Annotated in this window: 45 protein-coding genes, 1 tRNA gene, 3 pseudogenes and 1 CRISPR repeat array (1 of these 50 running past the window's edge); of the genes and pseudogenes, 25 read left to right on the forward strand and 24 right to left on the reverse strand. The window is 48.3% G+C overall.

Annotated elements, in window-relative coordinates:
• The 10 genes and pseudogenes from ACTHR7_RS01485 to argB all read right to left on the reverse strand — a co-directional run.
• Window positions 1-1,248, reverse strand: a pseudogene (locus ACTHR7_RS01485) (hypothetical protein); the annotation flags it as partial.
• Window positions 1,249-1,328: 80 nt separating this feature from the next.
• Window positions 1,329-1,784: pseudogene (locus ACTHR7_RS01490) on the reverse strand (IS1595 family transposase); the annotation flags it as partial.
• A 46-nt stretch (window positions 1,785-1,830) separates the two neighbouring features.
• Window positions 1,831-2,256, reverse strand: coding sequence for a hypothetical protein (locus ACTHR7_RS01495; protein ID WP_002231633.1), 426 nt, complete (start codon window positions 2,254-2,256; stop codon window positions 1,831-1,833).
• Window positions 2,253-2,507, reverse strand: coding sequence for a hypothetical protein (locus ACTHR7_RS01500; RefSeq protein WP_070585516.1), 255 nt, complete (start codon window positions 2,505-2,507; stop codon window positions 2,253-2,255). The genes ACTHR7_RS01495 and ACTHR7_RS01500 overlap by 4 nt, the downstream gene beginning before the upstream one ends.
• A 78-nt stretch (window positions 2,508-2,585) precedes the next feature.
• Window positions 2,586-3,125, reverse strand: coding sequence for a hypothetical protein (locus ACTHR7_RS01505; RefSeq protein ID WP_141745181.1), 540 nt, complete (start codon window positions 3,123-3,125; stop codon window positions 2,586-2,588).
• 9 nt (window positions 3,126-3,134) lie between these two features.
• Window positions 3,135-3,842, reverse strand: coding sequence for an SIMPL domain-containing protein (locus tag ACTHR7_RS01510; protein WP_440370198.1), 708 nt, complete (start codon window positions 3,840-3,842; stop codon window positions 3,135-3,137).
• Window positions 3,843-3,953: 111 nt separating this feature from the next.
• Window positions 3,954-4,445, reverse strand: a complete 492-nt coding sequence (locus tag ACTHR7_RS01515) for a DUF1841 family protein (protein WP_440370199.1) — start codon at window positions 4,443-4,445, stop codon at window positions 3,954-3,956.
• A 101-nt stretch (window positions 4,446-4,546) separates the two neighbouring features.
• A complete protein-coding gene (gene ftsB / locus ACTHR7_RS01520; RefSeq protein ID WP_003679613.1) occupies window positions 4,547-4,822 on the reverse strand; it encodes a cell division protein FtsB in 276 nt (91 codons plus the stop codon).
• Window positions 4,823-4,845: 23 nt separating this feature from the next.
• Complete coding sequence (eno, locus tag ACTHR7_RS01525; protein WP_285071435.1) at window positions 4,846-6,132, reverse strand: phosphopyruvate hydratase; 1,287 nt, start codon at window positions 6,130-6,132, stop codon at window positions 4,846-4,848.
• 261 nt (window positions 6,133-6,393) lie between these two features.
• Entirely contained in the window at window positions 6,394-7,281 is an 888-nt protein-coding gene (gene argB, locus ACTHR7_RS01530; protein ID WP_107791803.1) for an acetylglutamate kinase, read from the reverse strand.
• A 174-nt stretch (window positions 7,282-7,455) separates the two neighbouring features.
• On the opposite strand from argB, the gene ACTHR7_RS01535 reads away from it, so the two are divergent.
• Window positions 7,456-8,586, forward strand: coding sequence for a M14 family metallopeptidase (locus tag ACTHR7_RS01535; protein WP_440370200.1), 1,131 nt, complete (start codon window positions 7,456-7,458; stop codon window positions 8,584-8,586).
• Between the two features lie 74 nt (window positions 8,587-8,660).
• Window positions 8,661-9,521, forward strand: coding sequence for a prolipoprotein diacylglyceryl transferase (gene lgt / locus ACTHR7_RS01540; protein ID WP_377072418.1), 861 nt, complete (start codon window positions 8,661-8,663; stop codon window positions 9,519-9,521).
• Window positions 9,522-9,598: 77 nt separating this feature from the next.
• Here the strand turns inward: lgt and trkA are convergent, their stop codons facing one another.
• From trkA to ACTHR7_RS01565, 5 genes are all read right to left on the reverse strand, one after another.
• Entirely contained in the window at window positions 9,599-11,011 is a 1,413-nt protein-coding gene (gene trkA, locus ACTHR7_RS01545; RefSeq protein WP_440370201.1) for a Trk system potassium transporter TrkA, read from the reverse strand.
• 100 nt (window positions 11,012-11,111) lie between these two features.
• The gene (locus ACTHR7_RS01550) at window positions 11,112-12,563 is read right to left on the reverse strand and encodes a DASS family sodium-coupled anion symporter (protein ID WP_440370202.1); all 1,452 of its coding nucleotides are present in this window, start codon (window positions 12,561-12,563) and stop codon (window positions 11,112-11,114) included.
• Between the two features lie 212 nt (window positions 12,564-12,775).
• Window positions 12,776-14,029: a complex I 51 kDa subunit family protein gene (locus ACTHR7_RS01555; protein WP_440370203.1), complete on the reverse strand. Its 1,254-nt coding sequence runs from the start codon at window positions 14,027-14,029 to the stop codon at window positions 12,776-12,778.
• The gene (locus ACTHR7_RS01560) at window positions 14,026-15,654 is read right to left on the reverse strand and encodes an FAD-binding protein (RefSeq protein WP_440370204.1); all 1,629 of its coding nucleotides are present in this window, start codon (window positions 15,652-15,654) and stop codon (window positions 14,026-14,028) included. The genes ACTHR7_RS01555 and ACTHR7_RS01560 overlap by 4 nt, the downstream gene beginning before the upstream one ends.
• A complete protein-coding gene (locus ACTHR7_RS01565; RefSeq protein WP_440370205.1) occupies window positions 15,654-16,292 on the reverse strand; it encodes a 4Fe-4S dicluster domain-containing protein in 639 nt (212 codons plus the stop codon). Before ACTHR7_RS01565 ends, ACTHR7_RS01560 begins: the two co-directional genes overlap by 1 nt.
• An 852-nt stretch (window positions 16,293-17,144) precedes the next feature.
• Here ACTHR7_RS01565 and ACTHR7_RS01570 point away from each other — a divergent pair.
• The gene (locus ACTHR7_RS01570) at window positions 17,145-18,668 is read left to right on the forward strand and encodes a fumarate hydratase (RefSeq protein WP_003746217.1); all 1,524 of its coding nucleotides are present in this window, start codon (window positions 17,145-17,147) and stop codon (window positions 18,666-18,668) included.
• 154 nt (window positions 18,669-18,822) lie between these two features.
• A tRNA-Pro gene (locus ACTHR7_RS01575) sits at window positions 18,823-18,899 on the forward strand.
• A gap of 152 nt (window positions 18,900-19,051) precedes the next feature.
• On the opposite strand, the gene ACTHR7_RS01580 is transcribed toward ACTHR7_RS01575, so the two are convergent.
• Together ACTHR7_RS01580 and yciA are read right to left on the reverse strand one after the other, a co-directional pair.
• Window positions 19,052-19,843: a formate/nitrite transporter family protein gene (locus tag ACTHR7_RS01580; protein ID WP_107867193.1), complete on the reverse strand. Its 792-nt coding sequence runs from the start codon at window positions 19,841-19,843 to the stop codon at window positions 19,052-19,054.
• Between the two features lie 244 nt (window positions 19,844-20,087).
• Window positions 20,088-20,522, reverse strand: coding sequence for an acyl-CoA thioester hydrolase YciA (gene yciA, locus ACTHR7_RS01585; RefSeq protein WP_107867194.1), 435 nt, complete (start codon window positions 20,520-20,522; stop codon window positions 20,088-20,090).
• A 124-nt stretch (window positions 20,523-20,646) separates the two neighbouring features.
• Here yciA and pip point away from each other — a divergent pair, with 124 nt between their 5' ends.
• The 15 genes and pseudogenes from pip to fghA all read left to right on the forward strand — a co-directional run bounded on the left by pip (window position 20,647) and on the right by fghA (window position 39,084).
• The gene (gene pip / locus ACTHR7_RS01590; protein WP_107867195.1) at window positions 20,647-21,576 is read left to right on the forward strand and encodes a prolyl aminopeptidase; all 930 of its coding nucleotides are present in this window, start codon (window positions 20,647-20,649) and stop codon (window positions 21,574-21,576) included.
• 120 nt (window positions 21,577-21,696) lie between these two features.
• Complete coding sequence (gene cas3, locus ACTHR7_RS01595) at window positions 21,697-23,985, forward strand: CRISPR-associated helicase Cas3' (RefSeq protein WP_440370206.1); 2,289 nt, start codon at window positions 21,697-21,699, stop codon at window positions 23,983-23,985.
• Between the two features lie 82 nt (window positions 23,986-24,067).
• Window positions 24,068-24,685, forward strand: coding sequence for a TIR domain-containing protein (locus tag ACTHR7_RS01600; RefSeq protein ID WP_440370207.1), 618 nt, complete (start codon window positions 24,068-24,070; stop codon window positions 24,683-24,685).
• Between the two features lie 10 nt (window positions 24,686-24,695).
• On the forward strand, window positions 24,696-25,196 hold the full coding sequence (locus ACTHR7_RS01605; RefSeq protein ID WP_440370208.1) for a hypothetical protein: 501 nt from the start codon (window positions 24,696-24,698) through the stop codon (window positions 25,194-25,196).
• A 57-nt stretch (window positions 25,197-25,253) separates the two neighbouring features.
• Window positions 25,254-26,693, forward strand: coding sequence for an SIR2 family protein (locus tag ACTHR7_RS01610; protein ID WP_440370209.1), 1,440 nt, complete (start codon window positions 25,254-25,256; stop codon window positions 26,691-26,693).
• A 76-nt stretch (window positions 26,694-26,769) separates the two neighbouring features.
• Window positions 26,770-27,444, forward strand: coding sequence for a type I-C CRISPR-associated protein Cas5c (gene cas5c, locus ACTHR7_RS01615; RefSeq protein ID WP_440370210.1), 675 nt, complete (start codon window positions 26,770-26,772; stop codon window positions 27,442-27,444).
• A complete protein-coding gene (gene cas8c, locus ACTHR7_RS01620) occupies window positions 27,441-29,222 on the forward strand; it encodes a type I-C CRISPR-associated protein Cas8c/Csd1 (protein WP_440370211.1) in 1,782 nt (593 codons plus the stop codon). The genes cas5c and cas8c overlap by 4 nt, the downstream gene beginning before the upstream one ends.
• Before the next feature lie 11 nt (window positions 29,223-29,233).
• Window positions 29,234-30,100, forward strand: coding sequence for a type I-C CRISPR-associated protein Cas7/Csd2 (gene cas7c, locus ACTHR7_RS01625; protein WP_005636528.1), 867 nt, complete (start codon window positions 29,234-29,236; stop codon window positions 30,098-30,100).
• Window positions 30,010-30,765 (forward strand): CRISPR-associated protein Cas4, encoded by a 756-nt coding sequence (gene cas4 / locus ACTHR7_RS01630; protein ID WP_440370283.1) that lies wholly within the window; start codon window positions 30,010-30,012, stop codon window positions 30,763-30,765. The genes cas7c and cas4 overlap by 91 nt, the downstream gene beginning before the upstream one ends.
• A 46-nt stretch (window positions 30,766-30,811) precedes the next feature.
• On the forward strand, window positions 30,812-31,792 hold the full coding sequence (locus ACTHR7_RS01635; RefSeq protein ID WP_440370212.1) for a hypothetical protein: 981 nt from the start codon (window positions 30,812-30,814) through the stop codon (window positions 31,790-31,792).
• Window positions 31,793-31,967: 175 nt separating this feature from the next.
• Complete coding sequence (gene cas1c / locus ACTHR7_RS01640; RefSeq protein WP_440370213.1) at window positions 31,968-32,981, forward strand: type I-C CRISPR-associated endonuclease Cas1c; 1,014 nt, start codon at window positions 31,968-31,970, stop codon at window positions 32,979-32,981.
• Window positions 32,982-33,055: 74 nt separating this feature from the next.
• The gene (gene cas2 / locus ACTHR7_RS01645) at window positions 33,056-33,349 is read left to right on the forward strand and encodes a CRISPR-associated endonuclease Cas2 (RefSeq protein ID WP_285071421.1); all 294 of its coding nucleotides are present in this window, start codon (window positions 33,056-33,058) and stop codon (window positions 33,347-33,349) included.
• A 189-nt stretch (window positions 33,350-33,538) separates the two neighbouring features.
• Window positions 33,539-36,416: direct repeats of the CRISPR family, unit length 32 nt; unit sequence CCAGCCGCCTTTAGGCGGCTGTGTGTTGAAAC.
• A 341-nt stretch (window positions 36,417-36,757) separates the two neighbouring features.
• A pseudogene (locus ACTHR7_RS01650) lies at window positions 36,758-37,017 on the forward strand (CRISPR-associated helicase/endonuclease Cas3); the annotation flags it as partial.
• Window positions 37,018-37,111: 94 nt separating this feature from the next.
• Complete coding sequence (locus tag ACTHR7_RS01655) at window positions 37,112-38,248, forward strand: S-(hydroxymethyl)glutathione dehydrogenase/class III alcohol dehydrogenase (RefSeq protein WP_107867207.1); 1,137 nt, start codon at window positions 37,112-37,114, stop codon at window positions 38,246-38,248.
• A gap of 8 nt (window positions 38,249-38,256) precedes the next feature.
• Complete coding sequence (gene fghA / locus ACTHR7_RS01660; protein WP_107867208.1) at window positions 38,257-39,084, forward strand: S-formylglutathione hydrolase; 828 nt, start codon at window positions 38,257-38,259, stop codon at window positions 39,082-39,084.
• A 149-nt stretch (window positions 39,085-39,233) separates the two neighbouring features.
• Here the strand turns inward: fghA and rtcR are convergent, their stop codons facing one another.
• From rtcR to ACTHR7_RS01675, 3 genes are all read right to left on the reverse strand, one after another.
• Window positions 39,234-40,856 (reverse strand): RNA repair transcriptional activator RtcR, encoded by a 1,623-nt coding sequence (rtcR, locus tag ACTHR7_RS01665; protein WP_107867209.1) that lies wholly within the window; start codon window positions 40,854-40,856, stop codon window positions 39,234-39,236.
• A gap of 88 nt (window positions 40,857-40,944) precedes the next feature.
• Complete coding sequence (locus ACTHR7_RS01670) at window positions 40,945-46,272, reverse strand: RecQ family ATP-dependent DNA helicase (RefSeq protein WP_107867210.1); 5,328 nt, start codon at window positions 46,270-46,272, stop codon at window positions 40,945-40,947.
• Between the two features lie 22 nt (window positions 46,273-46,294).
• Window positions 46,295-47,050 (reverse strand): tRNA(His) guanylyltransferase Thg1 family protein, encoded by a 756-nt coding sequence (locus ACTHR7_RS01675; protein ID WP_107867211.1) that lies wholly within the window; start codon window positions 47,048-47,050, stop codon window positions 46,295-46,297.
• A gap of 1,031 nt (window positions 47,051-48,081) precedes the next feature.
• Here ACTHR7_RS01675 and ACTHR7_RS01680 point away from each other — a divergent pair.
• Together ACTHR7_RS01680 and ACTHR7_RS01685 are read left to right on the forward strand one after the other, a co-directional pair.
• Window positions 48,082-49,656: a vWA domain-containing protein gene (locus ACTHR7_RS01680; protein ID WP_440370214.1), complete on the forward strand. Its 1,575-nt coding sequence runs from the start codon at window positions 48,082-48,084 to the stop codon at window positions 49,654-49,656.
• Window positions 49,657-49,744: 88 nt separating this feature from the next.
• A complete protein-coding gene (locus ACTHR7_RS01685) occupies window positions 49,745-51,223 on the forward strand; it encodes an RNA ligase (protein ID WP_440370215.1) in 1,479 nt (492 codons plus the stop codon).
• Window positions 51,224-51,255: 32 nt separating this feature from the next.
• Here the strand turns inward: ACTHR7_RS01685 and ACTHR7_RS01690 are convergent, their stop codons facing one another.
• Window positions 51,256-51,699, reverse strand: a complete 444-nt coding sequence (locus ACTHR7_RS01690) for an RpiB/LacA/LacB family sugar-phosphate isomerase (RefSeq protein WP_293207768.1) — start codon at window positions 51,697-51,699, stop codon at window positions 51,256-51,258.
• Between the two features lie 86 nt (window positions 51,700-51,785).
• Between ACTHR7_RS01690 and ACTHR7_RS01695 the strand changes: the two genes are divergently transcribed.
• The 4 genes from ACTHR7_RS01695 (at window position 51,786) to cysI (ending at window position 55,586) form a co-directional block, all read left to right on the forward strand.
• Entirely contained in the window at window positions 51,786-52,439 is a 654-nt protein-coding gene (locus tag ACTHR7_RS01695; protein WP_070645741.1) for a metallophosphoesterase, read from the forward strand.
• A gap of 137 nt (window positions 52,440-52,576) precedes the next feature.
• Window positions 52,577-53,041 (forward strand): dihydroneopterin triphosphate diphosphatase, encoded by a 465-nt coding sequence (gene nudB / locus ACTHR7_RS01700; protein WP_070645739.1) that lies wholly within the window; start codon window positions 52,577-52,579, stop codon window positions 53,039-53,041.
• Between the two features lie 84 nt (window positions 53,042-53,125).
• Window positions 53,126-53,659 carry an inorganic diphosphatase gene (locus tag ACTHR7_RS01705; RefSeq protein ID WP_003678634.1) on the forward strand — a complete coding sequence of 178 codons (534 nt, stop codon included), beginning with the start codon at window positions 53,126-53,128 and terminating at the stop codon, window positions 53,657-53,659.
• 169 nt (window positions 53,660-53,828) lie between these two features.
• A complete protein-coding gene (cysI, locus tag ACTHR7_RS01710; RefSeq protein WP_293207779.1) occupies window positions 53,829-55,586 on the forward strand; it encodes an assimilatory sulfite reductase (NADPH) hemoprotein subunit in 1,758 nt (585 codons plus the stop codon).
• A gap of 128 nt (window positions 55,587-55,714) precedes the next feature.
• Here cysI and ACTHR7_RS01715 read toward each other — a convergent pair whose 3' ends face one another.
• From ACTHR7_RS01715 to ACTHR7_RS01725, 3 genes are all read right to left on the reverse strand, one after another.
• Window positions 55,715-56,287 carry a membrane protein gene (locus tag ACTHR7_RS01715; RefSeq protein ID WP_049332431.1) on the reverse strand — a complete coding sequence of 191 codons (573 nt, stop codon included), beginning with the start codon at window positions 56,285-56,287 and terminating at the stop codon, window positions 55,715-55,717.
• Between the two features lie 90 nt (window positions 56,288-56,377).
• A complete protein-coding gene (locus ACTHR7_RS01720) occupies window positions 56,378-56,884 on the reverse strand; it encodes a hypothetical protein (RefSeq protein ID WP_070585586.1) in 507 nt (168 codons plus the stop codon).
• 449 nt (window positions 56,885-57,333) lie between these two features.
• Window positions 57,334-57,671 carry the final stretch of an assimilatory sulfite reductase (NADPH) flavoprotein subunit gene (locus ACTHR7_RS01725; RefSeq protein ID WP_440370216.1) on the reverse strand. 1,453 nt of this gene lie beyond the right edge of the window, so 338 of the gene's 1,791 nt are visible here — the last part of the coding sequence; its start codon lies beyond the right edge, outside the window — the gene reads right to left on this strand; the stop codon is at window positions 57,334-57,336.

The raw sequence follows: 57,671 nt of genomic DNA on the forward strand, positions 1-57,671 counted from the left end.
GTCTGAATAATATTTTCTATATAACTCATTGCTTACTTGGTCTTTAGCAGCCAGCCGCTCAAATTCGGCCTTTTCCTTATTACTTGCTGTATGGTTGAGAATTTTCTCTGTTAAAAGATCGTATTTTTTTCTGTCTTCGTTGTTAAGCAGATTATTCTCCACCGCATTCTGTCCAAGCACACCCCCTACCTGTGCATTGAACAGGGCATTGCTGTTGCCGTTGGTGCTGCCGCTGCCGTTCAGACTGCCGCCCGCCGCACCCACCACCGAAGCAATCGCCCCGGTCTGCGCTTTGATCTCTTCCTTAATGTGCTCGGGCAGAAGGTTGGGATTGAATTTCCCCGTTGTCGGGTCGATGGCGGTCTTGCCGTCGTCGTATTGTTTGGCCAGATACTCGGCTGCGCGTTCGGCGGCAACGGCAGCGCTGCCGCCGGCAAGCGGGTCGGCGCCGTTGGCGTAGGCTAAGGCGGCACCGAGCATAAAGTGGCCGATTGCTTGCGCGGCTTCGTTTTTGTGTTCACCGTGGCCGAAGCGCTTGCCGATGGCGGCTGCAGCATACGGCGCCAACGTATTGGCCGCCAGCTGTAAATCACCCTGTCCGCCCAGGGCGCCGGTAATCAGGGTTTCGGCGGCGCTAAGCGCACGGCTTTTGCTGCCGCCTACGCCCCAGCTTCGGGCTTCTTGGTAAGCTTGGGCATACTTCGCGTTCCCCAGCCTCATGGACAGCCGTTCGCTGTCGCTTTTACCGGCATATTGCTCATAACTGCCGTCGTTTTGCTCTTTCAGACGGCCTTCGTAAGCGGCCTGTTGTTTTTCCAGCTCTTCGGCTGCCGCTTTGGCACGGTTGCCACTATAGGTGGCAACGGCGCTGTGGATGGCGGCAGTCGATTGGGCGACGGTTTGCTGTTTGTCGAGTAGGTTTTGCAGATCGGGAACGCTGTCGGCACCGTGATGGGCAGTGGCCGAATCGGTATGGATGCCGAGAGCGCGGGCACTGGTTTTTTTGCCGCCGATGGTGATGTTGCCTTCGCTGTGCCGCTCGTTCCGTTTGTAGGCTTCGCCGAGGGAAACTTCGCGCCCCTGCAGATGCAGATCGCCGCCGGCATACAGTTGTGCGGCTTCGGTAGTCAGTTTGCTGCCCGCCGCGATGGTGGTATCGCCTTTCAGGCTGCCTATCTGCGAGGAGACTACGGCAGACGATACGCTGTTTTGCTGCAGCTTGGTTTGGGTTTTGCCGTAACCGGCCATCGCCACGCCGTTTTTTAGGCTGCCGGTGAGGCCGGACTTTTTGCGCTCGTGGTTTTCCCAATCCTGGTAGCGGTTGTCTTGTGATTAATGAGGTGGTGGGTAAATCCGCTTACATCCAACACATCATAGCTACTCAAACAATCCGTATAGACAATACTGTCAGGCATAATTTTCTTTGTGATAACAGGAAATAACGTCTCTCTTTTAGCGTTCTCAATAACCACGGTATAAACCTTGCCGCCGCGTTTGAGAATACCAAAAACTGCCACCTTGTCTGCCGCACCGCATCCACGTTTGCCTTTGCGGTGTCCGCCAAAATAGCTCTCGTCCAACTCAACTGAGCCGTCAAAAACCGTATCGGCTTCCAGTGAAAGATGATGGCTGATGACTTCGCGAATCTTGCGGTAAAACAGCACTGCCGAATTGGGGTGGATGCCCGATAAATCAGCTGCTGAACGGGCGGTAACTTCGAGTACAAAAAACTGGAGCAGTTTCTTTTGAATACTCTTTTTTAGTTTACAATGGGTTATCTTCATTTTTGCAGTCTAACATGACTGCTTATCTAGTATAGCCCCTAAATTTTTATTCATGGAGATTTTCATTTATTAAAAATTCGGGTAAGTTTTTAAACAAAAAAAATTCATCTCCCCAATTAATCATATTCAACACTGATTGGGAAAAAATTAGCCGGAACCCGATTTCATCATCATCAAGATATAGTTTTCTCATTTCCAATAGGTCTTCATCTTTAAGGAAACCAAAAAAATCAAAATCGGTTAAATCGAATATTTTAAGCTCTCCATAACTACCTAAAGATACGTTTTCAGCTTCCTTGTTGATTTCATAAGACAGATTCGGTTCGCTGCCATTACACTTAAATAAAACAGGGATCCCTTCCAAATCAAACTGTATTTCATCGGGACGTTGGACATCAATATCAAGATCCGTTTCGTCATATATGAAGAAAAGCCCCTTTACTGATAAAATCCTTCCATTTAACTCATTCATTTATTTACCCTTATCCCTTCTTTTACTGATGGATTAGTTAAGCCATTTTTCAAAATTGTTATAAACTCTCCTTCAGGAGATGTTACTACTACATTATTTCCTTTAATTCTAAATAAAACTGATCCACGTGCATGATTTGCACCTTGCCTGATTCCCTGTCCGTTAAAAGTTCCTACCCTTAACTCATCTGGCCGTTTAGCAATTTCATAAATAAATTTTTTAAAACTTTCTCTTCTGCTAGAAGTTTTCATATCAAATCCATGTTCAGTAGCATGTTTTCCTACTTTGCGACCAAATTGGTTATCGGCTAAAGAAAATCTTTGCGGGTTCTAAGATGCTTTTTGAAATTCCTTAGGAATTTTAGCAAAATCAATTTCTAATCTTGCCAACTCTTCTTGTATCTTGCTTACTTTAACCTCAAGTTGTTCAAATCTTCTAGGCGAGCCTTTCGCATCTTTGGCTAATTCAAACAATTTCTTGGCTGTGCGCAAATCCCCCGCTTCTTTGGCAGCTTCGTAGGCCTTTCTGAAATCGCGGACGGTTTCTAGTTTTTTAGCTACTTTCACTCCTGGAATGGCAAAAATAGTTGCAACAGCATAATCTCTAAACGTGTCGGCCTGTTTGAAATCTTTAATCGTTCCGACAACCGTCATATCGGTAAGCAGTTCGCTGCCAATCCGCATCATTTTTGCATTGGCGGCAATTTCTTCCGGTGATTTGCCGTAAGACATTAACACAACAGTATCGGTTTTGCCGAACTCTTCGCTATGAGCCTGCCTTCTTTCGGGATTAAATGCCATTTTAATCATTGAGTAATATAAAAGGCCGTCTGAAAAATATACTTTCAGACGGCCTTTCAAATGATTCAAAAGAAAATCCTACATTTGCACCGAGCCGCTGACGGTCAGGCTGATCTCTTCCGAACCTGGGGAGGCTGGTACGCCATCTTCTATTCCTGCAGCCATTTCTGCGACGGGGGCTGCCCGCAACATTTTGGCGCGTGCAAAGTCGCCGCCGACTTGGCGGTTGCCGATATGGCCCAGGTTGAGTTTAACAATTTTGTAGCTGGAGAAGCCGAGCGTTTGGGCGAGATTTTGGGCGCGGTCTTTGAAGCGCAGGATAACGGCTTTGCTCAGTTGATCGACGGTTTCTTCACGTTTTTCTTTGGATACAGAAAATGAGGAGCTTTCTAAAACGGCGATATTGATGCTGTCGGCAATCAGGCGGTTGAGTGCTTCAAAGTCTTTGCTTTCTACTTTGAAGTAGGCGTGTTCTTCCCAGCCGTTTTGGGTGCGTTTGCCGTTGGTATATTGATAGCGCGGGGATGCGTTGCGCTCCATCAGCTCGGCTTTAAATTTGCTGTTTTGGGAGATTTTGTTGAACTGGTTGAATTTCTTTATGAAGGCTTGGTTGACGGCTTGACGGTCTTTGCCTTCTGCGTTGACGCTGAAATGCGCGGTCATGGTATCCCGTGGCACTTCCATATTCGCGGATTCGGAAAATTCAACGATGTTGTAGTTGAGGCTTTCTGCTGCAACGGGCAGGGAGGCGGATAGCAGTAGGGCGGTAAGGGCTGGGCGGAGCATTTTGTTTTCCTTGTAATGCGGATTTCAAAAAAGTAATTTAGCATGAAATGTGGAAATGTTGGCTTTGGCAAGCGTAAGGATTTGTATGGGTTGAGGCCGTCTGAAAAGAAGTTACTTTGTATCCATCAAGCCGACTTCATGGGGATTGAGGCGGGCTTTTTCTTCTTGGCCTAAGCCGACCAATTTCCGCAAGCGGGTCATGTAGGCATTGACGTCAAGGCCCCGTCCGTAGCGTTGTGCTTCCCAGATGGTTTCTGCCAAGGCTTCCATCATATCGTGTTCGGCTTTGATCCAGTCGCCGTTGTAACGGGCGCAAAGTTGATGGTGGATGGCACGGATGCCCGGAGGCTGGTCGATGGCGCTTTGCTCTTGCAGGGAAAGGTGTAGCGACATATGCAGGAATGGATTGCTTTCGCCGTCTTCGGGCAACCATTCTTTATCTAAATATTGTTCGATGTCTTCGAGATAGTGTCCGTATTCGGGATGGGCTTCGATAATGCGCAAAGCTTTTTGTTGCAGGCCGTCTAATTGGAGCGGTGCGAGCCTGTGTTGCCAGACGTGGGCAAAGAATCGGCGGACATCGTGGGTGTTTACGTCATACATGATGGGTGTGATTTGATTTTGGGATATGTGATTATATAGCGATTGCGATAAAAAAGGCCGTCTGAAAAACATGTTTTCAGACGGCCTTTGTTTTGCAGGGTTTAGCGGCGGTCGATGATTCGGTAATACACTTCGCCGTCTTGGACATAGCCCAATTCGACGCGGGCAATTTCGGCGATAGCCTCTTGTCCGTGTGCCAAATCTTCAACTTCCGCATTGAGGAAATTGTTGCGTAAAGTGAGCGTTTGGTTTTTTTCCTCCTGACGGACGAGCTGCTCCTGCAATTCTTCCGTATGCCCGACGCTGCCTTTACCAAACCAAAGGCTGTACTGACAGCACAAAAGTGCGAAGGTTAAAACAAAAGTTACCCACTTCATACAATCAATATCCTATATTCTGCTTATTTGCCCAGTTGGTAGAATGCGACTTTGCCAGGGTAGTAAGCGGCTTCAGCCAATTCTTCTTCGATGCGCAACAATTGGTTGTATTTCGCCATGCGGTCAGAACGGGACAGGGAGCCGGTTTTGATTTGCATACAGTTGGTGGCAACTGCCAAGTCGGCAATAGTGCTGTCTTCGGTTTCGCCGGAACGGTGGCTCATTACGCTGGTGTAGCGGTTGCGTTTTGCCAAGTCAACGGCTTTCAGGGTTTCGCTCAAAGTACCGATTTGGTTTACTTTAACCAGCAATGCGTTTGCCACGCCTTTTTCAATGCCTTCGGCCAAGATTTTTGGATTGGTTACGAACAAGTCGTCGCCGACCAATTGAACTTTTTTGCCCAATTTTTCGGTCAGCAGTTTCCAGCCTTCCCAGTCGTTTTCGTCCATGCCGTCTTCGATGGAAATGATTGGGAATTCGTTAACCAGGCCTTCCAAGTATTCGGCAAATTCTGCGCTGGTGTAAGAGCGGCCTTCGGCTTCCAAGTGGTATTTGCCGTCTTTGTAGAACTCGCTGGATGCGCAGTCCAGGGCGAACAATACGTCTTCGCCTGCTTTGTAGCCTGCGGCTTCGGTTGCTTCGACGATCAGCTGCAGGGCTTCTTTGTGGCTGTTCAGGTTAGGTGCGAAACCGCCTTCGTCGCCAACGGTAGTTGGGAAGCCTTTGCTGTCACACAGTTTTTTCAGTGCGTGGAAGATTTCGGCGCCGCAACGCAGAGCTTCGCGGAAAGATTTTGCGCCGACAGGCATGATCATGAATTCTTGGATGTTCAGGCTGTTGTTGGCATGTTCGCCGCCGTTGATAACGTTCATCATCGGAACAGGCAGAGCCATTGGGCCTGCACCGCCCAAGTAACGATACAGAGGGAGGCCTGCATCTTCAGCGGCCGCGCGTGCTACGGCCATAGAAACAGCCAAAGTGGCGTTGGCACCCAAGTTGCCTTTGTTTTCAGTACCGTCCAATTCGATCATGATTTGGTCGATATAAGATTGTTCGTTGGCATCGATACCGATGAGGGCTTGCGCGATTTGGTTGTTGACGTGGTCAACGGCTTTCAATACGCCTTTGCCCAAGTAACGGGATTTGTCGCCGTCACGCAGTTCCAAAGCTTCTTTTTGGCCGGTTGATGCGCCGCTTGGTACGGCTGCGCGTCCCATAACGCCGGATTCCAACAATACGTCACACTCTACGGTAGGGTTGCCGCGGGAGTCCAAAATTTCGCGTGCAAAAATATCAACGATTGCGCTCATGAATATCTCCAAATAGGATAGTAAAAGAAAAGTAGCTTTGTTACGTTTCAGACGGCCTTGAGGATGATTGCCGAAGTCTGATGAATGCAGACATTATACCGTCTTTGCCGGGAATGGCATCGGCGTCGGTATGAAACCGACTGTAAGTTTGTTTCACGTCAATATCGCTCAAACAAACATAAGCCGTGTAGTGTAACATTTTTTACCCTTTTTAGGGTGAAAAGCTGATTAAATAAGGCATAAGGCCGTCTGAAAAACAGATTAGCCTGCGCCCAAAATCATCGAGCCTACGCCGTCATCTGTCAGTACTTCCAAGAGCAGGGCGTTGGGAACGCGGCCGTCTATGATATGCGTGGCTTTGACGCCGCTTTTGGCGGCTTCGACGGCGGAGGCGATTTTAGGCAGCATACCGCCGTACAGCGTACCGTCTTCAATCAGTTCGTCAATGCGGCTTGGCGTCAGGGTGGTTAATAATTTGCCTTCTTTATCCAGTACGCCCGGGATATTGGTCATCATCAGCAGTTTTTCAGCTTGAAGTTTTTCCGCCAGTTTGCCGGCAACCAAGTCGGCATTAATGTTGAACGCTTCGCCGTTTTGGCCTACGCCGATGGGGGCGATGACCGGAATGCAGCCGCGCTCAACCAAACCTTCCACCAAACGGGTGTCGATGTCGGCCACGGTGCCGACTTGACCGATGTCCACACCTTTTTGTTCGGGCGTATCGATCAGGAGTTTTTCCGCTTTGATGAAGTGGTTGTCCCGGCCGGTAATGCCGACGGCGCGACCGCCGAAGGTGGTAATCATGGAAACGATTTCTTTATTGACGTGTCCGCCCAAAACCATTTCTACGATGTCCATGGTTTCGCTGTCGGTCACGCGCATGCCTTGAACAAATTCCCCTTTTTTGCCGACTTTTTCCAACATTTCATTGATTTGTGGACCGCCGCCGTGAACGATGACGGGATGCAGACCGATTAGTTTGAGCAGGACGACATCGCGTGCGAAACCCTCTTTTAAGGCAGGTTCGGTCATGGCGTTGCCGCCGTATTTGATGACGATGATGGAGCCGGAAAAACGGCGGATATAAGGTAAAGATTCGGCAAGGACGCGCGCTTTGATCGCAGGGGAGACAGATTGTTGCTGGGTCATGGTTTCTACCTTGTTTCATGATTTCGGCCTTTATCTTAATCCCAAAGGCCGTCTGAAACAATATTTCCAGGCGCTTGAAATCCTGTTAAATCAGTTAAATGGTTGAAACCAGCCTCATGCAAACGGTAAAATGGCGGTTTGCTTCGGCCTCTTCGCCGATTACTAAGGATACCCATGATGAAAATCAGCACCCAATTCGATGCCGGTTCGGTTGTTGTCAAAGACTTGAGCAACCCTGCCGATATCCGCCTCGCCCTGCGTCCCGACAATGCTTCGGAGTTTGCCCAATGGTTTTACTTCCGTTTGCAGGGTGCGGCCTATCAAAACTGCGTGATGCATTTTGAAAATGCGGCGGACGCTGCGTATCCTTTGGGCTGGGAGGACTATCAGGCTTGCGCCTCTTACGACCGCCAAAATTGGTTCCGCGTGCCGACCAGCTATGAAAACGGCGTGTTGACCATCAACCATACGCCTTTGTCCAACAGCGTTTACTACGCTTATTTCGAGCCTTATTCCAACGAGCAGCATTTGAACCTTTTGGGCGATGCGCAGGGCAGCGGTTTGTGCCGTATCGACGATTTGGGCAGCACCGTTCAAGGCCGCGACATCAATCTTCTGACCATCGGCAATCAAGTCGAAAGCGACATGAAAGTCTGGATTATCGCCCGTCAGCATCCGGGCGAAACCATGGCGGAATGGTTTGTCGAAGGTTTGCTGGGCCGCCTGCTTGATCCGCAAGATCCGACCGCGCGCATGCTGCTTGACCGCGCGACTTTCTACATTGTGCCGAATATGAATCCGGACGGCTCGGTTTTGGGTAATTTGCGCACCAATGCCGCCGGTGCCAACCTCAACCGCGAATGGGAAAAACCGACTTTGGAGCGAAGCCCCGAAGTCTTTACCGTCCGCGAAAAAATGATGGAAACCGGCGTGGATTTGTTCTTGGATATTCACGGCGATGAAGGCCTGCCGTTTGTCTTTGTGGCCGGTACCGAAGGCGTGCCGAACTACAACGAGCGCATCGAAGCCTTGGAAGACCAATTCAAACTCGCGTTGCTCAATGCCAGCCCAGATTTCCAAGACGATTACGGCTATGACAAAGATGCGCCGGGTCAGGCAAACATGACTTTGGCGACCAACTGGGTCGGCAATCATTTCAACTGCCTTGCCTATACTTTGGAAATGCCGTTTAAAGACAATGCCAACCTGCCGGACGATGATTTCGGCTGGAACGGCCAACGCTCGCTGCGCTTGGGCGAGGCAATGTTGTCTGCTATTTTGAATGTGGTTGACGAATTGCGTTAAACCATCCGACACTGCATACAGGCCGTCTGAAAGTTCAGGCTTTCAGACGGCCTTTGAGATAAGGAACACACATTATGATGATACATCCCCAGTTTGATCCGGTGCTGATCAGCATCGGCCCGCTTGCCATCCGCTGGTATGCCTTGAGCTATATCGTCGGCTTTATCCTGTTTACGATTTTGGGCCGCCGCCGTATCGCGCAGGGCAATTCTGTGTTTACCAAAGAAACACTCGACGATTTCCTGACTTGGGGTATCTTGGGCGTCATCTTGGGCGGCCGTATCGGCTACGTTTTGTTTTATAAATTTTCCGATTATCTTGCCAACCCGTTGGATATTTTCAAAGTTTGGGAAGGAGGCATGTCGTTTCATGGCGGATTCTTGGGTGTGGTCGTTGCCATGTGGCTGTTTGGCCGCAAGCACAACATCAGTATCTTGAAATTGATGGATACCGTTGCGCCGCTCGTACCGCTGGGCTTGGCTTCCGGCCGTATCGGCAACTTTATCAACGGCGAACTTTGGGGACGTGTGACCGAACTCAATGCTTTCTGGGCGATGGGTTTCCCGCAAGCGCGTTATGAAGATGCGGAAGCTGCGGCGCACAATCCTTTGTGGGCCGAATGGCTGCAACAATATGGCATGCTGCCGCGCCATCCGTCTCAGCTTTACCAGTTTGCCCTTGAAGGCATTTGCCTGTTTGTTATCGTTTGGATTTTCTCGAAAAAACCGCGTCCGGCCGGTCAAACGGCGGCATTGTTCTTGGGCGGTTACGGTTTGTTCCGCTTTATTGCCGAATTTGCCCGCCAGCCTGACGACTATCTCGGCCTGTTGACTTTGGGTTTGTCCATGGGTCAATGGTTGAGCGTGCCGATGATTGTATTGGGTGCTATTGGTTTTGTTTGGTTTGGCCGTAAAAACAGCGTTACCAAAGCATAAATAAAACAATGAATAAAGGCCGTCTGAAAAGGTTTTCAGACGGCCTTTTTATCGCTTCAAGCAAACGGATTTCGGGTTTAACCAAAAAAGCCCATTTTGACTTGAATGAGTTTTTCCAGCTCCGGCAGAACGCGGCGGCGTGAAACGAAGAAGATAATGTGGTCGCCGTCTTGGAGGATGGTTTCGGTGTGGTGTCCCATGATGACCTCGCCGGTTGCGCCGCGGACGATGGCGGCGATGTAGCAGTCGCTTGGCCATTTGATGCCGCTGATGCGGCGGCCGACGATGGCGGAAGTATTTTTATCGCCGTGTACCACCACTTCAATGGCTTCGGCCGTACCACGGCGCAAAGGATGGACGGCAACGATGTCGCCACGGCGGATGTGGGCGAGGATGGAGCCGATGGTAATCAGGTGGGGGGAAACGACGATATCGATTTTGTTGCCTTCGAGCAAATCGACGTAGCTTGAGCGGTTGACGATGGTAATCACGCGTTTGGCACCAAGGTTTTTCGCCAACAGGCTGGACATGATGTTGTTTTCGTCATCATTGGTCAGCGCGCAGAAGACGTCGATTTCGTCGATGTATTCTTCGTCCAGCAGGGTTTCGTCGGTGGCGGAACCTTGCAGGACGAGGGTGTTGTCCAGATTCTCGGCCAGCCATTCGGCGCGCTGGGGTTTGTATTCGATGATTTTGATGTCGTATTTGGATTCAAGCTGCTTGGCGAGGCGGTAGCCGATGTTGCCGCCGCCGGCAATCATGATGCGGCGGGTACGCGCTTCTTTCGGACGCAATTCACGCATGATGGCTTCAACGCTGTTGATGTCGGCAGCAAACAGGACTTCATCGCCTTCAATGATGACGGTTTGCGGCGTTGGGACGATCAGGCGGTTGTTGCGGTAGATGGCGCAGATTTGGCAGTCCGCACCTTCGAGCAGGTGTTGGTTGATATCGGCAATTTCACGGCCGATCAGCAAACCGCCTTTGCGTGCTTGAACAATCACCATGCGGACTTTATCGTTGGCGAAACTGAGTACCTGCAATGAGCTGGTGTAGTTGAGCAGGCCGACAAGTTGTTCGGTAACCAGTTGTTCGGGGCTGATGGTTTCGGTAATGCCGAAAATGTTGAGGCTGCCTTCTTCGGGTTTATCGCTGCCGTCAACCGGATATTCGAGGTATTCGCTTGAGCGCACGCGTGCGATGCGGCTGGGGATGTTGAATAGGTCGGCGGCGATTTTGGAGGCGACAATATTGGTTTCGTCGCTGCGGGTCAGGGCAAGCAGGAGGTCGGAGTCCGCCGCGCCTGCCTGTTCGAGGGTAAAGGGCGATGCGCCGTTGCCGACGATGGTTTGGACATCAAGGCGGCTGCTAATACGGTTGAGCGCTTTTTCGTCGATGTCGATGATGGTAACGTCGTTGCTGGGAACGGAGGCAAGGTTTTGGGCGACGGTCGAGCCGACTTGGCCGCTGCCGAGGATGAGTATTTTCACGGTAATTGAGTGTGTTCGGTAAAAATGAAATTGTAACAAAAGGCCGTCTGAAATTGGAGTTTCAGACGGCCTGAATTTTCTTTCTTAATCAGCTAAAGAGTTACCAGTAGCCCAAGGCTTTCCACCATAAGATGCCGACAGTGCTGAAAATCAGGATTTCGACCACGCTCATGATGAAGCCGGCTTTCCACCATTCGGTCATGGTTACATAGTTGGAGCCGTAAATGACAGGTGCAGAACCGGTGGCGTAGTGGGTCAGCGACATCATGATGCCGGTAGCGGCTGCCATAATCAGGGCAAACAGCATCGGTGGTGCGCCCAAGGCCAAGCCTGCGCCGTAGAATGCGCCGAACATGGCGGTAACGTGTGCCGTACCGCTGGCGAAAACGTAGTGGGCGTAGAGGTAGGCCAGCATCAACATGGCACAACCGGCTTCCCAACCCAAACCCATGTGGGCGATACCGCTTTGCATGGAGTCGGACAACCAACTGATGAGGCCCAGTTTGTTGAGGAAGTTTGCCATCATCACCAAGGCCGCAAACCAAACGATGGTATCCCACGCGCTTTTTTCTTTCAGCGCGTCGTCCCAAGTCAGTACGCCGGTCAGCAGACACAGGCTCAAGCCGAGGAAGGTGGTGGCAGTAGCGTCAACTTTCACGCCGAACAGCATCTCAGGAATACCCGCCCACAACAGCAGCAGAACCAGAAAAATACCCAGCATGATTTTTTCTTCACGCTTCATCGGCCCCATGGCAGCCAAATGCTCTTTTGCCAATGCAGTGGCGTTAGGGGTTTGTTTGATTTCAGGCGGATATAGGAAATACAGCACCAGCGGCATCAGCAACATAGCAAGCAGGCCGGGTACGACCATCGCCAAGAACCAAGTACCCCAAGAGAGTTGGATTTGCGAATTGGTGGCTTTGGCAACCAATTCGACTACCAGCGGATTAGGTGCGGTGGCAGTGATGAAAATCAGACAGGTAATTACGTTGGAGTGGAAGTTGACCAGTGAAAGGTATTTACCGATTTTGCCTTCCGTACCTTTTTCTGGGTCGGAGTCGAAGCTTAGTGCGATGGATTTCATAATCGGATGCACGATCGCACCGCCGCGTGCAGTATTACTTGGCGTTACCGGACCGATGACCAAGTCGGCCAATGCCAAGCTGTAACCTACGCCCAGTGTGCGTTTGCCGAAGAGGGAAATCAAGAGGTAGCCGATACGCATACCCAAGCCGGTTTTCAACAGGCCGCGCGAGATGATGATGGCGATACCGATCATCCAGATAAGTGAGTTGTTAAGGCTGCTTAGGGCGTCTTTGGTTGCATCGGCGGCTTTTTCGTTGGTCACGCCGGTCAGTGCAACCAAGGTAATGCCCAAAATCGCCATTGCGCCTATAGGCATGGCTTTGCCGATGATGCCGGCAATGATGCCGACGAACAATGCCAAAAGATGCCATGCGTCAGGCGATACGCCTTGAGGAACGGGGATAACGAACCAGATAAGCAGCGTCAGCACAAGTGCGACCGCAGCAGGAATTGGCTTGAAGCCCATGTTGAATCTCCTAATTTGAGGATTGAAGTATTGGGAAATCGGTTTTCAGACGGCCTGAGTGTTGCTGAAGCTTGTCTGAACGTATTTTGGTAGGTTCGGAAGGTATTTTTCTTATTGGGTTTCTCTTTCATCTTGGAAAGAAGAGAAAGGGAGGCGGGTATCGTTTTTCAGACGGCCTTTACAGTAACAGGCCGTCTGAAAACAACGCCGTTTTACTCCTGTTCTTGCGACAGGCCGTACTCTTCGGGGAAGGTGCGCAGCGAGCTTTGCAACACGGTAACCGCGCCGTCAATCAGGCCACAACGGCCGCTTCGTGGCAACAGTTGGCACAGGCTTTGCAAGGCACGCAGGTCGTCTGAAGTGCCGATGCCGGTGTCCACCCGGTTGAGCAGGCGGGAAAGCTGGAACGTGCCGCCTTTGCAAGGCGGACATTGACCGCATGAATTGGAAGCAAAAAATTCTACATATTCGGCTACTTTGCGCACCACGCTGGTGCCTTCGGAAATCACAATCATCGCGCCGGTACCGAGGCTGGATTTGCGTTCGCGTACGGAAACGAAGTCCAAAGGCACATCCAAATCTTTTACGGTCAAAAGCGTGTTTGACGGGCCGCCGGTAAATACGGCTTTAAACGTACGGCCTTCGAGCATACCGCCGCCGTGATCGTAAATCAGCGATTGCAGGGTCGTACCCATCGGCAGCTCGTACAAACCCGGATTTAATACGTCGCCGGAAAGCGAGTAGAGTTTCGTACCTGCGGCATCGCCTAGGCCCAGCGATTTGTACCATTCCGCCCCTTTGGCAAGGATTTGCGGAATATTGGCGAAGGTTTCGGTATTGTTGATAAGGGTCGGCTCACCGTTGACACCGCTTTCGGCAGGGAAAGGCGGCTTGCGGCGCGGGAAGGGGAAACCGCCTTCCAGCCATGAAATCACGGCAGTTTCTTCGCCGCCGATATAACGGCCTGAAGTTTCAACCAGTTGCAAGTCCAAAGGTTTACCCAAGTAGTTTTCGATACGGATAAACAAATCGCTGTTTTTCCATTGCTCGATGGCCGATGTGATGGAAGCGATGGATTCGGTTTGATGAGGGTTGACGTACAAAATTGCTTTGTTGGCACGGCAGGCAACGGCGGCAATCAGAACTCCTTCGATGACTTGGTGCGGCGTATTTGCCAGCAGTACGCGGTCTTTAAATGTACCCGGTTCGTCTTCGTTGGCATTGCAGACAACGTATTTGTCGCCATTTTTGCTTTGGGCGGCAACGGCAGCCTCCCATTTGCGCCAAGTTGGGAAACCTGCACCGCCCATACCGCAAAGATTGGCATCTTGCAGCTTGGAAACGATGCTTTGAGGATCGGCAAGCGCAGCCAGCAGGCCTTCGCCGCCGCCGACTTTGCGCCAAGCGGCTAAATCTGCGCCGACTTGGCGGGAAGGATGCAGTAAGTTTTGATTGGCTTGATTCATGATTGTTGCTCCTGCAAACCGGCGTGTTCGCGCAAATCGAATTTGCCGTAGTCGGGATATAAAACGGGGGCTTTGATGTCGCTGGTCAGACCGGCGCGGGTCATTTCGCGTTGCAGGTCGTGGACGTGTCCGACACCGCCGCGTACTTTTTTCAGCGGCAGGCCGCAATTTGCCGCGGCTTTACCGGCACGGCGGCCGAAGCTGATAATGTCCAAAAGCGCATTGCCCATCAGGCGGTTGCGGCCGTGAATGCCGCCGGTTACTTCGCCGGCGCAATAGAGGCCTTCGACGCAGGTTGCGCCGTCGCCGTTGATTTCGATACCGCCGTTTTGATAGTGCAGGGTCGGATGAATCATGACCGGCTCAACGGCAGGGTCAATGCCGCATTTGTGGGCAACGTGGCCGAGTGTTACCAAACGATTCAATACGTCAGGGTCGTTAGCAATCAGGCGCGGGGTGTCGAGGAATACACCGACTTGTCCGTCGCGTACCACGCCGCGGCCTTCGCGGCATTCGCGCAGAATCGCAGCGGCAACAACGTCGCGCGGTTGCAATTCGTCAACGAAACGTTCGCCCAAACCGTTGACCAGTTTGGTGCCTGCGGAACGCACGGCTTCAGAAATCAGTGCGCCTGCCAAGTGTGGAGGGTGGGCAACGCCGGTTGGGTGATATTGGAAAGAATCGACATCGCGCAGTTTGGCGCCGATACGGTAAGCCATTACCAGGCCGTCTGCAGTCGCGCCATAGTGGTTGGAAGTGGCGAAACCTTGCAAATGCAGGCGTCCGCTGCCGCCGGTTGCCAATACCACGGCTTTGGCGTGAACCAATACCAAAGAGCGTTTTTCCAAATCGTACAAAATCGCGCCGACGCAGCGGCCGTGTTCGTCCGATAATAATTCGATGGCGGGGTGGCGGTTGAGCTGTGTGATGTTTTCGTCGAGCTCGACTGCCTCGCGCAGTACGCGTATCATTTCGAGGCCGGTAAAGTCGCGGTAGCTCAGAATGCGCGGCACGGTCGTACCGCCTGCACGCTTGCGGCTCAACATGCCGTTGCTGTCCGCACCTTTGGCAAGATCGAAAGTCATGCCCAAGCCGATCAGCCAGCGGATGGCGGACGGCGCGTCGGTAACCATTTGGGCAACCAATTCTTTTTTGCCGACGTTGTGGCCGCCTTTGATGGTGTCGTCAAAGTGTTGTTGCAGGCTGTCTTCTGCGCCGACCGCTGCTTGAATGCCGTCTTCGGCCATCACGGTATTGCTGTCGCCGATACGCAGTTTGTTCGCCATGATGACGCGTGCGCCGGCTTCAGTCGCAGACAATGCCGCCGCCGCGCCTGCACCGCCGCCGCCAATTACCAATACGTCAGTGTTTAAATGTTCAGCGCCTGACAAATTATAGTCGTCAATCAGAGGCTGACTGATTAAGAGTTTGGCCAAATCAGGATGGCAGTAATCGCCTTGGTTTGGGCCGATAGGCAGTTTCACACGCGCATTTGCCTGATAGTCAGGGTGAAATTGGCTCAGTAATTCGTTCTTTTCAGGTAAATCGCCACGAAGCTCCAATGAGGACGCACGTAGGTTGGCAAGGGCGGTTTCGTAGTCTATGCCTTGGATTTTGTTAACCATTACACTGACTCCTCTTCAAATTCGACTTTCATTTTGCCGCTGTCGATTTCGCGCAGGCGGCGCATCAAATCCACAGGGCGCAATGTACGCGCCGCTTTCATACGGCGTGCGAACAGGCCCAAGTGGTTCGGACGGATGTGTTCGGGGCAGGAGAGGGTGCAGAGGTTGCACATCACGCATTGGTCAAAGGTCAGCGCAGCCGCGCCGAAATCGCCGGAAACTACCTGCGCTACGCCGTTTTCCACTTGCAAACCTTTAGGACAGGCTTGATTACAGCCGCCGCAATGGCGGCAGTTTTGCGCTTCAGGGAAGGCTTTGGCGGTGTCGTCCAACCAGTTCCAGCCATCTCCAATTTCGCTGACGTCGTAATATTGGATGTGCTCCGGAATAAAGTAGTCCAAGAAGCTGACCTGCATGCCTTCTTCAACTTTGGTCTCGCATGCCAGTGCAGTGGTGACTTCGCGCTCGCCTTCTTTACGAATCATGCAGCGACAGGAACCGCATACGCCTTGACCCATACAGCCGACATTGGCAGTAATCGCATTGCCTGAACGGGCATAGGCTTGGATAATTGACGAGTCGGCAGAAGCTTTGATTTCATGGCCGTCTATGGTCAGGGTTAACAAATTTTCACTCATGATTTGTTCCTGTGAAATTGGAAGTTGGAATAGTGGGTAATTTGATTAATTGTATTTTTATTACATTTATTGCATATAAGGAAAATATCCAAGTGATTTACTCGGAAATTCTTTTAAAATCAATGTTTATCTATATAAGGCGAAGTGCATCAGAATTTGTTGGACTTAATGATAGGGAGGGATTAGCCTTGCTTAAGGAAGAGATTGTAAATAAAATATGCCTATTATTTAGACAAATTAATTGTTTATATTTGATTTTAAAGGTAAAAGAAAATTACCTTTTTTAGTATATTTGCAAAAATAATCTAATATTTGCTAGTAGAAATCATTATTAAATATTAGAAGTTAATATATAACCTGTTGTATAGATTTAATAATATCTAATTCTGTAAACAAACGAAAAGGCTGTTGTAAAATTTCAAAAAATTAAATAAGTTTGACATCCATCAAGAAGGTTGAGGGAGGGAATGACATAAATTTTACAATTGTGTATCGTATTAAAAAATAAAATGGCCGTCTGAAATGGAGATAGTTCTCTTTTAAATACAGGCTATTAAATTTACTATCTAAATGCTTAAGCCAAATATTTCAGACGGCTTATAATAAGATTATCATTTAAAAATAATGTAGTTTTATTTCTATATAAGCGAATAGCCAGTAGATATGGGTTATCAATAACCAAGTGATTTAATATGTTATTAAATTCTATTTAAATCAATAAGGTATGAAAATGATATTGTCTGGATTATTCATTTAAAAGCACTATTACACTATTGAAGGCCGTCTGAAAAATCGGTCTCTTAAAAAATAAACAAACCCTTCCTACCATGACTCCCGAAAAGGAACACAATCATGACCGTCATCAAGCAAGAAGACTTTATCCAAAGTATTTTCGATGCCTTCCAATTCATCAGCTACTACCATCCTAAAGACTACATTCAGGCTTTGTATAAGGCTTATCAAAAAGAAGAAAACCCTGCCGCCAAAGATGCGATGGCGCAGATTTTGGTCAATAGCCGTATGTGTGCCGAAGGCCATCGTCCGATTTGTCAGGATACCGGTATTGCGACCGTATTCTTGAAAGTGGGCATGGATGTACAGTGGGATGCCGAGATGAGCGTACAGGAAATGGTTAACGAAGGCGTACGCCGTGCATATACCTATCCTGACAACAAACTGCGTGCCTCCGTATTGGCCGACCCGGCTGGTAAACGTCAAAATACCAAAGACAACACCCCTGCCGTTGTACATATGGAAATCGTAAAAGGCGACAAAGTCGAAGTCACTTGCGCAGCCAAAGGCGGCGGTTCTGAAAACAAAACCAAAGTTGCCATGCTCAACCCTTCAGACAATATTGTTGATTGGGTATTGAAAACCGTTCCTCAAATGGGTGCCGGCTGGTGTCCTCCGGGCATCTTGGGTATCGGCATCGGCGGTACGCCTGAAAAAGCAGTGCTGATGGCCAAAGAAAGCCTGATGAGCCATATCGATATTCAGGAACTCAAAGAAAAAGCCGATTCCGGTGCAGAATTGTCTACTACCGAAGCCCTGCGCTTGGAACTCTACAAAAAAGTAAATGCCTTGGGCATCGGCGCACAAGGTTTGGGCGGTTTGAGCACCGTGCTGGATGTCAAAATCCTTGACTACCCAACCCACGCGGCTTCCAAACCGATTGCCATGATTCCAAACTGCGCGGCAACCCGCCACATCGAATTTGAATTGGACGGCTCAGGCCCGGCCAAATTGGAAGCACCGTCTTTGGAAGACTGGCCGGATCTGACTTACAGCCCGGATAACGGCAAACGTGTCGATGTCAACAATTTGACCAAAGAAGAAGTGGCTACATGGAAAACCGGCGACGTATTGTTGCTGAACGGTAAAATCCTGACCGGCCGCGATGCCGCGCACAAACGTTTGGTTGACATGCTCAATAAAGGCGAAGAGTTGCCGGTGGATTTCACCAACAAACTGATTTACTACGTCGGCCCGGTTGATCCAGTCCGCGACGAAGTTGTTGGCCCAGCCGGTCCGACTACTTCCACCCGTATGGATAAATTTACCCGCCAAATGCTGGAACAAACCGGCCTCCTGGGCATGATTGGTAAATCCGAACGTGGCGCAGCAACTTGCCAAGCCATTGCCGACAACAAAGCCGTTTACCTGATGGCTGTCGGCGGTGCGGCATATCTGGTTGCCAAAGCCATTAAAGCATCTAAAGTCTTGGCATTCCCAGAATTGGGTATGGAAGCGATTTACGAATTTGAAGTCAAAGACATGCCTGTGACCGTTGCAGTGGACAGCAACGGCGAATCGGTTCACGCCATTGCGCCAAAACAATGGCAGGCCAAAATTGGTATTATCCCGGTTGAAGCTTGATATTTGACTGAATAATCAAAGGCCGTCTGAACGATTTCAGACGGCCTTTTTTTGCTTACAAATAATTCAAATGTTTTCAAACGAGTAAATTTCCCTTCCTAAAAAACACTTGTCAAAATCAGTATTTGAAACTAAAATTCATGGCTTATCGAGTCGGAGTGTGGCGCAGTCTGGTAGCGCACTTGCATGGGGTGCAAGGGGTCGAAGGTTCGAATCCTTTCACTCCGACCAAAGAATTTGAAAGAGCCGTTTTAAAAACGGCTCTTTTTTCGTTTGGATGATTTATCTGAATAATGTGTCCGAATGGATCTTAAAACTGGATGCAAATGCCGTCTGAAACAAAACCTGCTTAAAAAGCAGGTTTTGTTGTTTATAAAGCAGAACTATTCGGCACTATCTTTCAGCGCGTCTTTATAAGTATAAAGATAAGAAGCGCCGACAAAGGATGCGCCACCGACGACATTGCCTAGGAATACGGGAATCATGTTGAAGAAAAATTGCCCCCATGTGATATTTGCGCCTGCCAGAATACCCGCTGGGATAACGAACATATTGGCGACAAGGTGTTGGAAGCCGTTTAATACGAAAATCATGACGGGGAACCAAATGGCCAGCATTCGTCCGGTTGTGTTTTTAGCGGCAAAGTGCAGCCACGCGCCCATGCAGACCATCCAGTTACATGCAACCGCCGATACGAAAGCGCGGCCGAAATCCATATGGACTTTTGCTTCCGCTACGGCAATGGTTTTTTCTGCCACGCTGCCTTCAATCATACCGACATAGTATCCGAGGAAAAACGCCATTGCCAGCGTGCCCACCAAATTGCCCATGCAGACGATAACCCAGTTGCGCAGCAGCATTTTGGAGGAAATCCGTCCGGCCAATCTGCCTAAAGACATAATCATCATGTTGCTGGTTACCAGCTCGCCGCCGCCAAGCAGGATGCAAATCAAGGCGATTGGGAATACGGCGGCGCCGAGCAAAGTCGCCAAGCCGCCCCATTCGTGCGGAATGCCGCTGACCACTTTCAAATAAGCCAGATAACCGAAGCCGATGTATCCGCCCGCCAAAACGCTCAAAACCGCCAGTGTGGGGATGCTGGATTGTGCTTTGGCGCAGCTTTTGTCGAGAACAACCTGTAAAATTTCCTGTGGGTATAAATCGCGCGAAGCCATGATGTTCCTTAAAGTGGGTTGAGGAGGAAACGTTGTTTTAAAGGTGGTACAAACTGTCGCGGTAGAGTAGTGTTATAGGGAGCCGGTGTACGGTCTTTGTCTTATCAATCAGCCTGAATTAAACCTAAAAAACAGATACTTCGCCTTGCTTTAGCTCAAAAGAAATATTATTACATTTTGCTTCTGTATGAAAAAAGGCCGTTGAACGTTGAGGTTTCAGACGGCCTTGTTTTGATTTTTAAACTTACAAATGAGCCAGCTTTGCATTGCCTTCGCGAGGAATAGGGCGTGGATTGCCTTGTGCATCGATAGCGACGTAAGTGAACACGGCTTCGGTGACCAGTTGGCGGTCTTCCGTGACCATATCGTTCATTAAAGTCTTCACCCACACTTCGATTTTCAGTTGCAAAGAAGTATTGCCGACACGGACGCAATGACCGTAGCAGCATACAACGTTGCCGACCTTTACCGGTCTGATGAAATTCATTTCTTGAACGGCCACGGTTACAATGCGTCCCTGTGCGATTTCTGCCGCCAAAATACCGCCGCCCAAATCCATTTGCGACATAATCCAGCCGCCGAAGATATCCTGATTAGGATTGGTATCGCGCGGCATGGCTACCGTACGCAATAAAAGTTGTCCTTCGGGTACGGCATGGGTTTGTTTATTGTCAGCCATAAAAAATCCTGTCAAAAAGTGGTATTTTACGCCATTTGTGGCGTTAAACCTATGTAGGCCGTCTGAAAAATCAGCAGGTAAAGTGTTACAATTAAATATATTCATCAGACAAAGGAGAAAGCTCATGCATCCGATTCAAGAACCACGAAATAGCGGCCTTTTGCGCGTATCCGACATTCACGAAATCTACTGGGAAGAATCAGGCAATCCTGATGGCCACCCCGTGATTTTCCTGCATGGCGGCCCTGGAGCAGGGGCATCACCTGCCTGTCGCGGCTTTTTTAATCCAGATCATTTCCGAATCGTCATTATCGACCAACGCGGTTGCGGACGCTCCAAACCCTATGCCTGTATCGAAGACAATACCACATGGGATTTGGTTGCCGATATTGAAAAAGTACGCGAAATGCTCGGTATTCAAAAATGGCTGGTTTTCGGCGGCTCATGGGGCAGCACCTTGTCGCTGACTTATGCCGAAACCCATCCCGAGCGCGTCAGCGGCTTAGTTTTGCGCGGTATTTTCCTGTGCAGGCCGTCTGAAATGGCATGGTTGAACGAAGTAGGCGGCGTCAGCCAAATTTATCCGGCTCAATGGCAAAAATTCATCGCCCCCGTAGCCGAAAACAAACGCAAAACCCTAATCAAAGCCTACCATGAAATGCTGTTCAGCGAAGATGAAGCCACACGCCTCAAAGCGGCTAAATCATGGGCAGACTGGGAAAGCTACCTTATTCAGTTTGAACCTAAAGATGTAGATGAAGACCCGCAAGCCTCCCTTGCCATCGCAAGAATGGAAAACCATTACTTCGTGAACGAAGGCTGGTTGCAGGGCGATAAAGCCATCTTGGCAAATATCGGCAAAATCCGCCATATCCCCACCATCATCGTCCAAGGCCGCTACGACCTATGCACCCCGATGCAAAGCGCGTGGGAGCTCTCGCAAGCCTTCCCTGAGGCAGAATTGAGAATCGTCCAAGCAGGCCACTCTTCTTTTGATCCTTTGCTTTCCGAGGCTTTAGTGAAAGCAGTAGAGGATATTAGAAGCAAGTTATAAAGGTTAATCAATAACAATGCCGTCTGAAAAAGTTTCAGACGGCATTTTTTTATTTACATATTAAATTTAATATCATATTATTATTGCATAATATCAGTTTGAATTTTTTAGAATTTCAATATGAAACCCCTAATTTACTACGCCCATTCCGCCCAAGACGAACTCGGCAATCTCTTGCCTTACGAACATTGGCAAACCTTGCAAAGCCATTCGGTCAATGTTGGGGAAATGGCGGCGGAGTTTGCTCGGGTATTCGGTGCACAGGAAATTGCCTGCCAGACGGGACAGCTTCATGATGTAGGGAAATATTCGGAACCCTTTAATCAGCGATTGCATGGAGGCCCATCAGTCGATCATGCCACCGCCGGAGCCAAAATTGCCGTCGAACGCTGGGGAAATGTGATTGGCAAGCTGATGGCGTTTTGCATTGCGGGGCATCATGCGGGGCTTGCGAATGGTAATGGCGAAGGCGATAACCGCCGCACGTTAAAGCAGCGTTTGGCATTGCAATTTGGTGCAGATATTCCTGCTCTCGATAATCTGTGGCAACAAGAAATCAAGCCCCCTCAAAACCTGTCCGCACCGCCACTCAAAGCCGACGCGCATCATCCTTTTTTCTCCTACGCCTTCTTCACCCGAATGCTCTATTCCTGCTTGGTGGATGCTGATTACCTCGACACCGAAGCCTTTTATTTAAACCTAGAAAACAAAGCCAGCGAGCGTGGCGGTTATCCCGATTTAAACTCCTTACAACACAATTTCAATCAATTTATCAACGCTTTCAGACAACGTATCGCCCAAGCTCCAGCGCAAACCGAAGCCGAAAAACGCAATGCTGCCTTAAACCGCTTGCGCAGTGAAATTCTTGATCATGCCATAGAACAAGCGGCGCAACCGCAAGGGCTGTTTACGCTCACCGTGCCGACCGGCGGCGGAAAAACTTTCACTTCCATGGCATTCGCGCTGGAACATGCCAAACGGCACGGTATGCGGCGCGTGATTTACGTCATTCCGTTCACTAGCATCATAGAACAAAATGCCGCTGAATTCCGCAAAGCCTTTGGCGAATTAGGCGAACAAGCCGTGTTGGAACACCACAGCACCTTCAACGACGGCAAACTGCAAAATGAGGCCACCAAAGACAAATTGCGCCTTGCCTCGGAAAACTGGGACGCGCCGATTGTCGTGACCACCGCCGTGCAATTCTTCGAATCCCTCTTTGCCGACCGCTCCTCGCGCTGCCGCAAACTGCACAACATCGCAGGCTCCGTCATCATCCTCGACGAAGCGCAAATGCTGCCGCTCAATCTTTTGCTGCCCATCATGCAAGCCATCAAAGAATTGGCGCAAAACTACCGCTGCAGCATCGTCATGTGCACCGCCACCCAGCCAGCCGTGCAAGCCGAAAACGGCTTCTATCGCGGCTTTGAAAACGTGCGCGAAATCGCCCCAAAACCGACCGCACTTTTCGACAAACTGCGCCGCACCACCGTGCAGCAGATCGGCACACAAACCGACGCCGACCTGCTCGCCAAACTTGCCGAATATCCGCAAATGCTCGTTATCGTCAATAACCGTCGCCACGCTCGCAGCCTGTACGACCAAGCCAAACACCTTGACGGCACGTTCCACCTGACAACCTTAATGTGTGCCAAACATCGCAGCCAAAAGCTCGATGAAATCCGAGGCCGTCTGAAAAACGACGAACCCTGCCGCGTTATCGCCACCTCCTTAATTGAAGCAGGTGTGGATGTAGATTTTCCGCTGGTGATGCGCTCCGAAGCAGGTTTAGACAGCGTTGCGCAAGCTGCCGGACGCTGTAACCGAGAAGGCAAAAGGCCGTCTGAAAACAGCTTTGTCTGGATATTCGCGCCCGAAGAACAATGGAAAGCCCCGCCCGAACTTGCCACCCAAGCCGCCGTTATGCGCCTGACCGCCGACAGCTTTTCAGACGACCTCTTATCCACCCAAGCCGTCGTTGCCTACTTCGCCGAGCTTTATCAATTAAAAGGCAGTGAACTGGACAATAAAAAAATCCTGAAAATGCACAACGATACAGGGCAAAGCCTCGATTTCCCATTCCAAACCATCGCCGACAAATTCCGCATGATCGAAAGCCATATGCAGCCGCTGATTATTCCGTTTGATGTTGATGCCGAAAACCTCATTAGCAGACTGCACCACGCCGACCACATCGGCGGACTCTTACGCAAACTGCAACCCTACACCGTTCAAATCCCCGAAAAAGCCCTTGCCGCTTTATATAAAGCAGGGCGTATCGAACCGATTAACGAGAAAAACTTCGGCAAACAGTTTTATACGCTGATTGGACTGGATTTGTATGATGAAGTGGCGGGGCTGAGTTGGGAGGATGCTAGTTTTATAAAAGAGGAGAGCTTGATATTTTGAAATTTGAATTTGATTAAATTATTTAGCGTTTGGCTACTTATTGAAATTAACCTGCAACCATTTTATTAGAAGGAGAGTTCCTATGGGACGTAAAATTTTTATTTCATACAAATATAGTGATTCATCTGTAAAACGCTTATCCCCTTATCAGGAAGCGACAGCTCGGGATTATGTTGATATTCTGCAAGCAAAATTAGAAAAAGATGGCATCCATATAAACAAAGGAGAGAAAGACAATGAAAGTCTAGCTCAATTTAAAGATGAGACTATTCAAACAAAATTATCAGATAAGATTTTTGACAGTTCAGTAACAATAGTCTTGCTTTCACCGAACATGAAGGAATTGTGGACTGCCGAAAGTGAACAGTGGATTCCTTGGGAAATTGCATACTCTATTAAAAACAAAAAAAGAGCATTATCTTCAAGCAAGCGAAATGCAATTTTGTTAGTGGCTTTGCCAGACTGGAACGGTAATTATAATTATACTGATCAACCTGGTTTCTATTTTAATATCATAAGCAATAATAGAAACAATTTGAAATATTCATATCCAGCAAATTATTTAACCCCTAACTGTTCTCAGTCTTATATGCTTAAGTGCAATTGGGATAAATTTATTTCAAATGTCAATGGTTGGATTAATGCCGCTGTTGAAATTAAAGAGAATGCTGATAAATATATTATTAATACCAGAGTTTAGGAGTTTATAGATGTTTTTTTTCTTTACTGAGCAAGAAGTACGTAGTTCTGCACAACGCAGTAAATTAGCAATGGAAAGCTACCCAGAGAAACTTTCAAATATCATTAAAAATCAAGAAAATAAATCTAAATTTGATGTTTTTCTTTCAAATTCTATTAGAGATGAGGAGCTTGTTATTGGGGTAGAAAATATCTTTAAAGGTATGGGTAAAACAGTTTACATAGATTGGGTATTTGATAAACATCTTTCCAGGGATTCTGTAACAAAAGAAACTGCTGAAACATTGCGGCATAGAATGAAGCAATCTTCTAAATTGCTGTATTTAGCCACGGATAATGCTTCGTCTTCTAAATGGATGCCTTGGGAATTAGGATACTTTGATGGATTGAAGTCTGGAAACGTAGCTATTCTACCTTTAGTTGATTCTGTAGACAGTTCATTCCAAGGACAAGAGTATTTAGGGCTTTACCCTGTCTTAGATAAAGATAGTTTGGAAAAATTTTTAGATTAATTAAATTGGGCTTTATAGGGTTTATAAATCACAATATAAATATTTATTGGAGTTGCTATGGAATTCACCAAAGAACAGAAAAAATTCATCGCTGATTTTGTTGTAGAGATTAAAAATGGTGATGCTGCAATTTTTGCTGGGGCAGGCTTATCAGCTCCAGCAGGTTTTGTTAATTGGAAAGGTTTGCTGAAAGATCTTGCAGAGGAACTAGGTCTTGATATTGAAAAAGAACATGATCTAATTGGAGTAGCTCAATATCATTTCAATCGACATAAAAGAGGAAAAATAAATAATAAAATAATAAATGAATTTACTACATTAGGGCGAGGTGGAGATAACCATAAGTTACTTTCTAAAATTGGTATTAGTACATTTTGGACAACTAACTATGATCAATTAATTGAAAAAACTTTAGAGGCCGATGGAAAAACAGTAGAGAAAAAAATCAGAAATGAAGATTTTTCAAGAAATATCAAAAAGAAAGATGCTATTGTTTATAAAATGCATGGTGATAAAGATTCACCTGATGAAGCAGTATTAATTAAAGATGATTATGAAACTTATCAGGATAAGAAAGAATTATTTGCTACCGCATTAAGAGGAGATTTGCTTTCAAAAACATTTTTGTTCATAGGCTTCAGTTTTGATGATCCAAATTTGGAATATATTTTGGGTAGAATTAAAGTCTTATTAAAAGATAATACGCCAACGCATTATTGTTTTTTCAAAGAAGTATCGAGAGATGACTTTCATGATGATGAAAGTTATATGTATGCTAAAGTTAAGCAAGAATTAAAAATAGAAGACCTCATTAGGTATGGCATTCATTCAATAATGATTAAAGAATATTCTGACATTACTGCCATCTTAAAAGAAATTGAAAGACGCTTAAAACGTAGCAATATCTTTATTTCTGGTGCTGCTCATAGTTATTCTCCTTTTTCTGAAGAGCAAGCTAAAGAACTTATACATAATCTTAGTTATAAACTGGCTGAGGAAGAATATAAGATTATTTCCGGATATGGCTTGGGCATTGGCAGTATCGTTATTAATGGAGCGTTAGAATATAAATATCAGTCAAATTATCGCAATTTAGATGATTTATTAATTTTAAGACCATTTCCGCAAATACAATCAGGAAATAAATCTATTTCTGAAAGATGGACTGACTACAGAAATGAAATCATTTCTCAAGCTGGTATTGCTATTTTTATGTTTGGAAACAAATTGGATAAAAATGGAGAAATCGTTCTTTCTAATGGCATGAAAGAAGAATTTGAGATTTGCTTACAACATAATGTGATTCCAATCCCAATTGGCTGTACTGGCTCAATATCTAAAGAGCTTTGGGATGATGTTATAAAAAATCGTACCGAACTATATTTTAATGATCAGTCATTAATAGATGAAATAAAAAAGCTGGGTCAATCTAATATTTCTAATGATGGAATTATTTCTACGGTGCTTTCTATTATCGATAAGTTACAAAATATGTAGCAAAAAGTGCGGTCAATTCCCTCAACGTTTTTAAACGTCGTCTGAAACCGCACTTTCCAACCAAAAGGAGAACTAAATGAACCAAATCCGCCTACACATTTGGGGAGATTATGCCTGTTTTACCCGTCCGGAGATGAAGGTGGAGCGGGTGTCTTATGACGTCATCACGCCGTCGGCGGCGCGCGGGATTTTGGCGGCGGTGCATTGGAAGCCGGCGATTCGGTGGGTGATTGACCGGATTTATGTGCTGAAGCCGATTCGGTTTGAGTCGGTGCGGCGCAATGAGTTAGGCGGCAAGATTTCGGCGGGTAAGGTCAGCGGCGCGATGAAGCGCAAGAGCGTTGCCGATTTATATACGCTGATTGAAGACGACCGCCAGCAGCGCGCGGCAACGGTGCTTAAAGACGTGGCTTATGTGATTGAAGCTCATGCGGTGCTGACGACAAAAGCAGGCGTGGATGAGACCGTTACCAAGCATATTGAGATGTTCAAACGCCGTGCGACAAAGGGGCAATGCTTTCAGCAGCCTTGTTTGGGCGTGCGTGAATTCCCTGCCGATTTTGCGTTGATTGATGAAGGCGAGCCGTTGCCGCCGTTGGCGTTATCGGAAAGCGAGGCAAACCGCGATTTAGGCTGGATGCTGCACGATATTGATTTTGACCACGGCAACACGCCGCATTTTTTCCGCGCACAAATGAAAGACGGCGTGATTGATGTGCCGCCGTTTTACGCCGAGGAGGTGAAAGCATGATTCTTGCGTCCCTTGCCCGCTATTACCGCCGTTTGGCAGCACAAATCGATGAAATGGGCAACCCGAAAGTGCCGCCTTATGGCTTTAGCGAGGAGAAAATCGGCTGGATTTTGGTGTTGGATAAAGAAGGCCGTCTGAAAACCGTGGTGCCGAATCTGACTGTCGATAAAAAGCCGCAGCCAAAGCTGATGAGCGTGCCTCAATCCTTCAAACGCCCAGGTACTACACCCAAGCCATTTTTTCTGTGGGATAAAACTTCTTACGCGCTTGGCGTGGAAGCCAATAAAAACAAAGCCGAAGCCAAAGCAAAACCGTTTACGCCGTCTGAAAAAACCTTTGAAGCCTTTAAGCAATTCCATCTCGATTTACTGAAAAACAGCGACGATGAAGGCTTGCAGGCCTTGTGCCGTTTTCTGCAAAACTGGCAGCCTGCACATTTCGCTGCCGAAAATCTGCCAGCCGAAATGCTCGATGCCAACATCGCATTTTCTCTTGAAAAACCGACCGCACTTATCCATAAACGCGAAGCTGCGCAAACCTTGTGGGCAGGTCGTCTGAAAAGCGACGAAGCGCTTGAAGGTTTGTGCTTGATTAGCGGCGACACCGCCCCGATTGCACGGCTGCATCCGGCGATTAAAGGCGTGTTTGGCGGGCAAAGTTCAGGCGGTTCGATTATTTCGTTCAACAAAGAAGCCTTCGCCTCGTTCGGCAAGGAGCAAGGCGCAAATGCGCCCGTCTCCGAACAATCCGCCTTTGCCTACACCACCACGTTGAACTATCTGTTGCGCCGCGAAAATAATCACTGCTTGACCATCGGCGATGCCAGCACGGTCTTTTGGGCGGAAGCGGATGATAGCGCTACGGCGCAGGCTGCCGAAGGCTTCTTCGCGCACGTATTCACGCCGCCGGATGACGAACAAGAAAGCGCCAAAGTTTTCAACGTATTGGAACAAATCGGCAAAGGTCGTCCGCTGCAAGAAATTGCGCCCGAACTCTCTGCCAATACCCGTTTTTATATCTTAGGGCTTGCCCCCAATGCCGCGCGGATTTCTATTCGGTTTTGGCTGGACACCACGTTTGGGCAGCTGGCGGAAAACTTGGCGCAGCATTGGCAAGATTTAGCCATTGAGCCTTGCGCATGGAAAACCCCGCCGTCAATTTGGCGACTCTTATTGCAAACTGCCGTATTGGGCAAAAGCGAAAATATCTCACCCGTATTGGCAGGCGAAATGACCCGCGCCGTGATTTGTGGCACGCCGTACCCCTTGAGTTTGCTGTCGCAACTGATTACCCGAATCCGCGCCGACGGCGATGTGAACGGTCTGCGCGTGGCAATGATGAAAGCCGTATTAGAGCGGCGTTTTAGAAAAGGTTTTATAGAAGAAGGAGTTCCTATGAGTTTGAACAATGAAAGTCCGAATCGCGCCTATCTTTTAGGGCGGCTGTTTGCCGTGTTGGAACGCATTCAATATCAGGCGTTGGGCGAATTAAACGCCGGCATTGCCGACCGCTATTACGGCTCTGCATCCGCCGTGCCGTTTTCCGTTTTTCCGCGTCTTTTGTCGGGTGCAAAACACCATTTGTCGCGCCTGCGTAAAGACAAAGCCGGCATGGCGGTGAATTTGGATAAAGATTTGGGCGAAATCATTGCCAAACTGCCCGAAACCTTTCCGCGCCATTTGAGTATTGACGAGCAAGGCCGCTTCGCTATCGGCTATTACCATCAAAAACAAAGCTATTTTGCTAAAAAAGAAATCGCTGAAACTATTGAAAACTAAGGAGCCAAAAAATGTCTGCCATTCAAAACCGCTATGAATTTGTTTACTTTTTTGATGTAACCAACGGCAACCCAAACGGTGATCCCGATGCAGGCAATATGCCGCGCCTTGACCCCGAATCCAGCAAAGGTTTGGTAACCGATGTCTGCCTGAAACGCAAAATCCGTAATTTTGTCGAAATCAGCAGCGAGAACGAAGCCGGTTATGAAATCTACGTCAAAGAAAAAAGCGTGTTAAACCTGCAAAACAAACGCGCTTATGAAGCGCTCGGCATAGAATCGGAAGCTAAAAAACTGCCCAAAGACGAAGCCAAAGCCCGCGACATTACCGCTTGGATGTGCAAAAACTTCTTCGATATCCGCACCTTCGGCGCCGTGATGACCACCGAAGTCAACAGCGGACAAGTGCGCGGCCCGGTACAACTGGCGTTCGCCCAATCCATCGACCCGATTGTGCCGCTGGAAGTTTCCATCACCCGCATGGCGGTCACCAACGAAAAAGATTTGGAAAAAGAACGCACCATGGGGCGCAAATACATCGTCCCTTACGCGCTCTACCGCGTGCACGGCTTCATCTCCGCCAACCTTGCCGCTAAAACTGGCTTTTCAGACGACGACTTAGCCAAACTCTGGCAAGCCCTGACGCTGATGTTTGAGCACGACCGCTCCGCCGCCCGTGGCGAAATGGCGGCACGTAAATTGATTGTTTTCAAACACGACAGCGCGCTCGGCAGCCAGCCTGCACATAAACTGTTTGACGCCGTGAAAGTCGAACGCGTAAACGGCGAATCGGGTACGCCTGCAAGCGGTTTTGGCGATTACAAAATCAGCGTGGTTTCAGACGGCCTCAATGGCGTGAGTGTGGAAGAGTTGCTGTAAAAACACTTAAAAAGATGACCGCACTTTTAACCAAAACCCAAGGGGAAAGTCAGGACGTGCACCTGATTCCCCTTTCCGCCCTGCAACACTACGCCTTCTGCCCGCGCCAATGCGCGTTGATTCACAACGAGCAGGCGTGGGCAGAGAACTATTTGACCGCGCAGGGCAAGGCGCTGCATGAGCGGGTGGATTCGGGCGAGCCGGAAACGCGCAAGGGCATGCGCTTTGAGCGGACGGTACATGTGTCGGCGGAGAAGCTAGGCATCAGCGGCGTGTTGGATTTAGTGGAAGTGGATACAAAAACAGGCCGTCTGAAACCCGTAGAATACAAACGCGGCAAACCCAAACCCGACCCAATGGACGAAATCCAGCTTTGCGCCCAAGGCTTGTGCTTGGAAGAAATGACGGGACAAACCATCTTCGAGGGCGCGCTGTGGTATATGCAAACTCGCCACCGCGTCCCCGTCGTGTTTTCAGACGACCTGCGCGCCCAAACCCTTGCCACCATCGCTGCCGTGCGCGAACTTTTAAACAGCTATCAAACCCCGCCACCCGACTACGGCAAACGCTGCAAAGCCTGCTCACTGGTGGAGATTTGCCAGCCGGAGTTGCTGGGGAAACGGGATAGGAGTGTGGGGTATGTGGAGGGGTTGTTTGGGGAGTGATGCTTAATTAGGAATTTTTACAGAATAGAATAAAGGATAATTAATTATGGTTAATAAAAATATGATAAAGAGTAAAAAAGTATTTCGGTTTGAAGATGGTGAGATAAATTTTAAAGCTGAGAAATTTTTATTTAAATTGGAAGTTGATAATACTATTTCCGTAGCGAATCATATACAATTTCATCCAGTTAGATCTTATAAACACAGTTTAAAACAAGTGCTTAGACCCATAGAGGGAGTAGCTGATTTGTTCATTGGTTGCATAGAAGAAAAATTTAATAATTACGATGATGAAATGAATGAGGCATTAATTGAGCTTGTTGAGAATATGTTACACAATATAATATCCCATGTTGATACATGTAAAAACATTATAAAACAATTAAGTGGCGAAATGAAAAGTAATGATATTCAAAATGAGTTTTTAAATAGTATAGAATCATATAGATCTTTTTTTGCAAAGCAAATTAATTTAGTTAAGCATAATAGTCGATTCATTAGGATAATAAGAGGACGTGATGAAAAAGAGGAAGGAAATTTTGTTATTGGGTATTATATAGAAGGAAAGCATGAGTTAGTGGATTCTGAAAACTCAACCAAAGGTGCTGTAGGGCCGGATCCTAACGTACATGAATTATATATGGGTAGAACAACTGCGTTTTCTTTAAATAAACATCTGAGGTTAATTATATGGTTTTTGCTTTTTATATCAAAAAACTTATATGATTCAATAAAAAAGATTGAGTCACTAAAAACCATTCGTTGTTCTAAAAAAAATAATAATTTTATAAATATTTATCCATTAGTGAAAAAAATTATGAAAATACCTCAGTGCTATTTTCCAGATGAAGTAAATATTAGTAAGTTTGATGCTCCATATATAAATAAAGTTAAAAATAACATAAATATAGGGAATGTTATTTCTGAATATAGTTTAGATTTAATTACTCTACCATCATTTAAGATAACTTATTCAATTAGTCTAGATAATGAACATATATTTTTAATTCCTTATCTAATGAAATAAGTATTCAGCTGCATGCTGACTATTTGTGTATGGCAATTGTTTGATATTTAGATTATTTAAAATCATTACTGCAATTTTGAAAATGTCGGATTCAAGAGTCTGACCTACCATTTTTCAGGTGGATCAACCCTGTTAAATACCCAAAAAAGTGCGGTTAAACCCCAAGGAGTCCCCCATGCGCAAACTACAAAACACGCTCTACATCACCACCCAAGGCAGTTATCTGCATAAGGAGCGGGAGACGCTGGTGGTGGAGCAGGATCGTAAGAAAGTAGCGCAGTTGCCGGTGCATTCCATCGGGCATATTTTCTGTTTTGGGAATGTGCTGGTGTCGCCTTTTCTGCTGGGGTTTTGCGGTGAAAATAATGTGAATTTGGCGTTTTTTACCGAAAACGGACGTTTCTTGGGGCGGCTTCAGGGGCGGCAGAGCGGCAATGTGCTGTTGCGTCGGGCGCAGTATCGGGTGTCGGAGCAAAATCCTGTGCCGATTGCACGCAATATCATTGCGGCGAAGATTCAGGCGAGTAAACGGGTGCTTCAGCGGCAGATTCGCAATTACGGCGAGAATGCGGCGATTCAAAGTGCAGTCGATGCTTTGAACATTTCGCTGCGGCAGTTGAAGGGCGCGGCGGAGCTGGACGTGGTGCGCGGTATTGAGGGCGATGCGGCGGCGCGTTATTTCGGCGTGTTCGGGCAGCTTTTGAGCGAAAAAAGCAGCTTTTCTTTTGACGGGCGTAACCGCCGTCCACCCAGAGATGGGGTGAATGCGCTGTTGTCGTTTGTGTACAGCATCTTGGGCAAGGATATTAGCGGCGCGCTGCAAGGCGTGGGGCTGGATCCGCAGGTAGGTTTTCTGCACGCCGACCGACCGGGGCGCGACAGTTTGGCGCAGGATATTTTGGAAGAATTCCGCGCGTGGTGGGCGGACAGGTTGGTGCTGTCGCTGATTAACCGAGGGCAAATCAAACCGCAGGATTTCGTTACCGAAGCAAGTGGCGCGGTAAGCTTAAAAGCCGATGCGCGTAAGCTCTTGTTCCAAGCATTGCAGGCGAAAAAGCAGGAGAAAATCGTGCATCCGTTTTTGGGTGAAGAAGTGGAAATCGGATTGCTGCCGTATATTCAGGCGATGCTGTTGGCGCGACACTTGCGCGGGGATTTGGCGGAATACCCGCCGTTTTTGATGAGATAGGTTTGCAGGCCGTCTGAAAACGGATCGGATATTTTCAGACGGCCTTTAAAGCAGCCTGTATATGGGAATACAAAATGCTAATGCTGATTACTTACGATATTTCGTTGGAAGACGCGGACGGACAGGCAAGGCTACGGCGCGTGGCGAAATTGTGTTTGGACTACGGCGTGCGCGTGCAATATTCGGTATTCGAATGCGACATCGCACCCGATCAGTGGGTTGTTTTAAAAGACAAACTCTTGAAAACCTACAACCCTGAAACCGACAGCTTGCGCTTTTACCATCTGGGTAGTAAATGGCGGCGCAAAGTGGAACACCACGGCGCGAAACCGGCGATGGATGTGTTTAAGGACACGTTGATTGTGTGAATCGCCAACTTGTGGTTCTCATGAAAATGCGGCAGGGTTGGCGAACTTGGATTGTTCTTTAACAATCAGGATATTGCGAATGCAGGTGTAACAGAAAAGGCTGTGTTATACTCGCGTTCACGCTTTTCTCGGGAGCTTAGCGAAATCGGGGCTGTGAAACCTGACAGAGCAAGGCTTTTGAGAGGGGCTCCAGCCGCCTTTAGGCGGCTGTGTGTTGAAACTTGGGTTGTACCAAACATCTTGCACACCTCTGCCCCAGCCGCCTTTAGGCGGCTGTGTGTTGAAACGGCTGATTTATATACGCCAAAGGCTTTTTTATCTAAGCCAGCCGCCTTTAGGCGGCTGTGTGTTGAAACCATGCAGATATGCAAGTCACAGTCAAAGCCGTCAACCAGCCGCCTTTAGGCGGCTGTGTGTTGAAACAGTCTTAGTTATGGGCGGAAAGTCTCAGCAAAATTCCAGCCGCCTTTAGGCGGCTGTGTGTTGAAACCATACCGAAACAAACAGGAATTGCAACGCCTGCAACCCAGCCGCCTTTAGGCGGCTGTGTGTTGAAACAGGTGACTGCTCCAAATGGTGGCCGATTTGTTGAGCCAGCCGCCTTTAGGCGGCTGTGTGTTGAAACCTCCCATTGTCAAGACTTGCGGCGTTTCGGGCTGTGCCAGCCGCCTTTAGGCGGCTGTGTGTTGAAACTCATATTGGCCAGTTTTACGACTTTTAAGCAGACCCAGCCGCCTTTAGGCGGCTGTGTGTTGAAACCACTTACATATAAACGGCCATATTCGTTAGCGGCCCAGCCGCCTTTAGGCGGCTGTGTGTTGAAACTGCTATCAGCCTTGAATCGGCTTTGTCGGTTTTTCCAGCCGCCTTTAGGCGGCTGTGTGTTGAAACATTTACCCCAAAAAAGGAAAACAAAATGACCGTACGCCAGCCGCCTTTAGGCGGCTGTGTGTTGAAACGGCCTACTTGATAACCCATGATTACGCCTTAGACCCCAGCCGCCTTTAGGCGGCTGTGTGTTGAAACGTTGAACTTGGCAGAGACCATCAACACCTCCATCCCAGCCGCCTTTAGGCGGCTGTGTGTTGAAACCCAACCGTCAGATGTTGCATTGCAACCTGTGGCTGCCAGCCGCCTTTAGGCGGCTGTGTGTTGAAACTAAAGAATCGTTTAAACCAAGAGTGCTTGCAAGGCCCAGCCGCCTTTAGGCGGCTGTGTGTTGAAACCAGATTATGACGTTATACGTAACTGGTCGGAAATTCCAGCCGCCTTTAGGCGGCTGTGTGTTGAAACCTTAAATGCTTGCTCTGCTAAGCCCTCAACAAACTCCAGCCGCCTTTAGGCGGCTGTGTGTTGAAACTTGATGGTGATGAACCTGGAATATCAATATCAACTCCAGCCGCCTTTAGGCGGCTGTGTGTTGAAACTCAGAATGGTACTCTGTATGAAAAGACAAAGTTAAGCCAGCCGCCTTTAGGCGGCTGTGTGTTGAAACACGAGTTTGAAATTATGAAAAGTGCAAGCGCTGAATCCAGCCGCCTTTAGGCGGCTGTGTGTTGAAACTTTGTCTCTATATGCGTTCCCCCCCCGGCACCGCTCCAGCCGCCTTTAGGCGGCTGTGTGTTGAAACCAGTAACAGGCAACGCAGCCGAATCAATTCGCACCGCCAGCCGCCTTTAGGCGGCTGTGTGTTGAAACAGGTAGGCAGAAGCCGATAGCAAGACATGGTAAAGCCAGCCGCCTTTAGGCGGCTGTGTGTTGAAACATTTGCTCCGATGCTTGTGCTGCGAAAAGATGCGCCAGCCGCCTTTAGGCGGCTGTGTGTTGAAACAATAACCACCCTTGCGCCGTCTAAAGCACCGCCAACCAGCCGCCTTTAGGCGGCTGTGTGTTGAAACTTAAATAAGCAAACAACTGCAACAAAAGGAAAAACCAGCCGCCTTTAGGCGGCTGTGTGTTGAAACATCACACCTTTAGAGCGCTTCAAGCCTTGAACCTCCAGCCGCCTTTAGGCGGCTGTGTGTTGAAACAATAGGCTTTTCAATCGGTTATTTCACTGGATTCCCAGCCGCCTTTAGGCGGCTGTGTGTTGAAACTTGCCGTTGCCGTTGTATCGCTCGACATAATCCCCAGCCGCCTTTAGGCGGCTGTGTGTTGAAACAAGTCGCCTGATAAAGAACACACTTGGGCGGACCCAGCCGCCTTTAGGCGGCTGTGTGTTGAAACACGCGCTTGAATATTACACGGCGGGCAGTGTTCCCGCCAGCCGCCTTTAGGCGGCTGTGTGTTGAAACAATCGCTTATCGGTACGAAAGCCCCACGTCACATCCCAGCCGCCTTTAGGCGGCTGTGTGTTGAAACAGACGGCCTACAAATTCAGGAAAGGCATTGCAACCCAGCCGCCTTTAGGCGGCTGTGTGTTGAAACCTCATTAAAACGAACCATAACCACTTGCTATCATCCAGCCGCCTTTAGGCGGCTGTGTGTTGAAACGACATTAAAAAAATCTGCCATATCCTCATCTGTCCCAGTCGCCTTTAGGCGGCTGTGTGTTGAAACAAACGTTTTAACTTGTCTTACATTGTCATAAATTGCTAGCCGCCTTTAGGCGGCTGTGTGTTGAAACAATCATACGGCGCACACCCAAACTAGTTTTGCCGTCAGCCGCCTTCAGGCGGCTGAGTGTTGAAACTTTTAATTGTTGCAGCAAATTAACCAGCTTATAGAGTCAGCCGCCTTCAGGCGGCTGTGTGTTGAAACAAACGGAAGCTATGAAGGCTCGCTATGAAGGGTATTCAGCTGCCTTCAGGCGGCTGTGTGTTGAAACATAAAAAGCTATCAAAAAACAGCGCGGACAATCCCCAGCCGCCTTCAGGCGGCTGTGTGTTGAAACTTTGCGCATCAGGCGCGTGCCGATGCGCGTGAACCCAGCCACCTTCGGGCGGCTGTGTGTTAAAACAACCAGCGCGACGTTGCCAAATTCGGCGGCTGTGTGTTGAAACCGCAAGGGCGATATGATCGTGATTTCCAACCGTCCAGCCACCTTCAGGTGGCTGTGTGTTGAAACCGCCCATGATGCTAAAGCAACCTTGGAAAAGCTTGACAGCCACCTTCGGGTCGCTGTGTGTTAAAACTCTAGCAGCTACAAACTTTATGCCAACCTATCCCGTCAGCAGCCTTCGGGAGGCTGTGTGTTCAAATATCGTCCAAGCAGGCCGCTCTTCTTTTGATCCTTCGCTTTCCGAGGCTTTAGTGAAAGCGGTGGGGGATATTAGAAGCAAGTTATAAAGGTTAATCAATAACAATGCCGTCTGAAAAAGTTTCAGACGGCATTTTTTTATTTACATATTAAATTTAATATCATATTATTATTGCATAATATCAGTTTGAATTTTTTAGAATTTCAATATGAAACCCTTAATTTACTACGCCCATTCTGCCCAAGATAAACTCAGCAATCTCTTGCTTTACGAACATTGGCAAACCTTGCAAAGCCATTCGGTCAATGTTGGTGAAGTGGCGGCTGAGTTTGCCCGGGTATTTGATGCGCAGGAACTTGCCTGCCAGACGGGACAGCTGCATGACTTAGGGAAATATTCAGTAGCCTTTAATTACCGATTGCATGGCAGCCCTCAGTCAATCATGCTACCGTTGTAGTCAAAATTGCAAAAACGCTTGCTTCAGGGTGGGTTCCAAAGTATAACCTGTTGTTATCTCACTTAGGCTAGATAACTTTAATTAATGAATTAAAAGGCAAAAATAATGGAAATTAAACAAACCAATTCAACGATCAAATCTCGTGCGGCGGTGGCATTCGCCCCAAATCAATCCTTACAAATTGTGGAAATCGACGTAGAAATGCCGCGTAAAGGCGAGGTGTTAATTCGTAACACTCACACGGGCGTGTGCCATACTGATGCGTTTACGTTATCAGGAAGCGATCCTGAAGGCGTATTCCCTGTGGTGCTTGGGCATGAAGGTGCGGGTGTGGTCGTTGCTGTGGGCGAAGGTGTGTCAAGCGTAAAACCAGGTGATCACGTTATTCCTCTTTATACCGCTGAATGTGGCGAATGTGAGTTTTGTCGTTCAGGTAAAACCAACTTATGCGTCTCAGTGCGTGATACTCAAGGTAAAGGTTTAATGCCGGACGGCACGACGCGTTTTTCTTATCAAGGTCAGCTGATCTATCACTATATGGGCTGTTCGACTTTCAGTGAATACTCAGTTGTTGCCGAAGTTTCACTGGCGAAAATCAACCCAGAAGCGAACCACGAACAAGTATGTTTACTTGGCTGCGGCGTTACCACGGGTATTGGTGCGGTGCATAACACAGCAAAAGTGCAAGAAGGCGACTCTGTTGCCGTGTTTGGCTTGGGGGCGATTGGTTTGGCTGTGGTGCAAGGTGCGCGTCAAGCCAAAGCTGGTCGCATTATCGCCATTGATACCAATCCCGCAAAATTCGAGTTAGCAAAACAGTTTGGTGCAACGGATTGTTTGAACCCGAACGATTACGATAAACCGATCAAAGATGTGTTGTTAGACATCAATAAATGGGGTATTGACCACACTTTTGAATGTATCGGCAATGTAAACGTAATGCGCCAGGCATTAGAAAGCGCACACCGTGGTTGGGGACAATCCATTATCATCGGCGTAGCAGGTGCAGGACAAGAAATTTCAACGCGTCCGTTCCAGTTGGTAACAGGTCGTGTTTGGAAAGGCACGGCATTTGGCGGCGTGAAAGGCCGTTCTGAACTGCCGAAAATGGTGGAAGATTCAATGAAAGGCGACATCGAGTTAGAACCGTTTGTGACCCATACAATGACACTCGATCAAATCAATGAAGCCTTTGAATTAATGCACGAAGGTAAATCGATCCGCGCTGTTATTCATTACTAAGGTACGCGATGAAACTGATTGAACAACATCAAATTTTTGGTGGTTCGCAACAAGTTTGGGCACACCATGCCCAAACGCTTCAATGCGAAATGAGATTTGCCGTCTATTTGCCGGATAATCCGGAGAATCGACCGCTTGGTGTGATTTATTGGCTTTCCGGCTTGACTTGTACGGAACAAAATTTCATTACCAAATCAGGCTTTCAGCGTTATGCGGCAGAACATCAAGTAATTGTGGTTGCGCCTGATACCAGCCCTCGCGGAGAGCAAGTGCCGAACGATGATGCTTACGATTTAGGGCAGGGTGCGGGCTTTTATCTGAATGCGACCGAGCAGCCTTGGGCGACGAATTATCAAATGTATGATTATATTTTGAATGAGTTGCCTAGTCTGATTGAGGAAAAATTTCCTACCAACGGCAAACGTTCCATTATGGGGCATTCAATGGGTGGACACGGCGCATTGGTATTGGCGCTGCGAAACCGAGAACGTTATCAAAGTGTTTCTGCCTTTTCGCCCATTTTGTCGCCAAGCCTCGTGCCTTGGGGGGAGAAAGCCTTTTCTGCCTATTTAGGGAAAGATCGCGAAAAATGGCAGCAATATGATGCCAGCTCGCTGATCCAACAAGGCTATAAAGTGCAAGGTATGCGCATTGATCAGGGTTTGGAAGATGAGTTTTTGCCAACACAATTACGCACCGAAGATTTTATCGAAACCTGTCGTGCGGCAAATCAACCGGCCGATGTGCGCTTCCACAAAGGCTACGATCATAGCTATTACTTCATTGCCAGTTTTATTGGTGAGCATATTGCCTATCATGCGGCATTTTTGAAGTAAACCAAAGAGTGATTCGTGAATCGATCAAACGTTGGTATGAACGTTAATTTTCATGTTAACAAAAATAAAAGGCATCGGATTGATGCCTTTTATTTTTTATAAATGATGAAAAATAATGCGATTAAAATGAGCTAGCTTGCCCACTTTATTTAAATATCCCCCCATTCCAGTCCAAACCGTTGCAAATACTTTCTCAATCGATCGCTGTCATTGACTTTTGCCCTTTCTGTTCGGGAGACATTGAACAATGCACGGCCGGCAGCGGCCATGCTGGGATGTTTGCGGCATTCGTCGATAACGTGTTGCAGTTGTAGTTTGTCGAATAAATCCAATGTGTCCCAATCGATTTTATCGGGGTAGTCTTGTGCTTTTTCAGACGGCCTGTTATGTAGGAGGCCGTCTGAAAAGGGTTCTTCCGACCATAACCATTTGAGGCGTTCGATTTCGGCTTGGACTTGTTCTACTTGTATCCTGCCTTGCGGCGCGAGTGTGGCCAGGCGCATGATGCTGGCGGCGAGGTCGCGGAAGTTGCCGCGCCACGGTGCTTGGTTGGAGTGGGCAAAGTCGAGGTAGGCGGCCAGGGCTTCTTTGTTGAAGCGGGTGGTTCGGCCGAGTTCTTGCGAGGCTAGGGCGAGCTGGTGTTCGACGTTGGGCTCGATGTCTTCGCGACGGTTGGCGAGTGCAGGTAGTGGGTAATTCCAGATGTTGATGCGGGCGAACAGGTCTTCGCGGAAGCGTCCGGCGCGGATTTCGTGGCGCAGGTCGCGGTTGGTGCCGGCGATGAGTTGGAAGTCGCTTTTGACTTCGCTGTCGCTGCCGACGGGATAAAAGTGTTTTTCTTCAATGGCTTTGAGCAACATGGCTTGCTCGTCTAAGCCCAATTCTCCGATTTCATCTAAAAACAATACGCCGCCGTCGGCAGTTTTCAAATAGCCTTCACGTTTTTCTGCGGCGCCTGTAAAGGCGCCTTTTTTGTGGCCGAACAGGGCAGATGCTGCGCCGTCGCCGCGAAGGGTGGCGCAGTTTACATCCACAAATGTGCCTTTAATCAAATGGCGCGCTTTTTTCAATTCAAAAATCCTGCGTGCCAGCATGGATTTGCCTGCGCCTGTCGGGCCGGAAAGCAGAATGGGGGAAGGGGAGTTGAGCGCGACTTGTTCGATTTCGGCAATCATGCGGTTGAAGGCGGCGTTTTGGGTGGAAATGCCGCTTTTCAGGTAGCGCACTGCGTCATCGCGTACGGCGGCAAGGCGTTCGGCCAGTACGTCGTAACGAGCCAAGTCCAAATCTATGATTTCATAACTGCCGACATTGCCGTCCTCCATACTGCGTCTTTGGTTTTTGGGTGGAGCGGTTTGTAACAGTACGCCGGGGATTTGACGCGATTCCACCAATAAAAACAGACAGATTTGGGCAACGTGCGTACCCGTGGTGATGTGGGTGAGGTAGGTTTCTTCTTCTGTATCAAATGGATAGCTTGCTGCCCAATCGTGCAGCTTGGTATAAACCTCGGAGAAGTCCCACGGGTTTGCCAGTTCCATAGGCACGAGATTAACGACTGTGTGGGGTGACACCTGCTGAATATCGGCTTTTACATGATCCGCCAGTTCGCGGTATTTCTCCGCATAAAACAGCTCCATACGGTCGAGATGAAAATCTTGACGCTGATTCATGGCGACGTTTGGCCGCCATTTCAACCAACGGCCCTGACCGAAACCGCTGTCCAATACCGTACCGAGAAAGCTGACGGCGACTTGTTTTTTGTTACTCATCTTTTATTCCGTTTATTCCGTTCGAGTCTCAGACAGCCTTGTATTCAAGCTGCCTTCTTCATGTTTGAGATAGCCTGAAAAACTCTTTTTACTCAGGCGGTATCACTAACATAGGAATAACAAGCGTCCATTTTTCCAGCTTTTTCGTACCGATTTTTTCTGGGATACGTTGGCGAAATGATTCTCCTACTTCGTCTAAATAACGTACTCTGAAAGTGTTGGCATAGGCGGTAGTTTTTGTCGGCAACGGTGGTAATTTAACGGTACGGGCAACTTCAATATCATCAGAAAGGAAAATATATCTGCCATCCTCCGTCCGTTTCATTTCCAGTGGATCGTCTTTTTTCAGCTTCGCAGCAGTAAACAGGCGTTGTCTCACAGTTTCGACATTGTTGTGACAAACGATGAAGTCGATATCCAAATCACTTTTGCTGTCGGTTTTTCCCTCGGCTGCCGTGTTTCGATAAGCCGCCAAACGTCTGTATTCGGTATTCAAATCAGGTAATTCGGTAAAGATTTGAGCCACTCTTTCAATATCATCAGGTAGCTTTGCCATCCAAGGATGCTCTGGAGTAGTTTGCAATAGGGTCAATGTTTCTATGGCACGAGTCATAGCAACGTAATAAAGCCTCTGTTCTGCTTCGTCAGCTCCCTGCCAACCTCCGTCTAAAATGAAGACGTGCTTAAACTCCAATCCTTTGACTGCATGTGCCGTGCCTAGAAATATACCTTCCGAACGGGTTTCATGTTCATCACCTACATACTCGTAGAGCCAGCTTTTCAGAAAGGAGGACGAATATCGGTTAACAGTGCCACTACTGTTTTCACACGACCCGTTGTCTTCTATGGGCGACACTTTGATTTCTGCCTCACGACTATCTGCAAGGTTATCTGACTTTTCAGGTAGCTTCTCATCTTGCAGTGGATATTCGTTTAAGAAATCAGTTTGTAATTGCCTAAACCAAACGCACCAATTACCCCCACTTTTTTTCACTTGTTCACTAATAAGTTTTGCAAAAGCTTGTGATGTAAGGCCTTCGGTTTGTTTTTCCACGCCATCAATCAGGCGGACAAACTCACGGGTGTGGCGCAATTTGATTTTGCTGCTTTTGTCGGCACTCAAAAAATAAGGTATGCCGTTTTGTTCACACCATGCCTGCAGAGGTTTGAGACTAGCATTATGACGGGATAAAACTGCAATCTCATTCCATGTGACTGCGCCCAAGGTTTTCAGACGACCTATTTCAGTGATAACAGCTTGTCCCTGGATGTTGCTATTGCTACCGAACGGCAGGCTGATGTGGCGCACACGCCCCTGCCGTATGCTGTCTGTTGCAGCCCATACGCCACCGTTGGGCTGTGTTTGACGTTCAGGGTTGATAACAATCGGATGTAGTGTTTTCAGACGACCTGTCAGACCGTTTATCACGCTGTTGGCAGCGCTGATGATGTGCTGCGTACTGCGGTAGTTGTAGGTCAAATAGTCAGGTTGGGCAACGTCGTAGTCTTTTTGGAAACGGTGGATGTACTCGTTGCTGGTGCCGTTGAAGGCGTAGATGTTTTGGTCATCGTCGCCGACCGCCAGAATGGTCAGCTTGTCTTCTTCAGCCCGCTTCCTACCCGCAAGCGCAGAAACAAGCCGGTAGTGTTCTTCACTGATGTCTTGGTATTCATCTACCAGAATATAGCGGAAGCCTGCCATGATACGTTCGCGTGTTTCATCGTTACCATCATCGTTTTCAAGGTCGTCTGAAAGCATAGCGGCAGCCTGCCTGCACCATTCTTTAAACTGACTTTTGCCGTATTCTCGGTTGTTGCCGTCAAAGCGCACACCCAAAAGCCGCATTGCCATACCGTCATAAGTCATAACCGTAACGGCAGCAGCAAGAGGGCCGACCAGTCCGAACAGGCGGCGCTTGACCTCCTGCGCCGCCAAACGGTTGAAAGTCAATACAATGATGGCGGATGCGGGAACATGTTGCACCCGTAAAAGGTAGGCAACACGGTGTACAATAACTCGCGTTTTTCCTGAACCCGGTCCGGCAAGAATAAGACGGTTGCTGCCGCTTTGGTCGGTAACAACGGCTTTCTGCATCTCATTCAGCCCGTCTGTAATTTCACGCAGGGTTTGTGGCGATGCAGGTTCGTCCAATTCTTTCAGACGACCTTTAAACCATTTATTCTTAAAATTCTTTTCTTCCAAGCCAAAGTAATCACGCACCAAATTCAACCCTTCAGTAAGATTTTTCAGTGCGCGAAGGGCATATTCCTGCATCACATGGATTTGAAAGCGTTTTTCGCCGTAAAAAATGGAAAGCGGTTTATAGTCCTCCGCAAGATACTGGCGTTTAGCTGAGAGTGCTTTTGGATTGGGTGTAATAGTCATGGCATGTCTCAGAATGGTCATACCGTGATTGAGTTTGATAATGCCTTGTTTGTGCATAAACAGCAGTGTCTGCCTGAGCAGAAGCTCGCGACGGTCAGCCGGGATTTGTACCGATAATACCAAATCGTCGGCAAGCTGCTGCACCAATTCACCCATACGGGTTTCAACCATTACGTCTTTTTGACGTACTCCATTGGTTTTTGCCATCAGGAATGGTAAAAGGCACAGACCGATATTACGGCGAAGTTCGGCATTGTTTTGTAGGTTTTCCCAACTGTCGCTTTTGGGATTCTTGAAACGTACTTTCAAAAGGTTGTTGCCAACATCACGGATTTGGAAACTTCCACTGCTGTTTGTTCGCTCTGCTGCTTTATCATCGGCAAGCGACTGCATCAGAAGTTTGATTTCAGCAGGATTGGTTTCTAAACCTACCTCATGCATTTGGTGGCAGACAGCGCTCAATGAGAGGTTTTGCCAAATACCTTGATCTGCTTCTGGAATTTCGTTTTTTAAAATCTGCCAGAGTTTTTCCTCACAGGCGATAACTTGTGCCAGACGTTTGTCGGCAGGCTTTATGTTATCGGTACGCAAAATGATGGTCATATGCGTATCGTTGGTAAGGATACCCAATTCTTCCAGCTTTTTTAGATGACCTCGCAATTCGGTGAAACTACATGCTGTTGCCTGCACCAAATCATCGGTACTCAAAGGCGCGTCCTCTGGCGCTTTAAACACAATTTCGGCAATGGTTTGGTAAATTTCCGAGATACGCTTGCTGAACTTGTTTTTTTCAATAATCGCCAGCGCCTCATCTAGATTCAGACGACCTGAACGTGCGGGGAAAATACGGGTTTGATTTTCCTTACGCTCTAATAAGTCTGCACGTTCCAACCATGCCAATACGGTTTTGACTTTGGTATCTGCCTGTCTATCATCGCTGTCAAAACTCATGTGCTCCTCGGTGTCGCGCAAAATTTCGCCACCTGTTGCCACGATTTCACCGCAATGGTCTTTGCCGTATGCCGCCTGATTCAGCCAACCAACTTTCTTCCACACTGATTTCAAATCGCGCAATTCGATTTGCGACATTTTGCTGATGGAAAATTGTGTATCCACGTCTTTGCCGTCATACAGCAACACGCATTTTGCCTCTGCCTGATCACGCCCTGCTCTGCCCGCTTCCTGCAAATAATTTTCCAGCGAACCGGTGATTTCAGCGTGAATAACCAAGCGTACGTCAGGTTTATCCACGCCCATACCAAAGGCGTTGGTGGCGACAATAACGCGCAAATTACCGCCAATAAACTGGTTTTGAATATCGGCTTTTTCGTTGTTCCCCAAACCTGCGTGGAAATGCTCACATGCCCAGCCTTGTTCTTTCAGATAAGCCGAATAGGTTTCCGCACTTTTCCGCCGTCCGACAAATACCACGGCTCCACCGCTTTGATGATCAAGTTCACGATGCAACAGTTCGTTGATTTTTTGCTTTTTAAGGTCATCTGAAATTTCCAGCACATCGTAAAACAGATTGTCGCGCTCGTTGTCACCAATAAATTGGCGGAACTCAATACCAGCCTCCTCACGGAAATGGTTAGTGATGTCGGCGAGGACATCGGGTTTGGCAGTAGCAGTAAAACAACTTACTGGGGCCATCGTACCGTTGTTTTTGCTGTGTTCAGCGATAAATTTAACTGCGTATAGATAATCGGGACGGAAATCATGGCCCCATTTAGACAGACAATGTGCCTCATCGAATACCCAGCCATTGATTTGGCGCTGTGAAATAGCAGTAATGAAACTTCTGTTGCGGAATTGCTCAGGCGCGACAAACAAGATGCCAATATCGCCCAACGCTATTTTGTCTAAAATTTGGGCGCGCTCAACCACCTCAACCAAGCCGTTAAGCATAGCAGCGCAGGTAGCTCCTTTTTTCTCTAAACCGTCCAACTGATCTTTCATCAGCGATTGCAAAGGTGAAACAACTATTGTCAAGCCTCCGTTGCGGTAGTAGCGGTTGAGTGCTGGCAACTGATAACACAAGGATTTGCCGCCGCCCGTGGGCAGCACCGCCAGCGTATGCAACCCCTTCATACCTGATTGAACCACAGCACGTTGTCCACCATCAAATCCTTTTACATCGCGAAAAGTCGGTAGTTTGAAATAACGCTGTAACTGCGCCTCAGGATTGAGCGTATCCTGACAATAACGGCATTCCGTACTACCGCAATCATGGTCGCGCAATTCGGCAATCAGCCGAGCCGTATCGGGAAACTGGTGCCTCACCCACGGAGCTAACACAGAATTACCACCAGAGACATTTAACCAAGATAAGGCATAGCCGAGGGAAGGATATATGGCAGGATTACGGATGTCTGTTTTCATTAACTCCAAAAAACGTGTGCGGCAGACTTTCAGACGACCTTGATCATTGTTGTCCTGCATCATCAACCAAATAGTGTCGATCAGTTTCTTGACATCTGGCGATGTATCACGCTCGGGAATCATAATGTCTTCTGAAAGCCGATACGGCAGGGGTATATCAGACAGGGCTGTCCACAGCGCAAACTCCTCGGGCTTTTCGGCTTTGATTTTTCCGAACGCAGTGCATTGGTCTTGAAAAAGCTGCCAGCAAGCGTGACAGTCGGCGAGTGGGGAATTAATTTCAGAAGAGATGATTTTATGGTTTTTGATTAGTCGGTGATACGGATTTTGCGGAAATGCCAAAGGCGAGAGCCACAGCGTATCGATAACAGGCACTTTAAGCCATGCGGCTTCGGGTACTACGGCCTTCAAATATTTCAAATCGTGCCCGAGGATGTTGTGCCCCATCAGCCACTTTAATCCACTGGTCAGATGAGCCATTTCACACAAGGCGGTATGAAACCCCTTTTCTCCACGAAAAGCTTTTTCAAAAAACAAACCTGAGTCGGGGCGGAATGCACCGATTTTGAACGGCTTGTCGGTTTTTGGATCGACTTCCAAATCAATGATAAGAACGGCGGGGATTTGTTCTTTTGTAGCGGTATTCATTTTTAGACGACCTCTAAACAAATTAAACAATTCTTTCCAGGACAAACACGCCGTAATCATCGCCCAACGGCAGCTCGAAATCCGTATGCAGGATTTGGCGTTTTACTTGTACAGTTTCGTCAGTTTTCGGATTAAAGCCTTCTTTTAAGGACGTCTGAAAATACACACCGAAGCCACGTTTCTGCCATGCGGGCAATTCGTTAAAATTGATATTGTGTTCAAACAGCAAATCATGTTTCTGCGCGCGTGTCAGGCTGCTGACGGCATCTGTAGCGCGGGACGCGCTTTCTCCTTTCTTGCGCAGCATCCAATAGCAGTGGGCGTTGAGCGCGTTGCGGTATGAGTCTTCGTGCCGCCAACGGAAATAATCGACCACCAGTTTTTCGTTCGGCAAAACGCAAACTCTGGCATCAAAAGCGGCGGTCTGCCCGTGCGCCACGGAAAAGGCGGCGCTGGCTTCACCAGCCAATACCGAAATGATTTTGCGCGTTTTGCGTTTGAACGTATCGTCGTCTCGACGCAGCAATAGTGAAATTTCATCGCTTTCCGAATAGCCGTACGCCACATTGAAGCCGCATTTCATCAAATGACGGACGGTGTGCGCCATCAAATCGCGGAAACGAATGTCGAACGGGGCTTCAAACTGCCAAATTTCCTTGGTTAGTCGTGTAAAACCGCGCCCGTCTAAGCGTACAACAATAAAATTTTCCTGTGGTACGCAAAAATCATAAGCGGTTTCGTATTGTCGCAAGCGTTTGTCCAAATCATCGAATCTCATCATATATCCTTGTATATTTTATTTTCTATATAACTATCTATAAATATATTTTTTTAGTATTCTACGCTTCTTGCTGATAAAAGCTACTTTAAAATATATTTCCTTTATATTCAATTAATTAAAAATTATTTTTATAAAAATTTTATTCTTGGCACGCTGTTGGCTTTGTTGTGAATGTAACGATACAGCAGATGCTTCGGGAAATACAGTTACCGGAGAAAAATTTTCCGTAAATTTAGTTGCTGTGTGGTTACAGGGCGAATGCCAACAAGACTACATTTGGATTAACAGGTTCGAATCCTGTCTCGTCTGATAGACGTTGAACGTCTTGTTTATTTAGTCGCCCACCCTTTTCCAATATGGCAGGCAAATGCCTGGGGAAACTACAACATGGATATCCTTATGTCGCAGGTTCGAGTCCTGTCTCTGTTGTTCCAAATAGCAGAGTAGCTCAGTTGGTAGAGCCAAGGCATGTTTCCCTTAAAAACTTGTTGCGTGCCATATTACTTTTACGGCAGCAGGCTGATGCTTGAAGAGAGTACATTAACCTTTCACGTTAAAACCGTTTCTCTTCATGTTTATCTGCTACGCTGCCCTCATTCGAGGCCGTCTGAAATATTCGGACGAGCTGATATAAAAACCGTTTTCGGTGCAAACGGCAAATGCCGGAGGAATTACAGCCTGCTAAGCGCGAGGTCGCGGGTTCGAATCCCGTCTCTGCCGCCAACTATGGCAGAGTAGCTCAGAGGATAGAGCGCGTAAAAATTTCTTCACTCTTCGTTGCCAGATGTGCCACCCCTTATGGGCGAATGCCATTAGGATTACATTCCTTGCTTGCTACAAACCCGAATGATCCTAATTAAACTAGCCGCCCTACGGCAGTAGGCGGATGCCCGGAAGAGAATACATTAGCTTTCAGTTAAAAACGCTTCTCTTCATCTTTAGCCGCCACACTGCCACCCATTCAAGGCCGTCTGAAAAACAAGGCTAAAACAAGTTCAGACGGCCTCAAACCAACAATATGAAAGAAAATGAAAATGGCTAATACTACCTTGTTTCAATCGATTAAAAACCGTTTTACTAAAACCGATACCCATAATGAAGCCGGCGGCATCGCCTACACGCTGACACCCAAACAACAGCTGGCCCAGCTTGCCGCTACCGGTTGTCTGAACAATACCTACTATGCCGACGCCCAAAGTCAGCTTGACCAAGTGTTGAAATTGGCGGAAAACCTGGATGCCGAGTTCATCGCCAAAACTGCCGTATATGCCCGTCAAAAAGGTTTTATGAAAGATATGCCTGCGCTGTTGCTTGCCGTGTTGGCGCAAAAAGATGTGAACATGCTCACCCGCGTATTCGATCAAGTGGCGGACAACGGTAAAATGTTGCGTAACTTCGCACAAATTATCCGCAGCGGCGCAGTCGGCAGAAAATCCTTCGGCAACCGTCCGAAAAAACTGATGCAGACTTGGCTTTTGACCGCCACCGAAAAACAACTGTTGAACGCCGCCATCGGCAATTCGCCGTCGCTGGCGGACGTGGTCAAAATGGTGCACCCCAAACCGCGAGAGGCATGGCGTGCCGCATGGTTTGCATGGCTGATCGGCAAACCTTACGACCGCGAAGCATTGCCGCCCATTACCCGCGCTTTTGAAGACTACAAACAAAGCCGAGAAGGCGAATTGCCCAACGTTCCTTTCCAAATGCTTACAGCTTTAGACTTGAACAGCGGCGACTGGGCGCAAATTGCCTGTAACGGTTCATGGCAGCAGGTTCGTCAAAACCTGAACACTTTCCTGCGCCACGAAGTGTTTGCTAAAAGCAAAAACATCAAAATGGTGGCAGAAAAACTGCGTGACGAAACCGCCATTGCCCGCGCCCGTGTTCTACCTTATCAGTTGCTGACTGCCTATCAGGCAACATCTAATCAAATGCCGTTTGAAATCTGCGAAGCGCTGCAAGACGCGATGGAAACCGCCGTACAAAATGTACCGGTCATACAAGGCAAAGTCGTGGTTTGTCCGGACGTTTCCGGCTCTATGCACAGCTCGGTTACAGGCTATCGCGGCAGTGCAATCAGCAAAACCCGCTGCATCGACATTGCCGCGCTCGTGTCCGCCGCCATGTTGCGTACGAATCCGCAAGCTCGCGTGATACCGTTTGAACAAATCACGGTAAACGTGAAGCTCAACCCACGCGACAGCATCATGACCAACGCCGAAAAACTCGCCAATATCGGCGGAGGCGGAACGGCATGCAGCGCACCGCTTGCCATGTTGAACCGTGAAAAAGCCGAAGTGGATTTGGTTGTCATTGTGTCAGACAACGAAAGTTGGGCAGATGACAGCCAACGATGGGGGGCAACAACCAGCCTGATGAAAGAGTGGAATATTCTGAAGAGACGTTGTCCGGAAGCCAAACTCGTTTGTCTGGATATCCAGCCTTACACTACGGCTCAAGCACGAAACCGTCAGGATATTTTGAACATCGGCGGCTTCTCCGACCAAGTATTCTCCCTGATTGGTTCCTTTGCCGAACGAGGTATGGGTACAGATTTCTGGGTAGAAGAGATTGAGAAAACGCCGTTAGCAGCTGTGAACTAAAGCTAAGGCCGTCTGAAAAAAGGGTAGAAATATTTTTCAGACGGCCTATTTATTCAGGGTAAGCTGAGAAAAAGAATAAGGAAACAAAATGCAAAAATTCATCTTAATCCGCGGTCATCAAGGTTCGGGAAAATCGACTTTTGCCGAACAAAAAGCCGTGGAATTTAAAGCACAGTATCCAGATGCGGAAGTGGTTCGTATTGAAAACGATTTGTTCATTACCGATGAATACGGTGAATATCGTTGGTCGGGCGAAGCAGTGGATAAGGCGCAAAAACGCGGCAATGCTTTGATGACTGAAACTTTGAGACTTGGACGCCAAAATCCGAATCGAAATATTTTGATCATTAATTCCAATACCAACCAAAAAACTTCGCGTTGCCGTCATTTATTGGATCAGGCGGAGAAAAGCGGTTTTGAAACAGAGATCTACCGATTGCACAATTTCTATCCCAACCTGCACGGCGTAAAAGAGCATGATGTGTTGGCGGCGTATATCAAGTTGAACCAAAACCGTGTGGCAAACGAAATCCATATCGAGGCCGTGCAACCGGCAAATGCGGAGCAGTTAGAAAAAATCGAACAGATGCAGGCTATTGAGCATAAGCCGCTGGTGTTTGATGAGGCGCAGCAAACCTTTGTGACCGATCACTATCTGCAACACGGCAGCCGTAACTTTACAGCCAAAGCATCCAAGCGTTATCCCGAATTGCGCGTGTTGAAATACGCCCGCAGCGTGTTCTATAACAACCGCTTTGATGATGCTTTGCTGGAAATGCGCGGTTTGATTATCGACGCGCATAATCGAATCATCGTGCGCCCGTTTAAAAAAGTGTTCAATTATTCGGAACGTATCGCCAAAGGCAGCCGTTACCCGATCCGCGTCGGCGACGAGCGATTGGTGGATGCAGTGGTAAAAGTGAACGGCTTCCTCGGCTGCTGCACTTTCGTCTCGCTTTCAGACGACCACCCGTCCAAAGGCGCGGCGTTTGACGGCAAAGTGCTATATTCGACTACCGGTTCACTTGATAGCGCGTTTGCCAATATGACCGCCGCACACTGCGCGCAATACGAAACCTTGTTCCGCGCATATCCGAACCATACTTTTTTGTTTGAAATCACAGATGCGAAAGATGTACACATCATCCGCGAAGAATTGGGCGAAACCTTAATCGGCTGCATTGACGTGGCGACCGGCCGTCAATTTTCTGAATCGGAATTGGACGAAATCGGCAAACAATACGGAGTGCGCCGTCCTGAAACGCTGAAAAACATCACGTTTGGCGAGCTGAAAGGCCGTCTGAAAAACGTGGAACACGAAGGCTTTATGGTATTTGATGCCCTAAACGGCGAAATGCTGTTCAAACTCAAATCGCCGTATTACCTGATTTCCAAGTTTTTAGGACGAAGCAACGAAGGCAATATTGGCCGCAAACTTGATAAACGCCACCTTGATGAAGAATTTTACCCTTTGATTGACTATATCCACGAGCATCAGGAAACATTCAATGCCATGTCGGAATTGGATAAAATCGCGTTTATTCAAGCGTTTTTGAGACAGTTGTAAGGCCGTCTGAAAATATATGTAGCAATGCGTATTTATTTTCCGCGCTCGTATGCTTCAATTTCGCCGACTTTAGGTGCATAGCCGCTGCTTGTGTCGTGGCGCAAATCCAACCAAATATCCACCAACGCCCAAGCGGCCGGCGCGGCAATCACGTTTTGCCCCATACATAAAACTTGCGCGTTATAGTTTTCCACCGAGCCGCGGACAGTAAGCAAATCATGTGCTGTCGCCGCTCGTATGCCGCGCACTTTATTGGTGGCAATTGCCGTGCCCACGCCGGTGCCGCAAATCAATAGCGCACGGTCGGCGCGTCCTGCCGCAACTTCTTCGGCTGCGGCAAACGAGAGTTGCGGATAGCTTCCTTCTGGCGAGGATAAATCGACCAAGCTGCTGACGCGCGTGTCGTTTTGCAGATGCGCTTTGAGCGCGTCTTTCAATATTGCGCCGTTGGCCGGCGCGGCAATAACCAAACGCATAAAAACTCCTTGAAGCACACAATAAACATTACTCAGCATACGCCCGCGCGTGATACGATTCAAGCCTGCAACGCAGAGAACACGGCATGAGCAAAACCTACTTCACATCCGACCTACATTTCTCACATAAAAACATTGCCAAATTCTGCCCGCAATTTCGACCGTTCGATAACGTGGAGCAGATGGATGAATTTTTAATCCGGACATGGAATGAAACCGTTACGCCTGAAGATACGGTGTACAACTTGGGCGATTTTTCCTTTGCCCAAGACCATAAGCAGATAGAGCGCGTTTTGTCGCGGTTGAACGGGCAACATCACTTGATTTACGGCAATCATGATCATGTGATTCGGCAGCATGCCGATTTGTTCCGCAGCCAAACCAAGCATGACGGCCATCCGCTGCTGTCGTCCATACGGTCGTATTTGAAACTCAAATTGCCGGAAATTAAGAATACGCTGGTTCTTTTTCACTATCCGATTCAGGAGTGGGACGGCTGCTATCAGGGTTGGTATCACTTATACGGCCATTTGCATGACAGGGTGGCGGAAATCAAAGGGCGTGCTTTAAATGTTGGATTCGATTTGCACGGCCGCTTTTTGACGGCGCAAGACGTCGATAAGTTTTTGTGTGATTTGCCTAAAATTTCGTATTTTGGCGAAGTAGGCTTGAAGGCCAACTCGCCGGAAGAAGCGGCTGAGCTGGTGTCTCGGAAACTGGTGCAGTTAAATCAGGTATAATTTCAGACGGCCTTTGCGGATTTCCGGCAAAGGCCGTCTGAATATCAATTTCCCATTTTTGAGTGATACATGGAAAACCTTTTGGCTTACTTACTACAAAAAATCAGCCTCCCCAACCAAACCGGCAAGGACAAGTCATGAGCGGTAAGCCTCTGAAGTATCCCGTTTCCGCTTTGGTTGTTTTGTATGATAAAGACGGCAATATCCTGCTGATTGAACGTACGGCGCCGCAAGGTTTTTGGCAGTCGGTTACCGGCAGCATGGAAGAGGGCGAGTGTATCGAAGAAACCGCATGGCGCGAAGTGTGGGAGGAAACCGGTATCCGCCTGGCAGACGGCCAGCTGGAAAACTGGCATGACAGCACCGTTTATGAAATCTATCATCACTGGCGCCATCGCTATCCCAAAGGCGTTTTTGAAAACCGCGAACACATCTTCTCCGCCCAAATTCCGCGCGATACGCCTATCGTCCTACAACCGGACGAACATGTTGCCTACGGTTGGTTTGGCGCAGAAGAAGCGGCGGAAAAAGTGTTTTCCCCTTCCAATAAACGCGCAATTTTAGAATTGGTCAAAAGGCTGAATGCCAAAAAGGCCGTCTGAATACGACAGTTTCACATTTTCAGACGGCCTTGGGTTTGCTATACTTTCGCCGTTTGACTCTCTTTAAAATCAAAGGAAACCATCATGGCAGACTTCAACAAAATCCTGACCCCGGGCGACGTGGACGGCGGCATCATCAACGTTGTCAACGAAATCCCTGCGGGCAGCAACCACAAAATCGAGTGGAACCGCAAACTGGCCGCCTTCCAACTCGACCGCGTTGAACCGGCAATTTTCGCCAAACCGACCAACTACGGCTTCATTCCGCAAACTTTGGACGAAGACGGCGACGAATTGGACGTATTGCTGGTGACCGAGCAGCCTTTGGCAACCGGTATTTTCCTGGAAGCACGCGTTATCGGCGTGATGAAATTCGTTGATGACGGCGAAGTAGACGACAAAATCGTCTGCGTTCCAGCCGACGACCGCAACAATGGCAACGCCTACAAAACTTTGGCCGATTTACCGCAACAACTGATCAAACAAATCGAGTTCCACTTCAACCACTACAAAGACCTGAAAAAAGCAGGTACCACCAAAGTTGAGTCTTGGGGCGATGTAGAAGAAGCGAAACAAGTCATCAAAGAATCTATCGAACGTTGGAACAAACAAGCCTAATCGGTTTGTCCCGTCCAATATCAAGGCCGTCTGAAAGCAAAGTTCAGACGGCCTTTTTATGTTTCTAATCAATATAACAAAATCGTCTTTAAAACAAACAAACCATTCTTTCTCATTTTCAGACGGCCTCATTAAAGTAACGCCTATACCAAAAATAAGGAGTGCTTCAATGACTGCTACCACAACCGATCCACGAGCCAAGCTGCCTGAGACGCCTTTGTCCGGCAACGAAGCCTTAAAAGAGCGCAGCGATTATCTGCACGGTACGATTAAGGAAGAGTTGAAAGACGACTTTACCGGCGGCTTTACTGCCGACAACTTTCAGCTTATCCGCTTCCACGGTATGTACGAACAGGACAACCGCGATATCCGTGCCGAGCGTACCGAACAAAAACTTGAGCCTTTAAAAAACATGATGTTGCGTTGCCGTTTGCCCGGCGGCATCATTACGCCGAAGCAGTGGCTGGGTATCGACAAATTTGCCGGTGAAAATACGATTTACGGCTCTATCCGCCTGACCAACCGTCAAACCTTCCAATACCACGGCATTTTGAAAACCGATTTAAAACAGGCACATCAGTCATTGCACAAACTAGGTCTCGATTCCATTGCCACAGCCAGCGATGTCAACCGCAATGTGTTGTGTACCAGCAATCCAGTGCAAAGCACTTTGCACCAAGAAGCCTATGAATGGGCGGCGCGCATCAGTATGCACCTTCTGCCGCGTACCATGGCATATGCCGATGTTTGGCTGGACGGCGAAAAAGTGTTCTCGACCGAGCCGACCGAGCCGCGCAATAAAGAAATTGCCGACGACGTAGAGCCGATTTTGGGTAGAACCTATTTGCCGCGCAAATTCAAAACCGCCGTCGTGATTCCGCCCGATAATGATGTGGACATTCATTCCAATGACTTGGGTTTCGTGGCGATTGCAGAAAATGGCAAGTTGGTGGGCTTCAATGTATTGGTCGGCGGCGGTTTATCCAGCGAACACGGTAATACCAAAACCTATCCGAACACTTCTTACGAATTTGGTTTCGTACCGCTCGAATACACCCTCAACGCCGCCGAAGCCGTCGTCAGCACCCAGCGCGACTGGGGCAACCGCAGCGACCGCAAAGCCGCCCGTACACGCTATACGCTGCAACGCGTGGGCGTGGATGTGTTCAAAGAAGAAGTCGAAAGGCGCATGGGCATTAAGTTTGAGCCCATCCGCCCTTACGAATTCACGCATCGCGGCGACCATATCGGCTGGGTACAAGGGCATGAAGGCAACTGGCATTTGACTTTGTTTATTGAAAACGGCCGTCTGCTCGATTATCCCGGCAGACCGTTGAAAACAGGTATACGCGAAATTGCTAAAATCCATCCCGGCGACTTCCGTCTGACAGCAAACCAAAATCTGGTGGTTGCCAATGTACCGCCCGAATTGAAAGACACAGTTGATAAAATCGCCAAAGATCATGGCCTTATCAGCAAATCGATTACCATCCAGCGTGAGAACTCGATGGCCTGCGTTGCCTTGCCGACTTGCCCGCTGGCAATGGCAGAGGCCGAGCGTTTCCTGCCGACATTCTCCGATAGAATCGACGAAATGTTCGCCAAATATGGCTTGGAAGACGAATACATCGTTTTGCGCGTAACCGGTTGTCCCAACGGTTGCGGCCGCGCCATGCTGGCGGAAATCGGTTTGGTCGGTAAAGCAGTCGGCCGCTACAACCTCTACGCAGGCGGCAACCGTGAAGGCACACGCATTCCTCGTCTGTTTAAAGAAAACATTACCGAACCTGAAATCCTTGAAATTGTCGAAGGCTGGGTAGCAGATTGGTCTCGAAACCGACTCGATGATGAAGGCTTCGGCGATTTTGCCGTCCGCACCGGTATTGTCAAACCCGTATTGGATGCACCTCACGATTTCTGGGCATAACGCATACAGACAGACCCACAAGTCTGCAATAAGAAAATAGAGAAGGGCTAAAGGCCGTCTGAAAATCTGATTTTCAGACGGCCTTTTATATTGTGCGAGTTTATATCAAAGATGGGGTATAAACTGAATCAGCGACGACGGCCAAAGCCCCGCCCCATGCTTGGGCGGCGGTAGTTGGAAGGCTGACGTGCGGTTTCGCGGTAACGCTGTTGCTGTTGAGCGTTTTGTTGTTGGGCACGCAGGGTGCGCGTATTCAGCTGTTGGCTGGTGCGTCCGTTTGGACGTGCGGTTTGATAATAGTTGGCACGGGCTTGACGGGCAATCGGGCTGTTTTGATTGCGTGCCTGTGTGAATTTGTTGGCCAATGCGTTGCCGATAAATGCACCGGCTGCCGCACCCACCAAGCTTTGCAGCAGCCAGCTGCCGGTGGATTGGTCGTAGATGTATTGTTGGCCGTCTGTACCGGTTACCGGTTGGCCGTTGTTGCCGTTGGCTTGTGCCTCGGCAGGAATGGTGTCTTTCACGGCTTCAGGCGTGAGCTGGTAAACCGTATTGTCTTCTTGTTGGCCGTTTTGTTGTGCCAACTGTTGTTGCAATGCTTCGATTTGTTTTTGCTGCTGCTCAAGCTGCGCTTGGGTATTGTCTTTGCAGGCAGCGAGGGCAAAAGTGGAAAGGGCGGCTAAGGCAATCAGTTTTTTCATTGTTTTTCCTGAGAGAGGTTTGTCTTTGCCGAGATTTCGGCGGAGTGTGTTTGCCTAATATTAAACCATTTCCCTGTTTTTCAAGTGGTTTTACAAAATAATATTGGAAAGTTGCGCTGCAAATGCACGGCTGTTGGCAGCCAGATTGCCCAGTGCAGGCATTTCGTGTTCGGTTTCGATAATCAGCAGGTTGGCAGGGCGGCGTGTGTGCAGGGACATTTGCATTTCAGCGGGAGAGAAGGGCACGTGATGGCGTTTGGCGAAAGCTTCGGCGCGTTTGTTGGCGGTCTTGAGCATGGGCAGCAGGGTAATATCCAAATGGAAACGGCGTACGCCCAAAACCAAAATACGCGCTGCGAAGAAATCCGCTTCATCAGTAAAAAGGCTGGGGCTGCTTTGATTGAAGTCGTGGCGCTCTGCGGCAATCAAAGTCGCGATGGTGCGCACTTGCGGAATCAGGGCTTCGCTGATGAGGCTGTCAGGCGAATCAGGCAAAGTGTGCATGTTGAGCATGCTGTGGTGGCTGTTGCTGTCAACGACCATGCGGCAGGTATGTAACATTTGGGTTTGGCTGTGGATTTTAGTTGAGGCAGTCATGGCTGTATTCCTTATTTCTTAAAAATGGGTGGATTTAAGCGGCCATGGTGGGTATAAAAAAAGCCGCTCAAATGAGGCGGCTCTAATTTGCGTATTTTCAATTTGTTCTGTTTCAGACAAGCGCAAAAAAGTACCGCACGTTTGTGTGGTACCAATAGAAGAAAGTAGCAGAGCGTTGCGCGGTTTGCATGATGAAAATACGTCTTTAATGTATAAAAGAATGAGACGTAGTTTAAAACAAGAATGCCAGTAATTTCAATATCCAATCGACAAAACCCACCAATAAATCTACAAGTTGTTGTAATCCTTCCAATTTATTTTCTTTCGAGTGAGTCAAATTTGCACAATTATAATGCAAAACCGGGTGAATTGATAACAATCCGAGCAGGCTCTTTAAAAAGGCCGTCTGAAAACTGAATTTCAGACGGCCTTTATTTTTGTTTATCCAATCAATAAACGTCGCGTTGGTAGCGTTTGTCTTCGCGCAGTTCGTTGAGATAGTCTTCGGCTTCGTCGCGGCTGAGTTTGCCTTGGGTTTCGATGACTTCGATCAGGGCGTTTTCGACATCGCGCGCCATGCGTGCGGCGTCGCCGCAGACGTAGATGTGTGCGCCTTGTTGCAGCCAGTTCCAAACTTCGGCGGCGCATTCGGCGATTTTGTGTTGGACGTAGACTTTGTGTTCGCCTTGGCGGCTCCATGCGAGGTCGGCGCGGGTGAGGAGGCCGTCTTTACGCCATTCGCTCCATTCGAGTTGGTAGAGGAAGTCGTCGGCCAGGCGTTGGTTGC

Source organism: Neisseria sp. P0007.S010 (assembly GCF_051962875.1).
GTDB lineage: Bacteria > Pseudomonadota > Gammaproteobacteria > Burkholderiales > Neisseriaceae > Neisseria > Neisseria subflava_A.

What these genes read in the sequence shown, in the direction of transcription:
- ACTHR7_RS01495 (WP_002231633.1), bottom strand. Translation starts at nt 2,256, where the DNA reads ATGAATGAGTTAAATGGAAGGATTTTATCAGTAAAGGGGCTTTTCTTC.
- ACTHR7_RS01500 (WP_070585516.1), bottom strand. Translation starts at nt 2,507, where the DNA reads ATGAAAACTTCTAGCAGAAGAGAAAGTTTTAAAAAATTTATTTATGAA.
- ACTHR7_RS01510 (WP_440370198.1), bottom strand. Translation starts at nt 3,842, where the DNA reads ATGCTCCGCCCAGCCCTTACCGCCCTACTGCTATCCGCCTCCCTGCCC.
- ACTHR7_RS01515 (WP_440370199.1), bottom strand. Translation starts at nt 4,445, where the DNA reads ATGTATGACGTAAACACCCACGATGTCCGCCGATTCTTTGCCCACGTC.
- ftsB (WP_003679613.1), bottom strand. Translation starts at nt 4,822, where the DNA reads ATGAAGTGGGTAACTTTTGTTTTAACCTTCGCACTTTTGTGCTGTCAG.
- eno (WP_285071435.1), bottom strand. Translation starts at nt 6,132, where the DNA reads ATGAGCGCAATCGTTGATATTTTTGCACGCGAAATTTTGGACTCCCGC.
- argB (WP_107791803.1), bottom strand. Translation starts at nt 7,281, where the DNA reads ATGACCCAGCAACAATCTGTCTCCCCTGCGATCAAAGCGCGCGTCCTT.
- ACTHR7_RS01535 (WP_440370200.1), top strand. Translation starts at nt 7,456, where the DNA reads ATGATGAAAATCAGCACCCAATTCGATGCCGGTTCGGTTGTTGTCAAA.
- lgt (WP_377072418.1), top strand. Translation starts at nt 8,661, where the DNA reads ATGATGATACATCCCCAGTTTGATCCGGTGCTGATCAGCATCGGCCCG.
- ACTHR7_RS01550 (WP_440370202.1), bottom strand. Translation starts at nt 12,563, where the DNA reads ATGGGCTTCAAGCCAATTCCTGCTGCGGTCGCACTTGTGCTGACGCTG.
- ACTHR7_RS01555 (WP_440370203.1), bottom strand. Translation starts at nt 14,029, where the DNA reads ATGAATCAAGCCAATCAAAACTTACTGCATCCTTCCCGCCAAGTCGGC.
- ACTHR7_RS01560 (WP_440370204.1), bottom strand. Translation starts at nt 15,654, where the DNA reads ATGGTTAACAAAATCCAAGGCATAGACTACGAAACCGCCCTTGCCAAC.
- ACTHR7_RS01565 (WP_440370205.1), bottom strand. Translation starts at nt 16,292, where the DNA reads ATGAGTGAAAATTTGTTAACCCTGACCATAGACGGCCATGAAATCAAA.
- ACTHR7_RS01570 (WP_003746217.1), top strand. Translation starts at nt 17,145, where the DNA reads ATGACCGTCATCAAGCAAGAAGACTTTATCCAAAGTATTTTCGATGCC.
- ACTHR7_RS01580 (WP_107867193.1), bottom strand. Translation starts at nt 19,843, where the DNA reads ATGGCTTCGCGCGATTTATACCCACAGGAAATTTTACAGGTTGTTCTC.
- yciA (WP_107867194.1), bottom strand. Translation starts at nt 20,522, where the DNA reads ATGGCTGACAATAAACAAACCCATGCCGTACCCGAAGGACAACTTTTA.
- pip (WP_107867195.1), top strand. Translation starts at nt 20,647, where the DNA reads ATGCATCCGATTCAAGAACCACGAAATAGCGGCCTTTTGCGCGTATCC.
- cas3 (WP_440370206.1), top strand. Translation starts at nt 21,697, where the DNA reads ATGAAACCCCTAATTTACTACGCCCATTCCGCCCAAGACGAACTCGGC.
- ACTHR7_RS01600 (WP_440370207.1), top strand. Translation starts at nt 24,068, where the DNA reads ATGGGACGTAAAATTTTTATTTCATACAAATATAGTGATTCATCTGTA.
- ACTHR7_RS01605 (WP_440370208.1), top strand. Translation starts at nt 24,696, where the DNA reads ATGTTTTTTTTCTTTACTGAGCAAGAAGTACGTAGTTCTGCACAACGC.
- ACTHR7_RS01610 (WP_440370209.1), top strand. Translation starts at nt 25,254, where the DNA reads ATGGAATTCACCAAAGAACAGAAAAAATTCATCGCTGATTTTGTTGTA.
- cas5c (WP_440370210.1), top strand. Translation starts at nt 26,770, where the DNA reads ATGAACCAAATCCGCCTACACATTTGGGGAGATTATGCCTGTTTTACC.
- cas8c (WP_440370211.1), top strand. Translation starts at nt 27,441, where the DNA reads ATGATTCTTGCGTCCCTTGCCCGCTATTACCGCCGTTTGGCAGCACAA.
- cas7c (WP_005636528.1), top strand. Translation starts at nt 29,234, where the DNA reads ATGTCTGCCATTCAAAACCGCTATGAATTTGTTTACTTTTTTGATGTA.
- ACTHR7_RS01635 (WP_440370212.1), top strand. Translation starts at nt 30,812, where the DNA reads ATGGTTAATAAAAATATGATAAAGAGTAAAAAAGTATTTCGGTTTGAA.
- cas1c (WP_440370213.1), top strand. Translation starts at nt 31,968, where the DNA reads ATGCGCAAACTACAAAACACGCTCTACATCACCACCCAAGGCAGTTAT.
- cas2 (WP_285071421.1), top strand. Translation starts at nt 33,056, where the DNA reads ATGCTAATGCTGATTACTTACGATATTTCGTTGGAAGACGCGGACGGA.
- ACTHR7_RS01655 (WP_107867207.1), top strand. Translation starts at nt 37,112, where the DNA reads ATGGAAATTAAACAAACCAATTCAACGATCAAATCTCGTGCGGCGGTG.
- fghA (WP_107867208.1), top strand. Translation starts at nt 38,257, where the DNA reads ATGAAACTGATTGAACAACATCAAATTTTTGGTGGTTCGCAACAAGTT.
- rtcR (WP_107867209.1), bottom strand. Translation starts at nt 40,856, where the DNA reads ATGAGTAACAAAAAACAAGTCGCCGTCAGCTTTCTCGGTACGGTATTG.
- ACTHR7_RS01670 (WP_107867210.1), bottom strand. Translation starts at nt 46,272, where the DNA reads ATGAATACCGCTACAAAAGAACAAATCCCCGCCGTTCTTATCATTGAT.
- ACTHR7_RS01675 (WP_107867211.1), bottom strand. Translation starts at nt 47,050, where the DNA reads ATGAGATTCGATGATTTGGACAAACGCTTGCGACAATACGAAACCGCT.
- ACTHR7_RS01680 (WP_440370214.1), top strand. Translation starts at nt 48,082, where the DNA reads ATGAAAATGGCTAATACTACCTTGTTTCAATCGATTAAAAACCGTTTT.
- ACTHR7_RS01685 (WP_440370215.1), top strand. Translation starts at nt 49,745, where the DNA reads ATGCAAAAATTCATCTTAATCCGCGGTCATCAAGGTTCGGGAAAATCG.
- ACTHR7_RS01690 (WP_293207768.1), bottom strand. Translation starts at nt 51,699, where the DNA reads ATGCGTTTGGTTATTGCCGCGCCGGCCAACGGCGCAATATTGAAAGAC.
- ACTHR7_RS01695 (WP_070645741.1), top strand. Translation starts at nt 51,786, where the DNA reads ATGAGCAAAACCTACTTCACATCCGACCTACATTTCTCACATAAAAAC.
- nudB (WP_070645739.1), top strand. Translation starts at nt 52,577, where the DNA reads ATGAGCGGTAAGCCTCTGAAGTATCCCGTTTCCGCTTTGGTTGTTTTG.
- ACTHR7_RS01705 (WP_003678634.1), top strand. Translation starts at nt 53,126, where the DNA reads ATGGCAGACTTCAACAAAATCCTGACCCCGGGCGACGTGGACGGCGGC.
- cysI (WP_293207779.1), top strand. Translation starts at nt 53,829, where the DNA reads ATGACTGCTACCACAACCGATCCACGAGCCAAGCTGCCTGAGACGCCT.
- ACTHR7_RS01715 (WP_049332431.1), bottom strand. Translation starts at nt 56,287, where the DNA reads ATGAAAAAACTGATTGCCTTAGCCGCCCTTTCCACTTTTGCCCTCGCT.
- ACTHR7_RS01720 (WP_070585586.1), bottom strand. Translation starts at nt 56,884, where the DNA reads ATGACTGCCTCAACTAAAATCCACAGCCAAACCCAAATGTTACATACC.